The 43,737-nt window shown below is 70.6% G+C and carries 46 protein-coding genes, 1 tRNA gene and 3 pseudogenes; 16 read left to right on the top strand and 34 right to left on the bottom strand.

Translation table 11 applies throughout. The annotated features are described in order from the left end of the window. The 4 genes from NHL53_RS12845 to NHL53_RS12860 all read right to left on the bottom strand — a co-directional run. Positions 1-124, bottom strand: a 124-nt coding sequence (locus NHL53_RS12845; RefSeq protein ID WP_433777313.1) for a transposase, incomplete at its 3' end; no start/stop codon positions are given. A gap of 815 nt (positions 125-939) precedes the next feature. Beyond that, positions 940-2,427: a carboxylesterase/lipase family protein gene (locus NHL53_RS12850; RefSeq protein ID WP_433777268.1), complete on the bottom strand. Its 1,488-nt coding sequence runs from the start codon at positions 2,425-2,427 to the stop codon at positions 940-942. Beyond that, positions 2,424-3,449: an NADP-dependent oxidoreductase gene (locus NHL53_RS12855; RefSeq protein WP_433777269.1), complete on the bottom strand. Its 1,026-nt coding sequence runs from the start codon at positions 3,447-3,449 to the stop codon at positions 2,424-2,426. Before NHL53_RS12855 ends, NHL53_RS12850 begins: the two co-directional genes overlap by 4 nt. A gap of 60 nt (positions 3,450-3,509) precedes the next feature. Beyond that, positions 3,510-3,896, bottom strand: coding sequence for a DUF1304 domain-containing protein (locus tag NHL53_RS12860; protein WP_433777270.1), 387 nt, complete (start codon positions 3,894-3,896; stop codon positions 3,510-3,512). Between the two features lie 85 nt (positions 3,897-3,981). Between NHL53_RS12860 and NHL53_RS12865 the strand changes: the two genes are divergently transcribed. The 3 genes and pseudogenes from NHL53_RS12865 (at position 3,982) to NHL53_RS12875 (ending at position 6,214) form a co-directional block, all read left to right on the top strand. Then, a complete protein-coding gene (locus NHL53_RS12865; protein WP_433777271.1) occupies positions 3,982-4,557 on the top strand; it encodes a TetR/AcrR family transcriptional regulator in 576 nt (191 codons plus the stop codon). Between the two features lie 144 nt (positions 4,558-4,701). Further along, a pseudogene (locus tag NHL53_RS12870) lies at positions 4,702-4,947 on the top strand (integrase core domain-containing protein); the annotation flags it as partial. Beyond that, positions 4,919-6,214, top strand: a complete 1,296-nt coding sequence (locus NHL53_RS12875; protein ID WP_433777272.1) for a recombinase family protein — start codon at positions 4,919-4,921, stop codon at positions 6,212-6,214. The pseudogene NHL53_RS12870 and the gene NHL53_RS12875, both read left to right, overlap by 29 nt. A 138-nt stretch (positions 6,215-6,352) precedes the next feature. On the opposite strand, the gene NHL53_RS12880 is transcribed toward NHL53_RS12875, so the two are convergent. Then, positions 6,353-7,591 carry a tyrosine-type recombinase/integrase gene (locus tag NHL53_RS12880; protein WP_433777273.1) on the bottom strand — a complete coding sequence of 413 codons (1,239 nt, stop codon included), beginning with the start codon at positions 7,589-7,591 and terminating at the stop codon, positions 6,353-6,355. 368 nt (positions 7,592-7,959) lie between these two features. Between NHL53_RS12880 and NHL53_RS12885 the strand changes: the two genes are divergently transcribed. The 5 genes and pseudogenes from NHL53_RS12885 (at position 7,960) to NHL53_RS12905 (ending at position 12,272) form a co-directional block, all read left to right on the top strand. Continuing rightward, positions 7,960-8,199 carry a helix-turn-helix transcriptional regulator gene (locus NHL53_RS12885; RefSeq protein ID WP_433777274.1) on the top strand — a complete coding sequence of 80 codons (240 nt, stop codon included), beginning with the start codon at positions 7,960-7,962 and terminating at the stop codon, positions 8,197-8,199. A gap of 303 nt (positions 8,200-8,502) precedes the next feature. Continuing rightward, the gene (locus NHL53_RS12890; RefSeq protein ID WP_433777275.1) at positions 8,503-9,924 is read left to right on the top strand and encodes a Rep family protein; all 1,422 of its coding nucleotides are present in this window, start codon (positions 8,503-8,505) and stop codon (positions 9,922-9,924) included. Further along, positions 9,921-10,511: a hypothetical protein gene (locus tag NHL53_RS12895; RefSeq protein ID WP_433777276.1), complete on the top strand. Its 591-nt coding sequence runs from the start codon at positions 9,921-9,923 to the stop codon at positions 10,509-10,511. The genes NHL53_RS12890 and NHL53_RS12895 overlap by 4 nt, the downstream gene beginning before the upstream one ends. After that, positions 10,508-10,969 (top strand): annotated as a pseudogene (locus tag NHL53_RS12900) (relaxase/mobilization nuclease domain-containing protein); the annotation flags it as partial. The gene NHL53_RS12895 and the pseudogene NHL53_RS12900, both read left to right, overlap by 4 nt. Positions 10,970-11,378: 409 nt before the next feature. Then, positions 11,379-12,272 (top strand): hypothetical protein, encoded by an 894-nt coding sequence (locus tag NHL53_RS12905; RefSeq protein ID WP_433777277.1) that lies wholly within the window; start codon positions 11,379-11,381, stop codon positions 12,270-12,272. 79 nt (positions 12,273-12,351) lie between these two features. On the opposite strand, the gene NHL53_RS12910 is transcribed toward NHL53_RS12905, so the two are convergent. The 7 genes from NHL53_RS12910 to NHL53_RS12940 all read right to left on the bottom strand — a co-directional run bounded on the left by NHL53_RS12910 (position 12,352) and on the right by NHL53_RS12940 (position 15,364). Continuing rightward, a complete protein-coding gene (locus NHL53_RS12910; protein ID WP_433777278.1) occupies positions 12,352-13,020 on the bottom strand; it encodes a DUF2461 domain-containing protein in 669 nt (222 codons plus the stop codon). Beyond that, positions 13,017-13,364, bottom strand: coding sequence for a TfoX/Sxy family protein (locus NHL53_RS12915; protein ID WP_433777279.1), 348 nt, complete (start codon positions 13,362-13,364; stop codon positions 13,017-13,019). Before NHL53_RS12915 ends, NHL53_RS12910 begins: the two co-directional genes overlap by 4 nt. A gap of 14 nt (positions 13,365-13,378) precedes the next feature. Continuing rightward, a complete protein-coding gene (locus NHL53_RS12920; RefSeq protein ID WP_433777280.1) occupies positions 13,379-13,738 on the bottom strand; it encodes a nuclear transport factor 2 family protein in 360 nt (119 codons plus the stop codon). Positions 13,739-13,779: 41 nt separating this feature from the next. Beyond that, the gene (locus tag NHL53_RS12925; protein ID WP_433777281.1) at positions 13,780-14,220 is read right to left on the bottom strand and encodes an SRPBCC family protein; all 441 of its coding nucleotides are present in this window, start codon (positions 14,218-14,220) and stop codon (positions 13,780-13,782) included. Then, entirely contained in the window at positions 14,207-14,542 is a 336-nt protein-coding gene (locus NHL53_RS12930) for an ArsR/SmtB family transcription factor (RefSeq protein WP_433777282.1), read from the bottom strand. The genes NHL53_RS12925 and NHL53_RS12930 overlap by 14 nt, the downstream gene beginning before the upstream one ends. Positions 14,543-14,790: 248 nt before the next feature. Further along, positions 14,791-14,864 (bottom strand) — tRNA-Pro (locus NHL53_RS12935). Between the two features lie 86 nt (positions 14,865-14,950). Next, positions 14,951-15,364 carry a nitroreductase/quinone reductase family protein gene (locus NHL53_RS12940; RefSeq protein WP_433777283.1) on the bottom strand — a complete coding sequence of 138 codons (414 nt, stop codon included), beginning with the start codon at positions 15,362-15,364 and terminating at the stop codon, positions 14,951-14,953. A gap of 75 nt (positions 15,365-15,439) precedes the next feature. Between NHL53_RS12940 and NHL53_RS12945 the strand changes: the two genes are divergently transcribed. Both NHL53_RS12945 and NHL53_RS12950 read left to right on the top strand, forming a co-directional pair. Beyond that, positions 15,440-16,018 carry a GNAT family N-acetyltransferase gene (locus NHL53_RS12945; protein WP_433777284.1) on the top strand — a complete coding sequence of 193 codons (579 nt, stop codon included), beginning with the start codon at positions 15,440-15,442 and terminating at the stop codon, positions 16,016-16,018. Positions 16,019-16,032: 14 nt separating this feature from the next. Then, positions 16,033-16,413, top strand: a complete 381-nt coding sequence (locus tag NHL53_RS12950) for an RNA-binding S4 domain-containing protein (protein ID WP_433777285.1) — start codon at positions 16,033-16,035, stop codon at positions 16,411-16,413. Here NHL53_RS12950 and NHL53_RS12955 read toward each other — a convergent pair. The 6 genes from NHL53_RS12955 to NHL53_RS12980 all read right to left on the bottom strand — a co-directional run bounded on the left by NHL53_RS12955 (position 16,410) and on the right by NHL53_RS12980 (position 22,857). After that, on the bottom strand, positions 16,410-17,372 hold the full coding sequence (locus tag NHL53_RS12955) for an NUDIX domain-containing protein (protein WP_433777286.1): 963 nt from the start codon (positions 17,370-17,372) through the stop codon (positions 16,410-16,412). The genes NHL53_RS12950 and NHL53_RS12955 overlap by 4 nt on opposite strands. A 309-nt stretch (positions 17,373-17,681) precedes the next feature. Then, positions 17,682-19,208 (bottom strand): ribosome biogenesis GTPase Der, encoded by a 1,527-nt coding sequence (der, locus tag NHL53_RS12960; protein WP_433777287.1) that lies wholly within the window; start codon positions 19,206-19,208, stop codon positions 17,682-17,684. Next, complete coding sequence (gene cmk / locus NHL53_RS12965) at positions 19,198-19,884, bottom strand: (d)CMP kinase (RefSeq protein WP_433777288.1); 687 nt, start codon at positions 19,882-19,884, stop codon at positions 19,198-19,200. Before cmk ends, der begins: the two co-directional genes overlap by 11 nt. Beyond that, positions 19,877-20,953, bottom strand: a complete 1,077-nt coding sequence (locus NHL53_RS12970; protein ID WP_433777314.1) for a prephenate dehydrogenase — start codon at positions 20,951-20,953, stop codon at positions 19,877-19,879. Before NHL53_RS12970 ends, cmk begins: the two co-directional genes overlap by 8 nt. 47 nt (positions 20,954-21,000) lie before the next feature. Beyond that, positions 21,001-21,804: a pseudouridine synthase gene (locus tag NHL53_RS12975; RefSeq protein ID WP_433777289.1), complete on the bottom strand. Its 804-nt coding sequence runs from the start codon at positions 21,802-21,804 to the stop codon at positions 21,001-21,003. A gap of 57 nt (positions 21,805-21,861) precedes the next feature. After that, on the bottom strand, positions 21,862-22,857 hold the full coding sequence (locus NHL53_RS12980; RefSeq protein ID WP_433777291.1) for an LppP/LprE family lipoprotein: 996 nt from the start codon (positions 22,855-22,857) through the stop codon (positions 21,862-21,864). A gap of 152 nt (positions 22,858-23,009) precedes the next feature. Here NHL53_RS12980 and NHL53_RS12985 point away from each other — a divergent pair, with 152 nt between their 5' ends. The 4 genes and pseudogenes from NHL53_RS12985 to NHL53_RS13000 all read left to right on the top strand — a co-directional run bounded on the left by NHL53_RS12985 (position 23,010) and on the right by NHL53_RS13000 (position 25,234). Further along, on the top strand, positions 23,010-23,603 hold the full coding sequence (locus tag NHL53_RS12985; protein WP_433777292.1) for a TetR/AcrR family transcriptional regulator: 594 nt from the start codon (positions 23,010-23,012) through the stop codon (positions 23,601-23,603). Further along, positions 23,600-24,286: a type 1 glutamine amidotransferase domain-containing protein gene (locus NHL53_RS12990; protein ID WP_433777293.1), complete on the top strand. Its 687-nt coding sequence runs from the start codon at positions 23,600-23,602 to the stop codon at positions 24,284-24,286. Before NHL53_RS12985 ends, NHL53_RS12990 begins: the two co-directional genes overlap by 4 nt. Positions 24,287-24,323: 37 nt before the next feature. Beyond that, positions 24,324-24,623: pseudogene (locus tag NHL53_RS12995) on the top strand (NAD(P)H-binding protein); the annotation flags it as partial. Between the two features lie 74 nt (positions 24,624-24,697). Then, positions 24,698-25,234 carry a hypothetical protein gene (locus tag NHL53_RS13000; RefSeq protein ID WP_433777316.1) on the top strand — a complete coding sequence of 179 codons (537 nt, stop codon included), beginning with the start codon at positions 24,698-24,700 and terminating at the stop codon, positions 25,232-25,234. Between the two features lie 27 nt (positions 25,235-25,261). Here NHL53_RS13000 and scpB read toward each other — a convergent pair whose 3' ends face one another. From scpB to NHL53_RS13060, 12 genes are all read right to left on the bottom strand, one after another. Next, on the bottom strand, positions 25,262-25,831 hold the full coding sequence (gene scpB, locus NHL53_RS13005; RefSeq protein ID WP_433777294.1) for an SMC-Scp complex subunit ScpB: 570 nt from the start codon (positions 25,829-25,831) through the stop codon (positions 25,262-25,264). Further along, the gene (locus tag NHL53_RS13010) at positions 25,821-26,657 is read right to left on the bottom strand and encodes a segregation and condensation protein A (protein ID WP_433777295.1); all 837 of its coding nucleotides are present in this window, start codon (positions 26,655-26,657) and stop codon (positions 25,821-25,823) included. Before NHL53_RS13010 ends, scpB begins: the two co-directional genes overlap by 11 nt. 11 nt (positions 26,658-26,668) lie before the next feature. Further along, positions 26,669-27,547, bottom strand: a complete 879-nt coding sequence (locus NHL53_RS13015) for a ParA family protein (RefSeq protein WP_433777297.1) — start codon at positions 27,545-27,547, stop codon at positions 26,669-26,671. An 83-nt stretch (positions 27,548-27,630) separates the two neighbouring features. Then, positions 27,631-28,974, bottom strand: a complete 1,344-nt coding sequence (locus NHL53_RS13020; RefSeq protein ID WP_433777298.1) for an ABC transporter permease — start codon at positions 28,972-28,974, stop codon at positions 27,631-27,633. Next, a complete protein-coding gene (locus NHL53_RS13025; protein ID WP_433777299.1) occupies positions 28,971-29,648 on the bottom strand; it encodes an ABC transporter ATP-binding protein in 678 nt (225 codons plus the stop codon). Before NHL53_RS13025 ends, NHL53_RS13020 begins: the two co-directional genes overlap by 4 nt. After that, positions 29,645-31,270 (bottom strand): hypothetical protein, encoded by a 1,626-nt coding sequence (locus tag NHL53_RS13030; protein ID WP_433777300.1) that lies wholly within the window; start codon positions 31,268-31,270, stop codon positions 29,645-29,647. Before NHL53_RS13030 ends, NHL53_RS13025 begins: the two co-directional genes overlap by 4 nt. Positions 31,271-31,276: 6 nt before the next feature. Then, complete coding sequence (locus tag NHL53_RS13035; protein WP_433777301.1) at positions 31,277-32,335, bottom strand: hypothetical protein; 1,059 nt, start codon at positions 32,333-32,335, stop codon at positions 31,277-31,279. Between the two features lie 121 nt (positions 32,336-32,456). Next, complete coding sequence (gene xerD / locus NHL53_RS13040; protein ID WP_433777302.1) at positions 32,457-33,359, bottom strand: site-specific tyrosine recombinase XerD; 903 nt, start codon at positions 33,357-33,359, stop codon at positions 32,457-32,459. A 1-nt stretch (position 33,360) separates the two neighbouring features. Then, on the bottom strand, positions 33,361-33,933 hold the full coding sequence (locus tag NHL53_RS13045; protein WP_433777304.1) for an NUDIX domain-containing protein: 573 nt from the start codon (positions 33,931-33,933) through the stop codon (positions 33,361-33,363). Next, on the bottom strand, positions 33,930-35,615 hold the full coding sequence (locus NHL53_RS13050; RefSeq protein ID WP_433777305.1) for a CTP synthase: 1,686 nt from the start codon (positions 35,613-35,615) through the stop codon (positions 33,930-33,932). The genes NHL53_RS13045 and NHL53_RS13050 overlap by 4 nt, the downstream gene beginning before the upstream one ends. 115 nt (positions 35,616-35,730) lie before the next feature. Next, on the bottom strand, positions 35,731-37,419 hold the full coding sequence (recN, locus tag NHL53_RS13055) for a DNA repair protein RecN (RefSeq protein ID WP_433777306.1): 1,689 nt from the start codon (positions 37,417-37,419) through the stop codon (positions 35,731-35,733). Continuing rightward, positions 37,416-38,408 carry an NAD kinase gene (locus tag NHL53_RS13060; RefSeq protein WP_433777307.1) on the bottom strand — a complete coding sequence of 331 codons (993 nt, stop codon included), beginning with the start codon at positions 38,406-38,408 and terminating at the stop codon, positions 37,416-37,418. Before NHL53_RS13060 ends, recN begins: the two co-directional genes overlap by 4 nt. Positions 38,409-38,525: 117 nt before the next feature. Between NHL53_RS13060 and NHL53_RS13065 the strand changes: the two genes are divergently transcribed. After that, on the top strand, positions 38,526-39,341 hold the full coding sequence (locus NHL53_RS13065) for an ion transporter (RefSeq protein ID WP_433777308.1): 816 nt from the start codon (positions 38,526-38,528) through the stop codon (positions 39,339-39,341). A 6-nt stretch (positions 39,342-39,347) separates the two neighbouring features. Here NHL53_RS13065 and NHL53_RS13070 read toward each other — a convergent pair whose 3' ends face one another. The 4 genes from NHL53_RS13070 to NHL53_RS13085 are packed head-to-tail and all read right to left on the bottom strand — an operon-like array spanning position 39,348 to position 42,394. Continuing rightward, positions 39,348-40,142: a TlyA family RNA methyltransferase gene (locus NHL53_RS13070; protein WP_433777309.1), complete on the bottom strand. Its 795-nt coding sequence runs from the start codon at positions 40,140-40,142 to the stop codon at positions 39,348-39,350. Then, positions 40,139-40,291, bottom strand: a complete 153-nt coding sequence (locus NHL53_RS13075) for a hypothetical protein (protein ID WP_433777310.1) — start codon at positions 40,289-40,291, stop codon at positions 40,139-40,141. Before NHL53_RS13075 ends, NHL53_RS13070 begins: the two co-directional genes overlap by 4 nt. A 16-nt stretch (positions 40,292-40,307) precedes the next feature. Continuing rightward, a complete protein-coding gene (locus NHL53_RS13080) occupies positions 40,308-41,351 on the bottom strand; it encodes an HAD-IIA family hydrolase (protein ID WP_433777315.1) in 1,044 nt (347 codons plus the stop codon). 8 nt (positions 41,352-41,359) lie between these two features. Next, a complete protein-coding gene (locus tag NHL53_RS13085) occupies positions 41,360-42,394 on the bottom strand; it encodes a hypothetical protein (RefSeq protein ID WP_433777311.1) in 1,035 nt (344 codons plus the stop codon). Here NHL53_RS13085 and NHL53_RS13090 point away from each other — a divergent pair. Next, positions 42,353-43,495 (top strand): hypothetical protein, encoded by a 1,143-nt coding sequence (locus NHL53_RS13090; RefSeq protein WP_433777312.1) that lies wholly within the window; start codon positions 42,353-42,355, stop codon positions 43,493-43,495. The genes NHL53_RS13085 and NHL53_RS13090 overlap by 42 nt on opposite strands. Positions 43,496-43,737: the final 242 nt, after the last annotated feature.

Consider the following 43,737-nt stretch of genomic DNA (forward strand, 5'->3'; position numbering starts at 1 on the left):
TCCAGTTCGTCAGCGAGCCTTCGGAGATGCCGAAGTCCTTCGCGATCTGCGCCAACGGCGCCTGACCCTGGCGGGCCACGGCCACGACGTCGTCGCGGAACTCCTGCGGGTACGGCTTGGTCACTGGGACATCCTTCCAGAGAGGACGAATCCTCAAAGTTCAGACGTCAACCAAACCCGGGGCAGTCCCCTTCTCGGCAGCTGCGTGGGCCGTGGTGTTTCGTGAGCGATGGGCTGAAGCGGTCGACGTGAAAGTGGTGTCCTCCGTGGAGCTTCCCCGGCGGATGCAGATCCTCATGGACGCGTTGCCTCCTGTGGAGTGACCGGCGCGCTACCCGCGTACCCGTGGCGACATCCGACCGAGCTTGAGAGCTACGCGCTCTCGCTCGGGAGGATGCCGTTCTTTTCATACCTGCAGACTTCGCAGCTATCCGCGCAGTTGCTCGGAGAGCTTCGTATGGTGGGCCGTTCGGCACCCAGTTTCGTGAGTCGTCGCCGCAGAGCTTCCGACTCACGAAGCCTGCTCGCCCACAGACTCAAGCTGATGGAGACCTACCGCGGCGTGCGGCTCGTACCTTCCCTGCTCGAAGAACGTTTGGCGGGAGTGTGTGTCGACCCGTAGCTGCGCCTCGACACACCCTCTCATCTGGTCGGGGCAGCCGTCACGCTGACGAAGCGCTAGCAGAACATTATCGGCGTCACGGCGCTTCTGGGGTACAGGCACCCCCGGCTGAGTGGAACTTCCTGGGTGCGCCACTTCCGCACCTGGCTGCTGCACGCCCTTCGGTAGGTCGCCCTACCGCTCAGCATTGCCCTCTTCGGCCACTCAGCCACCCTCCCGGCACCGGGAGAGCATCACGCTCTCCCGGTGCCGGGAGCACATATCTCGATCCACCGACAGCGGACGCTTTGGGCGGACGCAAGCCTGCTTTGCGGGGCTCACTTGTAGAACGGGAATGTCTGCCATGCGCGGCGGCGTTCGCCGCGCGGATCGTCTTCTGTGTGGGGGTCGGCGTTGATGAGCAGCGTCGACCAGGTGGTGCCGTTATAGGGTGACCAGGATTGGCTCTGGGCGAGGATCATGTCGAGCCAGATCCGTTGCGTGCGTGCGCTGACGGATCGCAGGGTACGTTTGCCGCCGAGGAGGTGGGCTTTGCGCCCGAGTTCGCTGTTCTCGGGGCCGAAGACGGCCATGAGGTCCATGCCGTGGGTGGCGCCGAGTCCCATGAGCCGCAGCAGCGGTGTGGCGTAGTCGTAGCGGTACATCCACACTGGTGCAACCCGGGCGTGGCCCTCGGCGGCGGCGATGCTGGGCGCCCAGAAGAGGAAGTCGCCGCTGAGGGCGGTCGCGGCCTTCGGCTTCGGGTATTCCGGGTACGCCGCGCGGAGCCTTTCGGCGCCGGGGGCGGCTGTGGCCCGGAGCATTCCCTCGACCTGTTCATGTGGTGGGGTCTTCGTGAGCCGGGCGAACAGGGTGCCCTCGTTGTCTGTCGTACCGATCAGCAGCGGCACCGGGTGTCCTCGGCCGGTTGAGAGCACGTCCAGCGGGTGTTCCGGAAGGAGGTCCCCGTCGATGGTCGAGGCGTAGCTGAGGATGCCTGGCCGCTCGATCTGTTCGGCGGCGAGTGCCTGGTCGGCGGCGTCGAGCAGGCGGAACGGGTCGACGTCGCGCAGTGCCTGGGCGGGGGAGTTCTCGTCCGCGCCGAGAGCTTCGACCACCGCTTGGGCGCGGGCGTCCGCTCGTTCGCGTCCGGTGACAGATGCGACGGGGGAGGACTGGGCGATCGCCGCGTGGAAGAGGCCCGCCGCAGCCGGTGTCGCCATGAGAGTGGTTACGCCGAGCGCGCCGGCGGATTGGCCGGCGAGGGTGACGTTGTCCGGGTCTCCGCCGAATGCGGCGATGTTGCGCTTGACCCACTGGAGGACCGCGAGCTGGTCGCGCAGCCCGAGGTTTCCGTCGATGGGGTGGGTCGGGGTGGAGTAGCGGCTGAAGTCGATGAAGCCGAACGGTCCGACTCGGTAGTTGCCGGTGACGTAGACGATGTCTTCCGTGGCGAGGAGGGGCAGCCCGCCGAAGAGGGGGTATGAGCTGGTGCCGCCGATGTTCGATCCGCCGTACAGAAACACCAGTACCGGTTTGAGGCCGGGAGCGGTCTGAGCTCGCCGGGTGACGTTGACGGTCAGCGCATCCTCGCTGGTCTGCCCTTCGACCGCACCGAGACCAACCCGCTGGATCGGCGCGGGGCCGAACACGGTCGCGTCTCGCACCCCGGCCCACGTGGCGGCCGGTTGTGGGGCCCGGAACCGCAGCGGTCCCGTGGGTGGAGCCGCGAATGGGATGCCACGCCAGGTGTCGACCGCGCCCAGGCGGGCGCCGCGCAGGCGCCCGCTCGGGGCGGAGACGATCAGGTCGGTCTCGCCACTCATGCCTGGTCGGCCGCGATGCGGACGAGCATCTTGCCGGTGTTGGCGCCGCGCATCATGTCGAGGAAGGCATCTACGGTGTGCTCGATGCCATCGACGATGGTCTCGTCGTAGGCGATCTTCCCGGCCCCGAACCAGGCGGTCATCTTCTCCTGGAACTCGGGGGCCAGGTGCAGCCAGGCCGCGAGAGTGAAGCCGCGGAGGGTGAGGGCCCGGGTGATGATGTTGGCCAGGTTGTCGGGGCCTGGGGTGCGCTCGGTGGTGTTGTAGCCGGCGATCGCCCCGCAGAGGGCGGCGCGTCCGCCGTCGTTGAAAGCGTCGAGGGCGGCTTCGAGGTGGTCGCCGCCGACGTTGTCGAAGAACACGTCGATGCCCTCCGGGGCAATGGTGGCGAGCTGCTCGCGCATGGGGCCGTCCTTGTAGTTGATGGCGGCGTCGTAACCGTACTTCTCGGTCAGTAGCGCGACCTTCTCGGCCGATCCCGCAGAGCCGATGACGCGACCCGCGCCGAGCAGCTTCGCGATCTGCCCGACAGCGGTGCCGACGGCTCCGGCCGCGCCGGAGACGAACACGGTGTCGCCCTCCTTCATCCCCGCGATCGCGGTGAGGCCCACGTAGGCGGTCAGCCCGGTCATGCCGAGGATGTGAAGGCGCAGCGACAGGGGCAGGCCCGGCACGTCGGGCACGACGCGGAAGGTGGCGGCGTCGGCCTGCACGGTGTCGGTCCACCCGTGCTGGTGCAGCACCACCGCGCCGACAGGAACTTCGTCGGCGGCCGAGGCGATGACGCGGCCGATCGCACCGCCGGTGATCGTCTCGCCGAGGGCGTAGGGGGAGACGTAGCTGCGGACGTCGTTCATGCGCCCGCGCATGTAGGGGTCGACGGAGACGAACTCGTTGCGCACCCGCACCTGCCCCGGGTCGAGGTCGCCGTACTCGACGGTGACGGTGCGGAAATCGTCGTGGGTCGGCCAGCCCTCGGGGCGACGAGTGAGCTGGATCTGAGTGCTGGTGAAGGCGGTCATGGGAGGAGCATGCTTTCTGAGTAGTCGGGATCTGTGTGGGTGGAGCAGAGGGTCATGGGGTTAGACCGCGAGACCAATACTGAGAGCGATGACGGCCAGTGCGGGGATCACGCCCTGCTTGAGCGCCGCGCCCCGCTTGTCGGGGCTGGACAGCAGCAACACCAGCGCTGCGGCGGCCATCGAGCCCGCGCCGGTGAACACGAGTGTCGCGCCGATGACGGTCTGCCCCGTGGTGACGAAGACGATCCCGGCGAAGACGGCGACGGCGAGGAAGAGGTTGTAGAAGCCCTGGTTGAATGCCATCCCTAGGGTGGCGCGCGCCTCATCCTCCGACGTGCCGAAGGTCGCGCGTGCTCTTGGAGTCGTCCACGCGATGGACTCCATGTAGAAGATGTAGATGTGGATCAGTGCTGCGATGCCCGCGAGCACAAGGCCGGTGATGATCATGATGTTGGTTCCTCCCGTGCATTGCCCATTCTGAAATGACTATTTCAGTATATACTGGACCGGACGTTTCAGAAAGAAGGATTCGATGGCACGCACCCCGAGCTTCGATCGCGATACCGTCGTGCGTGCCGCACGGAGCCTGTTCTGGCAGACGGGCTACGAAGTTGCTTCCATCCCCGACATCGAGGCCGCCACAGGACTCAACCGCTCCAGCATTTACAACGCCTTCGGCTCGAAACGGGGTCTCTTCGACGCCGCCGTGCAGAGCTACCTGGACGAGGTCATCCGTCCTCGCCTGCGCCCCCTCCAGCATGAACAGGTCGAGGAGGATGCCCTATTGGGCTACCTTGACGGGCTCCGAGACGCGTTCTCGCGGGCCTCAGGCCTGCCCGGATGCCTCCTCGTCAACACCGCCAGTACCCCGCTCGCTGAGAACAGCGAAATCAGCCAGATCATCACTGACTACCGCGCCGAACTGCGCGTCGCGTTCGGCCGCGGCGTGAGTGCATACCTCCCCGACGCCACCGTCGCGGAGGTGGAGCGCCTCGCCGACACCGTGACCGACCTGGTCATCGCCGCCTTCGCTCTCGTCCGTGTCGCCCCGGACGCGGCAATCCACACCCTCGCGACCGCACGCGCCACCATTACGAGCGAGCAGTAGTGGTCGTGGCCGCCCGCAGCCGCCTTCTCGTTCGACGTCGATGATCTAGTCGGCGGTCTTGATGACGTCGCGGTCGAGTTCGATGAAGATCACGGTTTTGCCGAGGTCAACGAGAGCCTGGGGCATGGTGGGTAAGCGAGCGACATCGTCGGATCGATGGGCCGAGTCGGCGCGGCAGGAGACAACGCCGCGATGGAGAGCTTCTGGTCCCTCGTTCAAACGAATGTGCTGAACCAGCAGCGGTGGGCCACCCGGCAGGAGCTGCGACTCGCGATCGTGGTCTGGATCGAGCGGAAGTATCACCGGCAACGAGCACAGGACGCTCTCGGCGGGTTGACGCCCATCGAGTTCGAAGCGAAGCTTGCCGAGCCGCTCATACTCGCGGCCTAAACCGCACCTGTCACCGATCCGTTCCTCACGCCCGGTCGAGCGCGGCGGCACCGTCGGCCGCGCCAAACTCGGCTACCTCAACACGCGCAAAGACTTCGACGGACGCCTGGTCAACACCATCGACGTCGACCCCGTCCGCGCACCCCTGATCCGCTGGGCATTCGAACAGTACTCCACCGGGCAACACTCGATCATGCAGCTGCAGATGATGCTCGAAGATCAAGGACTGACCACGCGCCCCTCATCGAAGCGCTCGGCCAGGCCACTGTCCACGAGCCAGCTGGCGATGATCCTCCGCGACCCGTACTACACCGGCGTCATCCGCTACAAAGGCCGCCTCTACCCGGGACGTCACGAGCCGATCATCAGCAAGGAACTGTTCCTCGCCGTGCAGAAGATCCTCGACGGACGCAACCGAAAGGGCGATCGCGATCGCACACACTTCCACTTCCTCCGCGGGTTGCTCTATTGCGCCGAGTGTAAGGAAGCCGGACGCGACAGCCGCCTCGTCTATAGCCAGAACACCGGCCACGGCGGCACCTACGAGTACTACCTCTGCACAGCCAAACAGCGCGGCCTCTGCACGATGCCGAGCGTCCGCCTCGAAGATGTCGAGAATGCTGTCGCCCGAGCGGTCGCCGCCGAAGAGTTCCGCACTGAGGAACTCTTCGAGATCCGCGACCAGGTACGTCACGCGCTCGAAGAGATGCAATCCCACGAGCAAGAAGAAAAGGATGCACTCCGTAAGCAGCTCGTCAAGCTTGAGGCGCAGGAGGATCGGCTCATCGACCTCGCCGCCGACGGCAAGCTCCCCAGCAGCAAGCTCCGCGAACGCCTCGAAGCGGTCACCCTCCAGAAGGGTGCCGTCGCAGAGAAGCTCGCCCGCACCGGCGCGCGCATCCAGCGAGGCGTCGACCGCGTCTACGCCTCGGTCGATCTCCTGGAGAAGCCCCGGGAGCTGTACGAGAGCCTGCCCGACAGCGCCCGGCGTAACCTTCTCGGCGCGTTCTTCAAGAGGCTCAACGTCCTCGTTACCGAGGACGGCCTCCGTCTCACCAGCGAGCGCACCGAGATCAACGAAGCGTTCCATGACTGGCAGACGCACCACCGACTCACGTCGGCAGCACACACACCAACGAAAACGAAGAGGGCCTCCCGCAGTTCTGCGGAAGACCCTACTTCGGTTCCTTACCGGCCTACTCAGTCCAAAGGTTTGAATAAGCCTGTATTGGTCGGGCTGACAGGATTTGAACCTGCGACCCCTTGACTCGGTGGCATCAAGCGAGGGAACCCAAGGTCAGGTGTGGGTTACCCCAGGCCACACGGGCCATCCCGGGTCACCATCACTACCCGCGAGAACCCGCATGTGACCGCAAGATCCAACTTCTTGCGGTCACATTTGCGGTCACTTCTTGAGCAGGACCGCCGCCGCCGAGACGACGGCCTCGGTGCTCGTGACGGCCGTGTATCGCTGCCGGTTGACTGCTGCCGTGTGACCGAATAGGCGGGTGCGGGTCGCCTCCGGGAGCACGTCGTACAGCAGGGTGTTGTTGGTCGTGCGCCACGAGTGCCCGCGCTCGTGCTCAAACATCTCGATGTCGAGCTTCTCCGCCAGCTCCGTGTACAGCGCAGCCAGCTTCCGATCCCTGTTCCGCGGGTCCCAGACCTTCGCGGGGTCGGTCGGCGACGGGAAGAGCCACGGGCTGCCCGCGTCCAGCCGCTTGGCCAGCCGCTTACTCACCTCCGGCGCGAGGACGGGGACAGGACGGCCCGTGCGGGTCTTGGTGGCCTCCGGGGACAGCTCGACGATGAACGTCCCACTGGCGTCCACGTGGCAGTCCCCGATGGGCCGCATGCACAGCTCGCTGGTCCGGAGCCCGGTCGTCGCTTGGGCCAGCACGATGTCGATGCAGGCGGCACGCTCGACCACGCGCTGCGCCCGCGTCCAGCGCCCACGCTTCGGGTTCTCCACGTCCTCAGGGTCGGCGGCGAGGAGGTACTCGATGGCCGCGCGGTACTGCTCTCCACTCAGCGCCCTGCCTCCACGGGAGTAGGCAGGCTTCTTGGCCCCGGACAGGTCGAGGTCCAGCTCGATGAGCGGGTTGTACTCGATCACCTCGTCCACACGCAGCGGCGCAGCCAGGTACTTCTTCGCCACGGTCTTCGCGTGCTTTGCGTTGACCGCCCCGTGCAGCTTGGCGATCTCCTCCAGGCAGGAGGTCAGGGCTCGGGGTCGCATGGCATCGCGCAGGGACAGGCCCTTGAGCGAGTGTGAGTGCTTGCACTTCTCGGTGCCACACGACCCTCGCAGCAGCTCGTAGGCGAGCTTGTAGCGCCGCGTCGTGGAGTCTGCCAGCCGCACCCCCTCGATCATCGGCAGGGTGACGGCCTCCATATAGGCCAGCGTGTCGCTGGTGCCCTTCCAGGTGCCGTCGCCGGGGCCGGCCAGCAGCTCGGCGGCCTTCGCCTTCGCTCGGGCACGCACCTTGCCCTTCGTCGGCCCCTGCGTGAGCGGGCGCACGAGGCGTCCACTCGGGAGCCGGATCGACCAGCGCATGGCGAGGCCGTCGCGATACGGGAAGATCTCCGCCCTGTCGATGCTGTGTTCTCCGGGCTCCAGCCTGGTGGTCGCCGCTCGCGCCATGCGGTCACTTCCTCTCGTTGTGCAACTTCTACTAAGGTCACATAATCTCACGTTCAAGTCAAACGAGAGCGCGCCCGGGCTTGCGCAGGTTGACACGGGTATATAGGATCGAGGCCAATAAGTCGATCCCGAAAGGATTGGCGGATAGGTGGCACGTCGGCGTCAGACCTTGGGGGTCGCGCCGGTAAGGGCCACGAGGCGGTGCGCAGGGCCGGGTCAGCTCCCGGTATCAACATGGGCCGCTGGACGAGAAGCCGGGCTCTCACGAATGAGAGTCACTTGCTGCGAGATCGCAGTAGCGCATCGATGCGCCGCCGGTAGTCGGTACCCCGGAATCCCCCGATCAGAACTGATCGAGGAGTCTCCTCATGAGCACGACCGTCGCCCGGGATGCCGCGCTGTCCGCCGCCCCGAGTTCCGCCCTCCCGCCCGCCGACGCCGCTACCTTCCTCGGCGTCTCCGCCAAGACCTTGGCGAACTGGCGTTCGCTCGGCCAGGGGCCGGCCTACGTCCAGTTTCACGGCCGCCGCGTCGCCTATCTCGTGGAGGATCTCGACGCCTTCCGCAGGGCCAACCGCGTCGTCACCGCTGGTGGTGATCGCCGATGAGCACCCGCATGCCCCGCTCCACCTCCCTGACCCCCAACCGAGCGAGCGCAGCGAGTGAGGGCGGGATCCCGCAGACTGCCGTTCCCGTGTGGGTTTCGCACTCCAAGAGTTTCGGGAGCCCCATTCGTCCCTACGGGCGCGGCAAGGGCTTGTCGATTGCCGCGTCTTGCAACAACATGCCTGGTCAGATGCCGGTTCCGCCCTCGTTCCGCCGCGTGATCCCGCAGAATCATTTGGGGCCTCACTTGGGGGTCAATAGGGGGTCATTTAAGGCGCCGCCGGCTCCTTCCGACGGCGTGGGCGGTGGTCGCCGTGGCTAAGAAGGAGAACAACCCTACGAGCATCGGCCTGACGCAGTACCTCGATCCGTCGTACTGGGCGTGGGCTGCCGACGACCCGAGCGGAGCCGCGCTGCTCCAGCGGGGAGCCGGGGCGATCCTCTCCTACGTGGCGCAGCGTCTCGAGGCCATCGGCTGCGAGGTCACCGAGGCCTACGGCATCGTGCATGACAAGGACGAGCGCGAGGTCTGGAGCGACACGGAGAAGGCTCTGGCTGTCGAGCCGAAGCCTGATCACCTGCATGCGGTCATCAAGTTCGCCAGCCGCGCGAAGAGCGCACCGCTGGATCGGCTCGCGTTCGGCATCGGCGTCGAGCCCCAGTACGTCGAGAAGCCGGGCCGCGGCCGGTACGCCTTCGACAACATGCTGTCCTATCTGACGCACGTGAAGTACGCCGACAAGCACCAGTACGCGCCTTCTGAGGTCGCCACGGTGCGCGGACCGGACTACCTCGGCATCGACGCCCAGCGCCGGGAGTCGTGGCTCAAGGGCCGCGCCCACGTGAAGAAGAAGGTCGTCGCGGAGAACTTCGAGGACATGCGCGAGCGGGTGCTCCAGGGCGAGATCACTCGCGATCAGATCATGCTGACCGATGATCTGTTCGACATTTACTCGCGGCATCAGAGAGAGATCGACGACGCTCTCTCTGCCTACGGGCAGCGCCGCGCGTACCGGGCGGCGGCGAAGCTGCGCGCCGGAGCTTTCTCGACGCACGTGGTGTTCGTGCACGGGGATGCCGGGATCGGCAAGACCCGGTTCGCCACGGACTTCATCACCGAGGCCATCAATGCGGCGAACGCGCACGGCGAGCGGTGGCAGGTCTACCGGGCCGCTACGGGGAACCCGCTCGATGACTGGCGGGGCGAGGAGGTGCTGCTGCTGGACGATCTGCGGGCTTCGGCTATGGACGCGAACGACTGGCTGCTGCTCCTAGATCCGTACAACGCCTCGCCTGCGAAGGCCCGTTACAAGAACAAGGGCGAAGTAGCCCCGCGTCTCATCGTCATCACGGCGACGATCGAGCCCGTCGAGTTCTTCTACTACGCCCGCCAGAAGGGCAACGTGGACGAGGCGCTGGACCAGTTCATCCGCCGCCTGGCTTCGGTCGTCAAGGTCTTCCGCGCCGATGACATCAATCGCTACCTCGTGCAGCACATCGGGAAGATCGAGCCCTATGAGTGGCACCAGTGCAGCGTTCCGATCGCCGCGCACACGCCCGGCATGTACGGCAACTCGTACCACCAGAACGTCGGGTCGCGGGAACTGACCTACGGTCCGGAGACCTCGTCGGAGCACGACGCGGACGGCGCGGTCGCTGAGCTGCTGGGCGGGCTCGCTGTGCGGAGCCCGGACGTGCCTCTGGCACTGATCGGAGGTGCCGCATGAGCACCGATCTGCACGCGCTCTACCAGGGGGTCGAGGGGGCCGGAGGCCCCTCGCAAGCAGCACCGGAGGACACGAGCGTCAGCGATGTGTCCGACGGGGCTACTGCTTGCCACTCTGGCGTACAGGTGGAGCAGCAGTCCGACTCCCAGGTGAACACCGGTCGGGCTGATGCGGAGGCTGTGCGGCAGAGTCACGGCGGCGCGAAGCGTCGTCGTGACAGCGGCGGGCGGCTCGATACCCGCTTCGATGACGCCACGCTCGGGGCGCTTCGCACTCGTGCGGAGCGCCTCGGGCTGGCTCCGAGCACGTGGGTGCGGGCCGTCGTGCGCGATGCCCTGCACGCCTCCCGGAGCGACGAGCTGGATGCCGCCGTGGCCGCGCACCTGCTCGGCGTCGAGGCGCGCGTGCAGGCCTCGGCGGACGCCCGCGAGCTGGCCGCGCAGGTGCGCCCTCTGGCGATCAACGTCAACGACCTGGACCGCCGCGCGCGGGCCGGTGAGGCCGTGGCGCTGTCGGCGGAGGTGCCCGAGCTGATCGAGCTGCTGCGCGAGGCCCGGGCACTGCTCGGTGATCGGGCGGCGTCATGAGCACCACGCACTACAGCCCGAGCACGAGCGCCGCAGACACGGAGCGCTACATCCGGGGCAAGGAGGACGAGCGCGGGGTCGCGGTCACGTGCGACGTGCCGGGAGGCCCCGGCGCGTTCTCGGCACGTGCCCGGTCTCTCACGCAGAACACGAAGCGCGACGTCGAGGCCCTGCACTACCGCCAGTCCTTCAGCGATGAGGAGTTCGACCCGAAGAACCCGGAAGACGTGCAGCGGGTCAATGACCTGGGCTACATGCTTGCAAAGAAGATGCACCCTCGTTCCGACTGCCTCGTTGTCACTCACACCGATGGGCGGGGCGGCAAGGCACACAATCATGTCTTGGTCATCAACCACGACAACGAGACAGAGAAATCACTCAGCGACTACCGCACGTTCCACGACCGCAAGTCCGGGAATCAACGCGGCGTGCAGTCGGCGAACGACGAGCTGATGCGCGAGCACGGGCTCTCGGTCGTGAAGCAGCTGGAGCGCGCGCCGCAGGACTGGGAGCTGCGCCGCGAGGACTTCGCCGAAGGGTCGCTGGACCGCGAGATGGGCGACCGGATGAGCGCCGCACTGGCCGATCCCCGATCGGTGGACAAGGCCGGTCTGGAATCGGTGATCGCAGAGCAGAACCAGCAGCACGACGACGGGGAGCGGGGGCCGCGAATGCGGCTGCACACCACCGTCAGCAAGAAGGGAAAGAACGCGGGCAGGGAGACCTGGACGCTCTACATCGAGGACGACCGCGACGAGACGAAGCGGGCCGAGCGCCGCAAGCGCACGAGCGCCCTCTCGGCGGACTTCACACCGGAGGGCGCGCAGGCGTTCTTCGACTACCACCAGCAGCAGAAGGAGCAGGATCATGAGCGCAGCGCTCGACAGGCTGAAGCAGCAGAACGCGCAGGACGAGCAGCGGCAGCAGCTAGGCAGTCCCGAGACGACGGAGACCCTGAACTCGATCCTCGCCGCCGTCGAGGCTCAGAACGCGAGGCTCGACCGGCTCGCCGAGCAGCAGAAGAAGCTCGCGGAGTTCGTGAAGGTCATGGACGAGGAGATGAGCAAGCGCATCGACCGGGCGTCGACCTCGCAGCGGTCCGCCAGCACGTCACCGCAGTTCGAGAGCGTCGAGAGCAGGCTGACCGAGATCGAGAAGACGCTCAGCGAGTTCGTGCAGAGTCTCGACGGGAAGCGGCTGCAGAGCGCCTCGCAGAGTTTGATCGCCGAAGCGCAGAAGAATCACGCGGCTACGGCCTCGGCGATTGACGGGCTCAAAGCGCAGGCCGCAGCGAACCAGAAGCTCGTGAGCCATGTCGGCGGCGCGGTGCAGCGGATCGAGAAGCGCACCGAAGAGCGGGTCGAGAAGGCCGTCGAGCAGGTCGCCGGAGAAGCCTCGGCCAAGATGACCGCGAACCTCGACGCGTCGAACGAACGGGCTGAATGGATCATCGCCGCCACGGCGAAGCTGGAGGCCCGACAGCTCTGGTCGGCTGCCGCCGCGATGTGCCTCGCTCTCCTGCCGGTGGTCGTGGTCGTCGCCGGGCTCTGGATGGGCATCGCTGGGCTCATCACGGGCGCTCAGTGGGCCCTCAACGTGGATGGGAGCGTGTGGCTCGGAATCGGGCGGTGGCTCGTGGTCGCCGTCGGCCTCGCGGCCGCCGGCTACGGGCTCTTCGCCTCTGTCCGCTGGGTCGCCAGGTTAGTTGAGACCTGGAAGGGTCAGGGGATGCCGAAGTGGCCCCGGTTGCGTGGCAAATGACCTGCCTGCGCGGGGCCGGGCCGATGGGCACCCCTGCGTGCTCTGACAGTCAGGATGGCGCAACTGGGTTGCCCAATGTTCAGTGCTGCTCTTGTGGCAACTCACCGAGGTGGGTCTCGAGCCAAGACTTGAGTGGGTCAGCGCCGTGCCAGACGCGGCGGATCGCATCAAGCGTCCGTGAAGAGTGCATCCAGTCATCCTTCGGCCATTCCTGAACGACAGCAGCGCCTTTCCATCTCAGGTGCCGGATTCGCGGATGGTCGGCGGTGTATCCGCGCGGCGCGGTCTTGAGCGGTTCCTCCGCCCCGCGGGAAACAGGGAGGGATCGCTCGGCGAGGGTATCCACCAGTTCCTCGAACTGTGACCCGCTCTTCTCGTTGTCGATCGCGGCGCGGTACCGGCGCAATTGTTCGGGAGCCATGAGCATGGCTCCGTACCCAGTGACGATGCCCGTCGCGGACACTTCGAGGTAGTAGCCGACCCCGCCGACAGCCCGGGCTTCGCTGGTCGCCCCGGTCCAGAGCTTGTAGGGCGACTTGTCCGTCGAGAACCGCACGTCACGGTTTGGGCGGAACATGCGCAGTGGTCCGAACTCGTCGGTGAGCTCACTGAGTAGCGCGTGCATTGGTGTACGGACATCGTGTTCGTAGCGGTGCTTGTTCGTCTGCCAGAACACTTTCGAGTTGTCCGCCTGCAATTCGGTGAAGAACTCGAACAGACCTCGTGGAAAGCCCTGAAACGTGCTCATTGATGCCCGCCAGTCACGGCCCGGTTGTAGTCCATTGCGATCCCGATCCAGGACGCCAGATGTTCGTCGTCGCTGATCGCATCGGTTGCGACTTCGATCCAACCCGGCCCCATGTCTCGGCCCGGCCCCATCTCCGCCTGTACCGCACCCGGTCTGCTCAGGAGTTCGTCGTGCTGGTCGGCATCGACCCGGACGAGGAGCCCGCCGTCTTTCAGGGCGCTGACGATCATCTTCTCGTTCACCATCACGGATCTGCCGCCGAACATGGAGACCTCGCGCACCACTGGTTGGTCGGCGATCAGAGCACGGACGCGTTCGACGAGGACGGTCTGGTCGGGAGTCATGATCTGCCGTCGCTTCAGGCCTGCTCGGGCGGGCCGTAGGAGAGCCGGTCGAAGATCAGCACGCTCTCGGTGATCTTCGCGTCCTTGATGGTGAAGAACTCGGCCGCTGGAGTGGTGGAGGTCGTCGCGGTCTGCGGGTAGTAGAACAGTGCCACGCGGTCTCCGTATACGAACTCGGCGATGTCGCCGATGCCGGTGAGCATGGGGGCGAAGCCGCCGATGAACTCTCGGTATGCGTCTTTGCCGTCCAAGTCGACGCCGGGAGCTCGGCAGGAGATGTCGTCGGCGACGTAGCTCATCGCCGCGTTGATGTCGCCGCTCGTCCAAGCGCGGTGGTACTTCTGCACGGTGTCGTAAGCGGTGTCTTGGGCCATGGGATCCTCCTTGGTTCTTGCCGCGGTTGCGGCGGGGTTGGTCAGTCCGGGAGCGGCTGCCAGCCGTCGGGCCCGGCATCTCCGCCGGCTCCGACGACGGCGAGGCGGGGCAGGAAGTTCGCCCAACCGTCGGCGTGGCCGCGTACCTCGGTGTCGGGCAGATCGGAATGGCGTAGATCGACTCGAGTCCCGCCGCCGATCGGGGTGAGGCGGAACTCGACCTTCGATGCTCCCGCCGGAAGGTCCTCGCTTCCCGCGAAGCCCCAACTCATCACCACGCGGCTTGGAGGATCGACATGCAGGAACTCGCCCCGCACCGGGTGTCCAGCGATGTCGACGGCGAACTTGCCCCCTGGCGTTGGGTCGAGGTCGGCGTACTGCCCCATCCAAGCCGTCATGCCGTCGTTCGTGATCAGGTACTCGAACACCGTCTCCGGTGGAGCACCGATGTCGATGGAGTCTCGGAACTCAGCCACGGGCATCCTCCTGCCGCGACTCAATGACGGTCTTGAGGGCAGCCAGTTTCCCCGGCCAGAAGTCGTCCAGGTACGTGCGCACCGCCGCCAAGCCATCAGTGTCAACCGCGAACAGGTGGCGCGTGCCCTCGCGGGTGCCGACCGCGAGCCCTGCCTTGCGCAGCACACCGAGATGGTGTGAGGCGGTCTGCTGAGAGAGTCCGACCTCCTCGGCAATCACCCCGACCGACTGAGGGTCGGCGCGAATCACACGAAGGATCGCCCGCCGGTTCCCGTCTGCCAGCGCACGCAATGCTAGGTCAAGGTCGACCACTGCCTCGGCACTCATCACAGCCCTCCTCGATCGGACTGTCTCAGAGTAACACAAGTAGATACTTGTACTCACGTCCATGGGTGAAGAGGTTGGTTCGGTTAAAGTCCCTCGAACGCCATAACCGCGGCATGCACTAACGGAGGGCCTGCTGCACCAGGTGGTGCGGCAGGCCCTCCTCAGTTTCTAGCGGTCACTCTAGCGGTCACATCAGCCGTAGATACGACAGTGCCCAGGTGAGAAACCTTGTCTCACCTGGGCAAACGTCGGGCTGACAGGATTTGAACCTGCGACCCCTTGACCCCCAGTCAAGTGCGCTACCAAACTGCGCCACAGCCCGTGATGATGTTGTGCTGCCGCGTGGGCAACTCCAAGAGTCTATCCCACGTCGGGTCGGGCGGCGAATCCGCGCGGCTCCCGGGCGCGTCAGGGGCGCCTGCGCAGGATCAGCACCGGGATGACGCGGTCCGTCCTGCGCTGGTAGGCGGAGAATCCCGAGCTCGCCTCCTCGAACAGGCGCCACGCGCGGTCGCGCTGCTCGCCCTCCAGCGTCTCGGCGCGCACTTCGACGGCGCCCTGATCCGGATCCTCGATGCAGGTGTCCGGGTGCGCGGCGAGGTTGTGGAACCAGGCCGGGTTCTCGGGCGCTCCCGCCTTCGACGCCGTGATGAGCCAGGTGTCCGGCGAGGGGCGCAGCGCCATGACGGGCGTCACGCGCTCCTCCCCCGTGCGGGCGCCGACGTGGTGCAGCAACACGAGGCTGCGCCCGAACCCGCCCGTCGTCACCGTGCCGCCGTGGCGCCGGAACTCGTCGATGACCTTCTCGTCCCATCCGCTCATGCCGTCGATCCTGCCACCGCGCCCCGCGCGACGACAGGGGTGGCGGATGTCGGAGGCCGGCTCTACCGTGTGCGCATGACGCCCATCGCGACCGAGCCGCTCACCCCCGACCGCTGGAACGACGTGCAGCGAGTGTTCGCGGGCGGAGGCGACGGGACCAGCTGCCAGTGCGTGTGGCCCGTGCTGCGCAACGCCGACTTCTCGCGCACCTCGCGCGAGGAGAAGGAGCGCCTCTTCCGCGACGAGGTGGAGGGATCCGTCCCGCCCGGGCTGCTCGTCTACGTCGACGACGATCCCGCCGGCTGGGTGCGCGTCGGGCCGAGGGATCCGCAGCGGCGCCTCGCCCACACGCGCGGCCTCCCCGAGGCGTCCGCGCACCCGTTCGACGATCCCGCCATCTGGGCGATCACCTGCTTCTCCATCACCCGCGATCACCGTCGCGAGGGCCTCATGGCGGCCCTGCTCGATGCCGCGATCGACCACGCCCGCCGCCGCGGGGCGCGCGTCCTCGAGGCGTACCCGCGCGACCCGTCGGCGCGGAAGACCTCGTCGAACGCCCTGTTCGTCGGATCCCTCCCCACCTTCCTCGCCGCCGGGTTCGAGCAGGTCGCGCCCCTCGGATCCTCCCGCACGGTCGTTCAGCTCGCCCTCTGAGAGAGAATGGGGGAATGCCAGATCCCGCTTCCGTGCGCGTCGACGTGTGGCTCTGGGCCGTGCGCGTCTACAAGACCCGGTCCGCGGCGACCGCCGCGATCCGGGGAGGACACGTGCGCGTCAACGGGGATCCCGTGAAGGCCTCGTACAGCGTGAAGGTCGGCGACGAGGTGCGCTCCCGCATCCAGGGCTTCGACCGCGTCCTCGGCGTGAAGAAGCTGCTGCTCAAGCGGGTCGGCGCTCCGCTCGCCGCCGAGGCGTACGAAGACCGCACCCCTCCCCCGCCGCCGCGCGAGTTCGTCGCGCCCATCGTCACCCGCGACCGCGGATCCGGACGGCCCACCAAGCGCGAGCGGCGCGAGATCGACCGGCTGCGCGGGCGCGACGCCGACTAGCCGGCGATCGCCCGCAGCACGCCCTGGATCGCCGTGCCCACGAAGCCGGCGCCCTCGAAGAACCCGTCGAGCGCGCCCGCGTCGGCGCCGCCCCTCCCGATCCACTGCGCCCCGCGCACCTCCGCGCCCGCGGCGGAGACCCGCTCGCGCAGCTCGCGGTCGCTCGTCACGACCGTCACCGCGAGGCCCGCGTCGGCGAACGCCCGCGCCTGACGCACGATCTCGTCGTCTCCCGACCCCGCCGCGCGCACGACCCGCACCGATCCGTCGCCGTCCTCCATCCGCCTGGCCTCGCCCTCGACGACCATCGCGAAGGCCGGGAACCAGTGGTCGAGCGGCAGATCGAGGTCCGGCGCCTGCACGCCCGCCGCCTCGCGCTCCGCGAGCCGGTCGCGCAGGCGCGCCGCCGCGCCCGCGCGATCCTTCCACCACCCGTCCGGCACGGATCCGACGACGTTCGCGGCGTCCACGAGCACCACGGGACGCGTCTCGAGCTGTTCCCGCAGCGACGACCACGCCGCCCCGAACCCCGGGTGCAGCGGCCGATCCGCGACCTCGTCGACCGGAACCCACATCAGCTCGAGCGACTCCGGATCGCTGATCACCGGCGCGAACGGCCGGATCACGTCGGCGATCACCGTCGTGTACCGCCACACCTCAGCATCGAACACGTGCGAGGCGCGCGGCACGACGGATCCGTCCGGCACGCCGGCCTCCTCCTGCGCCTCCCGCAGGGCGCCGGCGAAGGGGCTCTCCCCCTCGTGCAGCGCGCCGCCCGGCAGACCCCACGTGCCGCCGAAGTGGCTCCACCCCACGCGGTGCTGCAGCAGCACGCCCCGCTCCGGATCGTAGGCCAGCAGGCCCGCGGCGCCGAAACGCCCCCAGAAGCGGGATCCGTCCGGCGCCTCCACCCACGCGTCGCCCGGGTTGCGCGGGGCGGAGGGGCGGGCGGAGGTCACGCCTCCCAGCCTACGAGAGCGCCTCCCACGCGGGAAGCGCCGATGTCACGCGGCGACGCGCGCCCGGCGCGCCGCACCCGCTCCCGCGGCCTCGCCAGGAAACGCGGCTCACATGCCCCGCACCCGGCAGACCCTGGCGACCCGTGACGGATCACCCCGGTCAGAACAGCGGACACCCCGCGAACAGCGGACCCGGCTCACGGGATCCCTCCGACATATCCGCGATCCCCGCCGGATCCGCGAGCGCCCCACGCCCCGCATACGCCGAGGGGCGGGACGCCCGCGCGTCCCGCCCCTCTTCTCGCTCCGTCAGCGCTTGCGCTTCTCGCGCACGCGCATGTTGACGACGATGGGCGTGCCCTCGAACGGGTAGAGCTCGCGCAGGCGCCGCTGGATGAACCGGCGGTAGCCCGGGTCGAGGAACCCGGTCGTGAACAGCACGAACGTCGGCGGGCGCGTCGACGCCTGCGTGCCGAACAGAATGCGCGGCTGCTTGCCGCCCCGCAGCGGGTGCGGGTGCTCGGCCACGAGCTCGGTGAGGAACGCGTTGAACTTGCCGGTGGGGATCCGCCGGTCCCAGTTCTCGAGAGCCGTCTCGAGGGCGGGGACGAGCTTGTCGAGGCGGCGCCCCGTCTTCGCGGAGATGTTCACGCGGGGCGCCCACGCGACGTGCGCGAGGTCCTGCTCGATCTCGCGCTCGAGGAAGCGACGGCGCTCCTTGTCCTCGAGCTCCGGGGTGTCGAGGAGATCCCACTTGTTGAACGCGAGGATGAGCGCGCGGCCCGACTCGAGCACGAGGTCGATGATGCGCACGTCCTGCTCGCTGATCGGCTCGGAGACGTCGAGCACGACGACCGCGACCTCCGCCTTCTCGAGCGCGGCCGACGTGCGCAGGCTCGCGTAGAAGTCGGCGCCCTGCTGCATGTGCACGCGGCGGCGGATGCCCGCCGTGTCGACGAGCGTCCACAGCTTGCCGCCCATCTCGACGATCTCGTCCACCGGGTCGCGCGTCGTGCCCGCGAGGTCGTTGACGACGACGCGCTCCTCGCCCGCGGCGCGGTTGAGCAGCGACGACTTGCCCACGTTCGGGCGGCCGAGGATCGCGACGCGGCGGGGGCCGCCGATCTCGTGCTTCGCCACGGCCGACACGGTCGGCGTCTTCGCCATGACGGCGTCGAGCAGGTCGGCGACGCCGCGGCCGTGGATCGCCGACACGGGGTGGGGCTCGCCGAGGCCGAGGTTCCACAGCGCCCACGCCTCGGGCTCGTGGATCGCGTCGTCGATCTTGTTCGCGACGAGGAACACGGGCTTGTCGGTGCCGCGCAGCAGCTTCACGACGTGTTCGTCGGTGGCCGTCGCGCCGACCTTCGCGTCGACGACGAAGAGGATCACGTCGGCCAGGTCGATGGCCACCTCGCTCTGCGCCGCGACCGCGCGGTCGATGCCCTTCGCGTCGGGCTCCCAGCCGCCGGTGTCGACGAGCGAGAAGCGGCGGTCGCCCCACTCGGCCTTGTACGTGACCCGGTCGCGCGTGACGCCGGGGGTGTCCTCGACGACCGCCTCGCGGCGGCCGAGGATCCGGTTCACGAGCGCCGACTTGCCGACGTTCGGGCGGCCGACGATCGCCACGACGGGCAGCGCGGGCAGGTACTCGATGCCGTCGTCGCCCGCCTGCAGGCCGGCGAGCAGCGCCGCGTCCTCGTCGTCGAGCTCGTAGTCTCCGAGGCTCTCGCGCAGCGTGCGCGCGCGGGCCTCGACGAGCTCGGGGTCGAGCTCGTCGATGCGCTCGGCGAGGTTGTCGTTCTCGTCGTAGTCGTATTCGCTGTCAGCGGCCATCGCGGCCTCCCTGTCGTGCCTCGTCGATGACGCTCAGGACGGCGTCGACGGACTGGTCGAAGTCGAGTTCGGTCGTGTCGACGACGCTCACGCCCTCCGCGGCGGTGAGGAAGTCGACGACCTGACTGTCGGATGCGTCGCGGCGGCGCATCGCCTCCGCGACCTCGCGCACGTCGGATCCGTGGATCTCGGCGGCGCGGCGGGCGGCGCGCACGTCGGGGTGCGCGGTGAGCAGGATCCGGCAGGGCGCGTCGGGCGCCACGACGGTCGTGATATCGCGGCCCTCGACCACGACGCCCGGGCGGTCGGACTGCGCCGCGATCTCGCGGAACAGCCGGTTGATCTTCTCGCGAACGGGCAGCGTGCGGGCCACGCCCGCCACCGCGGCGGTGGTCTCCGGCGTGCGGATCGCGGCGGTCACGTCGGCGTCGCCGACCCGCACGGAGCGCTCGTCGGGACCCAGCCCGACCTGCGGGCGGAACGTCTCGAAGCTCTCCTCGACCGCAGCGGGATCGTCGGTCGAGAACCCGCGGTCGAGCACGTGCCACGCGAGGGCGCGGTACACCGATCCCGTGTCGAGGTAGCCGAAGCCCAGCCGGCGGGCGGCCTCCTTCGACACGCTCGACTTGCCTGCCCCCGCGGGGCCGTCGATGCCGACGAAGAACGTCTCAGTCACTCGTGCTCGCAATCCGCCACCCGCGCGACGTGAGCCCGTCCACGGCGGCCTGAAGAATCGAGGGATCCACCGCGATCTCGGCGAGTCCCAGCGGCGCGCCCGGAGAGTGCTCCAGGCGGAAGTCCTCCACGTTGACGGCGATCTCCCCGAGATCGCCGAACAGCCGGCCCAGCTGGCCGGCGGAGTCGTCGATCATGACGACGAACGTCTCGAAGCGGCGGCGCTGGCCGTGCTTGCCCGGCAGGCGCTCGACGCCCACGTTGCCCGATCGGATCGCGTCGGCGGTCGTGCGCCGCGCCCCGGGGGCGTCGGGGGCGCGCAGCGCGTCGGCCACGCGCGTGAGGTCCGCGGCGAGCGCGTCGAGCTGCTCGACGATCGGCCCCGCGTTCGCGGCGAGGATCTGCACCCACAGCTCCGGCGCGGAGTGCGCGATGCGGGTCGTGTCGCGCACGCCCTGCCCGGCGAGGGTCAGCGACATCTCGGGGGCCTCGGCGAAGCGCGCCGCGAGCAGCGAGGCGACGACCTGCGGCACGTGCGAGACGAGCGCGACGGAGCGATCGTGCTCCTCGGGGGTCATCTCGATGAGCACGGCGCCGAGGTCGAGCGCGATGTCCTCGATGAGCGAGAGGTCGCGGGCGGAGGTCTCTCCGTCGCGGCACACCACCCAGGGGCGCCCCGCGAACAGGTCGGCGCGCGCGGAGATCGCGCCGCCGCGCTCGCGGCCGGCCATGGGGTGGGATCCGATGTAGTGCGCGAGGTCGGCGCCGCGGGCGCGCAGCTGGTCGAGCGGCCCGAGCTTCACCGAGGCGACGTCGGTGACGACCGCGTCGGGGAAGCGCGCCAGCTCGGCGGCGACGACGTCGGCGACGACGTCGGGCGGCACGCAGACGACGACCACCTGAGGGGCGTCGTCGTCCGCGGCGGCGCGGCCGGCGCCGTAGTCGATGGCGAGACGCAGCTGCGCGGGAGACGTGTCGGCGAGCGCCACGTCGACGCCATTCTGCGACAGCGCGAGGCCGATGCTGGATCCGAGCAGCCCGGCGCCGACGATGCGCACGGTGCCCGTCATGCGGGGCTGGCGTCCGGGGACGAGACGGGGAGCAGGGGTGCGCTCGGTCACGAGCCCTCCTTCTCCCCCGCGGGCGGGGCGCCGGTCTCGGACGGGTCCTGGGTGGCCTGGCGCGCGAGGGTGAGGAGCGCGCCGCGCTCCACCTTATCGAGTTCGCGGGCGCGCCCGATCGGGAGCGTTCCCAGGTGCAGCGGCCCGAACTGGCGGCGCACGAGCTCCGTGACGGGGTGCCCCACCTCCGCCATCATGCGGCGCACGATGCGGTTGCGCCCCGAGTGCAGGGTGAGCTCGACGAGGCTCGATCCGCGGGACGCGTCGAGCAGGCGCGCCTTGTCGGCGCGGATCGGCCCGTCCTCGAGCTCGACGCCGCGCGTGAGGCGGGCGATCGTCGCGGGGTTGACCGACCCCTTCACCTTCGCGATGTACACCTTCGTGACGCCGTAGCGGGGGTGGGCGAGCACGTTCGCGAGCTCGCCGTCGTTGGTCAGCACGAGGAGGCCCGAGGTGTCGGCGTCGAGGCGCCCGACGTTGTAGATGCGCTCGTCCCAGTCGCTCGCGAACTCGCGCAGGTCGCGGCGTCCCTGGTCGTCGCGCATGGAGCTGACGACGCCCGTGGGCTTGTTGAGCATGACGTAGCGCTTCGTCGTGTCGAGCTGCACGGCCTGCCCGTCGACGTCGACGAGGTCGGTCTCGGGATCGATGCGCGTGCCGAGCTCGGTCACCGTCGTGCCGTTGACCCGCACGCGCCCGTCGGCGATGAGGTTCTCCGACACGCGGCGCGATGCGACCCCGGCGTTCGCGAGCACCTTCTGCAGGCGCACGCCCTCGGGCGCGGTCTCGTTCTCAGGCATCCCCCCATCATGACGGATCCACCTGGTCGGACGCAGGAGACGCCGGGCTCGATGCGGTCAGCCGCCGAAGATCGCCGCGACGATGCTGTCGGTGTATCCCTCCGGAGCGAGGTTGGAGTACTTCGTGTCGATGAGCACGGAGCGCCCGAGGAACACGGTGCGACCGTCGACGACGGGATACATCTCGTTGTCCCACGTCTTCTCGCAGCGGGTGCCGGCCGCGCTCTCGGAGCAGTCGAAGCCCTCCTGGTCGCCCAGCTCGTCGATGGTGCCCTGCGCCTCGTCGTCGTTCACGCGCGTGATCACCGTGGAGAGGGAGGTCGTGTCCGCGCCCTCCGGAGCCCAGTGGCACTCCAGGTGCTCGGTCTCGACGGTCTCGGTCAGCGGGTACTCGGCGAGCTCGGCCCGCAGCTCGTCGGTCAGCACGGCGTCGCAGGAGCTCGGGATCGCGGCGGGCTCCGACGCGCCTGGCTGCTCGGGCGGCACCTCCCCCGACATGACGACGGATCCGCTCTCCTCGTCCCACGCGAACACCGCCGTCGACGATCCGCTCGGCTCGGCGTTCGGGTCGCCCTCGCGGAGCCACGGGTAGGTGACCGCGATCTCGGCGTCGTCGGCGCGCTCCACGGCGGGCTCGAACCCGTAGGCGTCCTCGGTCGTCGTGCCGAGGTACTCGCCGGAGTGGAAGAGCATGATCTGGAAGGGCGACGACGCCGTCGCGCCCTCGACGGGGAGCACGATCCACGACAGGGCGGCGCATTCGTCGTACCCGTCCGTCGCCGCGGCGCCGACGTCCCACGTCATCGCCGGATCGACCTGAGGGGGCGGCACGTCGCCCGCCCACCGCTCGGCGGCCTCCTCGCCGGTGAGCCCCGAGCACTCCTCGCCCTCGGGCGCCGTCTGCTCCTCCGACGGCGACGCCGTCGGATCCGGATCCGGCGCCGGATCGCCCTGGCAGCCGGCGAGGAGGATCACGGCGGCGAGCGCCGGGACGGCGAGTGCGCTTCGCGGGAAGCGGGATCGGGCGCTCTCGGCCCGGGGGAACGGTGACATGCGGATCGACCTCCCTGTCGCGCGGCTCCTTCACCCCTCCCCGTTCGGCACGCTACCCATCGGCGGAGGCGATCGCCAGGCCCCGTGCGGAACGACCCGCTCGCGCCCGACGGTGATAATGTAAGCATCGTTCACTTCGCGAGGAGGACGCGATGGACCCGGCCCCCGCCCGCTCCGGATACCACCACGGCGATCTCCGCGCCGCCCTGCTCCGCGCCGCCCTGGAGATGCTGGAGGCCGGAGAGCCGTTCTCCCTGCGCGCTCTCGCCCGCAGGGCCGGCGTCTCCGCGGGCGCGCCGTACCGGCACTTCTCCGACCGCGAGGAGCTGGAGTCGGCCCTCGCCGTCCACGGCCTGCGCGAGCTCATGGACGACCTCGCGGGTCTCCGGCAGGAGCCCGCCTCGCCCGCCGTGATCGCCGAGCTGGCCGTGAGGTACGTGAGGTTCGCGCTCAGCCGGCCCGCGCTGTTCCGGCTCATGTTCGGGCAGCCCTGCGACGACCAGGACGACGAGCGGGTGCGCGCGGCCTCCGCCCTGCACCAGCACCTCGCCGCGGTCGTCGGCACGGTGTTCCCCGCCTCCGACCCGGTCGCGCTCTCCACCGCCGGATGGTCGCTCGCCCACGGCCTCGCCTTCCTCCACCTCGACGGCAAGCTCCCGAGCGCCGACCGCGACGCCGTCGACGAGCGCGTGCGCGCGGCCGTCGCCGCCGTTCTCCCGCCCCTTCCCGAAACGCGGGCCCCATGACCCGCCGCATCCTGACGGTCGTCACCAACGTCGACCGATACGACGCCGACCCCGACCACCCCACGGGGCTCTGGCTCTCCGAGCTGACCCACGCCTGGGACGCCTTCGCGTCGCGCGGCTTCGAGCAGACCCTCGTGAGCCCCGCCGGCGGCCGATCGCCGCTCGAGCCGCGATCGCTGAGGTTCCCCAGCTACGACCGGTCCGCCCGCGCCTGGCGCGAGGATCCGGCCCGGATGGCGCTGCTCGAGAGCACCGCCGCGCCCGACCAGATCGACTCGACCGACTACGACGCGATCTACTTCACCGGCGGGCGCGCCGTGATGTTCGACTTCCCGGGCAGCACGGGCCTACAGCGCCTCACCCGCGAGATCTTCGAGAGCGGCGGCGTCGTCGGCGCGGTCTGCCACGGCTACTGCGGCCTCCTCGAGACCACCCTCTCGGACGGGACGCCGCTCGTCGCGGGGCGCAGGATCACCGGGTTCTCCTGGCGGGAGGAGGTGCTCGCCCGCGTCGACCGCCTCGTGCCCTACGACGTCGAGCAGCGGATGAAGGACCGGGGAGCGCTCTACTCGAAGGCGCTCCTCCCCTTCGCCTCCTACGCCCTCGTGGACGGCAGGCTCGTCACCGGCCAGAACCCCGGATCCGCGAAGGAGACGGCGGCGAGAGTCGCCGATCTGCTCTGACCCGCCCCCTCGACGAACGGAATCACCCACGCAGACAGTGCTCGGAGCCGGCGGCCAGATCGCCGAGGAGCTCACCCGCGAGCTGCGCCGGACCTTCACCTCGGACATCCGGCTCGTGAGCAGGCGCCCCCGCCGGCTCCACGAGGACGACCAGCTCATCGCCGCGGATCTCCTCGACGCCGACGCCACCGCCGACGCGGTCGCCGGGAGCGACGTCGCGTATCTGACGGCGGGACTCCCGATGGACGCGGACCTGTGGGAACGGCGCTTCCCCACCATGATGGAGAACACGATCGCGGCCTGCCGCGCGCACGGCAGCCGGCTCGTCTTCTTCGACGACACCTACATGTACCCGCGCACCGCGACGCCGCAGACCGAGCGCACGCCGTTCGAGCCGGCCGCAAGGCCGCGGTGCGCGCGACGACGGCGACGATGCTGCTCGACGAGATGGCCGCCGGCTCGATCGACGCGGTCATCTGCCGCGCGCCCGAGTTCTCCGGCCCCGGCCGCACGCAGAGCCTCACCCAGTCCGCCGTCTTCGACCGGATCCGACGAGGACGGCGGCCCATGGTGCCGCTGAGCGCGACGACCCGCCGCAGCCTCATCTGGACGCCAGACGCGAGCCGCGCCATGGCCCTCATCGGGAACACGCCGGACGCGTACGGACGCACCTGGCACCTCCCGATCGACCCGCACCGCCCCTCCTCCGCGGAGATGATCGCCACGGCGTCCGAGGTCGCCGGGCGGCGGATCCCGTACACGGTCGTGCCGCGGTGGACGTTCCGCGTCGCCGGGCTCGCGAGCCCCCGGATCCGGGAGGCGGAGGAGCTGCTGCCCCGCTACCGGCAGGACAACGTGTTCGACTCCTCGGCCTTCGCCGCGCGGTTCCCGGACTTCCCCGTCACGGGCTTCCGGGACGGGATCGCGCAGCTCCTCGGCGAGGAGTGACGAACGCCGGAGTCGCGAGGAGCGCGCTCAGATCCCCTCGAGGTCGTCGAAGCCGTCCGCGCCGTCGTCCAGCAGGGGCGAGATCGGCGGCAGCTCGTCGATGTGGTTGATGCCGAGCTTCTCGAGCAGCAGCGGGGTCGTCCCGTAGTGCATGGCGCCCGTCTCGGCGTCGGCGTGCGTCTCCGTGATGAGGCCGCGCCCCAGCAGCGTGCGCACGACGGAGTCGACGTTCACCGCGCGGATCTGCGCCACCTGCGAGCGCGTCACGGGCTGCTTGTAGGCGATGACCGCGAGCGTCTCGAGCGCCGCCTGCGACAGCCGCGTCGGCGCCTGGCTGCCCACGTACTCGGCGATGAGGGGATCCAGCTCCTCCCGCACGTACACGCGCCACCCGCCCGCGACCTCCCGCAGCTCGAAACCGCGCTCGGGGCCGGCCCCCTCGCCGTTCCAGTCGGCGGCGAGCGCGGCGAGCGCCTCGCGCACGCGGGCGACGGGCGCGCCGACCGCGGTCGCGAGGCTCACGACGCCCATGGGCTCGTCGGCGACGATGAGCACCGCCTCGAGCCGCTTCTCCAGCTGCCTCGGGTCATCGGTCATATTCGTCTCCCAGCGCGGCGAGGCTCTCGTCGGACCAGCTCTCGGCGACCCAGCGCACCGTCAGCTCGCCGAGCGGCTCGAGCTGCTCGAACGTCACGGCGGCGTGACGGTACAGCTCGAGGATGGACAGGAAGCGCGCCACGACGACGCCCGGGCCGTCGGCGCCCGCGACGAGCTCGCGGAACGTCGCGGTGCCCGAGCCGCGCAGCGAGGAGACCACGATCGCGGCCTGCTCGCGGATCGACACCAGAGGGGCGTGCAGGTGCTCGAGGCCGACCGTGGGGATCTCGCGCGGCGCGAACGCCAGCTCGGCGAGCGCCGCGAAGTCCTGCGGCGTGAGCGTCCAGCGCAGCTCGGGCGTGCGCGCCCGATGCCTCTCGTCGAGGGGGACGCTGCGGGTGTGCCTGGTCGCCTCGCGCGTGAGGCGCTCGGCGAACCAGCCCGACACCTCCTTGAAGGCGCGGTACTGCAGGAGGCGCGCGAACAGCAGATCCCTCGCCTCGAGCAGCGCGACGGCCTCCGCGTCGACGAGCTCTCCCTGCGGGAGGAGCCCGGCGACCTTCATGTCGAGCAGCGTGGCGGCCACGACGAGGAACTGACTCGCCTGATCGAGCTCCTCCGGCCCGTCCAGGTCGCGCAGATACGAGAGGAACTCGTCGGTGACGGCCGACAACGCGACCTCGGTGACGTCGAGCTCGCGCTTCGTGATGAGGCTCAGCAGCAGGTCGAAGGGGCCGTCGAAGCCCTCGAGCGAGACGCGGAACCCGCTCTCGTCGCCCCGAGGGCCCTCGGCGCCGGCCGGGTCGACCGCCTCCTGCGCGGCCACGGCGGGCTCGCTCAGGCGACCGCGCCGCGGTCGACGAGCTCGCGGGCGAACCGCAGGTACGCCTGGGCGGCAGGGTGATCCGGCGCGTACTCGATGATGGGCACCCCGGACACGGAGGCGTCGGGGAACTTCACGGTGCGGCCGATGACCGTCTCGAACACCCTGTCGCCGAAGGTCTCGACGATGCGCTCGAGCACCTCGCGCGAGTGCAGGGTGCGCGGGTCGTACATCGTCGCGAGCAGGCCGTCGAGCTCGAGCGACGGGTTCAGTCGGTCCTGCACCTTCTCGATCGTCTCGATCAGCAGGGCGACGCCGCGCAGGGCGAAGAACTCGCACTCGAGCGGGATGAGCACGCCGTGCGCGGCCGTGAGGGCGTTGACGGTGAGCAGACCGAGCGACGGCTGGCAGTCGATGAGGATGACGTCGTACTCGTCCTTGACGCCGCGCAGCACGCGGGCGAGTGTCATCTCGCGCGCGACCTCGTTCACGAGGTGCACCTCGGCGGCAGACAGGTCGATGTTGGCGGGCATCACGTCGAGCCCCGGCACGTCGCTCTCGACGATGACCTCGTGCGGATCGCGCTTCGGCTCGAGCATGAGGTCGTAGATCGTCGGCACGTCGTGCGTCTGGATGCCGAGACCGGCCGACAGAGCGCCCTGCGGGTCGAAGTCGACCGCGAGCACGCGACGGCCGTACTCCGCGAGCGACGCGGCGAGGTTGATGCTCGTCGTCGTCTTCCCGACGCCGCCCTTCTGGTTGCACAGCGCGATGATCCGCGCCGGCCCGTGACGGTCGAGCTTCGCGGGGGTCGGGAACCCCCGGTAGGGGCGACCTGTGGGGCCGAGGATGACGTCGTCGCTCTTCGTCGGCTTGTTCTGGGGCTTCGCCACCGATGATCCTCCTGACACGCTCGGTCGATTGTATCCGTCTCGTTATCCGCGAGGCGCGGAGGATCGCCGGAAGCCGCGGATCGTCATTCTCCGCGCAGCGCGCTGACGGGCTCGATGCGGGCGGCGCGCCGAGCCGGGTACCAGCCCGACACCCAGCCGATGAGGGCGCCGACCACGATCCCCGCGACCGCGACGAGGGGATCCACGACGGCCGTCCACTGCTGGACGGCGGAGATCCCCACCACCGCGAGCGTGCCCAGCGCCGCGCCGATGAGTCCGCCGAGCAGCCCGATGATGATCGACTCGACCGTGAACTGGGCGGAGATCTGGCGGCGCGTCGCGCCGAGGGCCCGGCGCAGCCCGATCTCCCCCGTGCGCTCCGACACCGACAGCAGGGTCACGTTCGCGATCCCCAGCCCGCCGGCGAGCAGCGACACCGCGCCCACGATGAGGAACAGCACGTTCACGTCGGACTGCACGGCCGACCCCAGCTCGGACCCCGCGGACGGCGCGCGCACCTCGAGCGTGTCGGGGTGCTCGGTGGCGAGGGCGAGCGGCGCCTGATCGGCGATCTGCGGCCCGGCTCCCACGCGGATGTGCGCGATCGCCTCCTGGGGCACCGCGAGGCCGAAGTCGCCGCGCGCGGCCCCGGAGGGGATGATGACGTGGTCGCGCAGCTCGCCGCGGGTCTGCGTGTCTCCCAGGATCCCGATCACCGCGTACGCGGTGCCGTCGATGAAGATCGACGGCTGGCTGTCCACCCGGGTGATGTTGAGGCGCGAGGCGGCGCGCTCCCCCAGGACCGCCACGCGGTCGCCGCGCTCGTCGTGCCCCTCGTCGAACATCCTCCCCGTGAGGAGCTCGCCGCGCACGACGTCGACGAGGCCCGCGGAGGCCGCGGTGATGGGCGGGGGCGCGGAGGCGGCCTCGGAGGGGTCGTTGAGCGGGACCGAGGCGACCTGCCCGTTCTCGCCGAGGGCGACCTCGGAGATGAGGGCAGCGTCGTCGACGCCCGCGAGCCGCTCGAGGCGCTCCGGGGCGTCCCACGGGATCCGACCGAGCGCCCCCGTTCCGCCGTCCTGCCCCGTCTTGGTCGTCTTCGGGGTGACCGACACCTGCGTGGAGGCGGCCGCGTTGAACTGGCTCGTGATCTGCGCCGAAGCCGTCTGCGCGAAGCCGATGGTCGCGACGAGCGAGCCGATGCCGAGCACCGTGCCGAGGATCGTCATGACGAGGCGCCCCGGACGCGAGCCGATGTCGGCCGTCGCCTCCGCGACGAGGTCGCTCGCCGAGAACCGGTCCGCGCGCGCGACGGGCCGCAGCATGTCGGCGGCCGACGACGGCGCCTCGTCCGGGGCGGCGCGCCGCCTCCGTCGCAGTCGGCGCCAGAGTCCCGGCCGCTTCTCGACCTCCTGAGCGCCGCTCACGCCGCCTCGCTCAGGCGGCCGTCGGTGATCCGCACCGTGCGGGCGGCGCGGTCGGCGACGCCGACGTCGTGCGTGATGACGACGAGGGTGAGGCCGCCCGCGTGCAGGCTCTCGAACAGCTCCATGATCTCGCCCGACGTGCGCTGGTCGAGGCTGCCGGTGGGCTCGTCGGCCAGCAGCAGACGCGGGCCGCTCACGACCGCGCGGGCGACCGCCACGCGCTGCCGCTCGCCGCCGGAGAGGGTGCCGGGGAAGAAGGAGGCGCGGTGCCCGAGGCCGACGGCGTCGAGCGCCCGCACGGCGCGGTCCTCGCGCTCATCGCGCGGGACGCCGCTGTAGGTCATGGGCATGAGCACGTTGTCGAGCACGGTCCGGCGCGGCATGAGGTGGAACGACTGGAAGACGAATCCGATGAACTGCGCGCGCACAGCGGCGCGCTCGTCGTCCGTGAGGTCGCCCGTGCGCGCGCCGGCGAGCCGGTACTCGCCCACCGTGGGGGTGTCGAGGAGCCCGAGGATGTTGAGCATCGTGGACTTCCCCGATCCGCTCGGCCCGACGATCGAGACGTACTCGCCGGCCGCGATCTCGAGCGACACCGCCTTGAGCGCCTGCACCTCGGGCGATCCGGGGAAGGATCGCGTGACGTCGCGCAGCTCGACGAGGGGCGCCGTCACGAGCCCACCACCACGAGGTCGCCCTCCGACAGCTCGCCGTCCGCGGGCGTCACCTCGACGTATCCGTCGGCGGCGAGCCCCGTCTCGACGACGACGAGACGCGTGTCGGCGTCCTCTCCGTCGCGCGGATCGCCGTCGACGACCTCAACGCGGGACTCCCCGCCGGGACCGGCGGTCAGCGCCGCGTAGGGCACGGAGAGCACCTCGCCGTCCGTCGCGCCGACGGGAATGCTGATGCGCACGTTGGTGCCCTGCAGCTCGCGCATCTGCTCCGGTTCGAGCGGGGCGGGCTCGAAGTGCACGGTCGTGCGGCCCTCGTCGTCGCTCTTCGAGATGTCGGCGATCGTCGCCGTGTGCGTGCCGCCGTCCGGCAGGTCGAACGTCGCCTCGGCGCCGACCTCGAGCAGCGCGACGTCGCTCTCGGACGCGGTGCCCGACAGCTGCACGGTCGCACCCGAGACGGTCATCGCCGCCGCTTCGAGGCTCGAGCCCCGCTTGACGCCGATCGAGTCGACGCGTCGGGGCAGCTCCTCCAGGAACAGCACCTCGCTCGCCGGGAGATACGGCAGGGCCGCCTCCCGAGCGGCGGCGAGATCCTCGTTCGCCGTCTCGACGCCGCGCACGGCGCTGTCGAGCGCGGACTGCTCCGCGCCGGCGTCGCGGGGCGCGTCGAGCTCCTGCCGCTGCAGCTGCGCGACCGCGAGCTGGTCCCGCAGGTCGGCGGAGCCCTCCCCCGCACGCTCCGCCTCCTTGATCTGGCGCCAGATGCTCGCGATCTGGTTGTCCGCCTCGCGGACCTCCACGGCGGAGGGGCCTCGCTGCGCCTGATCGAGCGCGGTGCGCGCGTCGGCGACCATCTGCTCAGCCGTGCGCACCTCCTCCTCCGCGGCGCGCACGGCGTCGTCCGCGCCCTCCTCGGGCTCCGGGGCCGGGTAGCCGACCTCCGTGTAGAGGGCGCCGACGCCGTTCGCCGTCGCCGCGTCGAACACGTCGGATTCCGGGTCGCCGGCGTCGATGCCGACCGCGGCGAGCGCCTTCTTCAGCTGCACGACGTCGGGGCCTGCGACGCCCACGCGCAGATTGCGGTAGGCGGGCAGGTCTCCGGGCAGCACGATGACGGGCCGTCCCGTCACCTCGAGAGCGACGGAGAGCGCATCGAGCTCCGCCCCCTCCTCGGGCACCTGACCCGTCACGATCGCCGCCCCCTCGAAGGAGCTCGTGTCGAGCTGCACCTCCACGGCGTCGTCGTAGCCGACGTCTCCGCGCAGCGTGACGTCGTTGCTCAGCTCGCCGTATTCGACGGGCACCGTCACGAGGCCGGGCTCCGGCGCCCCCTCGCCGGCGGCGCGGTCGAGCGGCGAGACGACGAAGTGCCCGAGGGCGACGCCTCCCGCGAGGGCCACGACCGCGACGATGGCGGTGATCCACAGCGGACGGTTCGCCCGCAGCACGCGCCCCCACCCGCTCGGCGCCTTCCCGGCAGCCCCCTCCGCCGGAGCGGCGTCGTCGCGCGCAGCGAGCTCGGCCGTCTCGGCCTCCTCGTACACCCCGTCAGCGGGGACCAGGTCGATGACGTCCTCGACGTCGGCGCTCTCCTCGCGCCTCTTCCTCCTGCCGAGCACCGCGCGTCAGCCTGCCTGCTCCATCGCGGCGCGGAACGCCTCGAGCTCGGCCTCGTTGTCGGCGATGAACTGCTCCTCGAGAGCGAACTGGGCCTTCAGGCTCTCGTCGTTGTAGTCGGTCTCCTCGCGGCAGTCGAGGTCGGCGAGCGCCGTCTTGATCTCCTCCTCGCCCGCGGCCTCCCACTCGGGCGTGCCGCTCGGGTCGGTCTCCTCCAGGAGCCGCTCGTACTCGGCGATCTCCTCCTCGGTCGCCGTCTCCCAGTCGAGGTCGGCGCCGATCTCCTCCTGCTCCTCCCAGAACGCGTTCTGCTTCTCGTAGAACGCGTCGCTCGCCTCGACCTGCGTCCGGTAGCCAGGGAACCCGGCGTCGGCCATGCACGAGGCCCACGCGGCGTCGAGCTCGACCATCTGGTCGCTCGACTGCACCTGCTCGTACAGCTCGTTCATCTTGTCCATCAGGGGCTCGAACTCGTCGTAGACGGCGCTCGATCCGTAGACCTCGTCGGAGGCCGTGCCGTAGCAGCCGCGGTCGACGCTGTTGTAGTCGAAGTCCGGATCGTCGTAGGCCTCTTCCGGGACCTCCTCGCCCCAGAGCGTGCGCTCGTACGCCTCGCGCTCGGAGTCCGACAGCGCTTCGACGTAGTCCTGGTTCGGGTCGACGTACTCCTCGTACTCGCCCTCGTCGACGGGCTCGTCTCCGTTCTGGTCCATCCACGGGTCGTTGAAGATGCCGTACCCGTACTGCTCGACCCAGTCGCGGGAGTCGGGCTCCCACACGACGTCGTCGGATCCGCCGACCGAGACCTGCGCGGGGTTGGGGATGTACTCGAAGCCCTCGTCCTGCATGCAGGCGGCGACGGCGTCCTCGACCTCGCGCTCCTGCGCCTCGGCCTCCGCCTGCATCTCCTCCTCCGACTGCTCCGCGAGGTCGGCGGCGCCGAAGTACTCGCTGAGCGGGGAGTCCTCGTAGGTCAGCTCATCTCCTCCGCCCTGGCTGCAGGAGGCGAGCGTCGATGCGGCGAGCGCCGCGGCGGCGATGACGATGAGCGGGCGCTGGAGACGCATGTTCTTCCTTACTCGGTAAACATTTTCGTTTCCGACTATAGCGGGTCGCGCACCGCGCCTGTCCACCCCGATCCTGGCAGATTCCGGACCCCATCCACATCCCCCGATCGGGAGAGCCCCATCAGACGGCCCGAGGGTGCGCCGACTGATACATGTCGCGCAGCACGTCGGCCGTGACGTGGGTGTAGATCTGCGTCGTCGCGACCGAGGCGTGGCCGAGCAGCTCCTGCACGACGCGCACGTCGGCGCCGCCCTGCAGCAGGTGCGTCGCGAACGAGTGCCGCAGCGTGTGCGGAGAGACGTGCGCCGTGAGCCCCGCCGTCTCCGCCGCCCGCTGCAGCACGAGCCACGCGCTCTGGCGAGACAGCGGCGCGCCGCGCGCCCCGAGGAACAGGCGGGGCGTCGACGTCCCTCGGGAGGCGAGACCCGGCCGCACGCGGGTCAGGTAGGCGTCGACCGCGCCCTGCGCATACGACCCGACCGGCACGATCCGCTCCTTGGATCCCTTGCCGCGCAGCCGCAGCACGTCGCCCGCGGCCATGTCGTCGACGTCGAGGGAGACGACCTCGCTCACGCGGGCGCCCGTCGCGTACAGCAGCTCGAGCAGCGCGCGATCGCGGATCCCGATCGGCTCGTCGGGAGACGGCGCCTGCAGCAGGCGCTCGACCTGATCGATCGTGAGGGCCTTCGGCAGCCGCTGCGCCTGACGGGGCGGCGCGAGACGCGCCGTGGGATCCTCCGCGACGACGCCCTCGCGCGCGAGGAACCGGTGCAGCCCCCGCACCGACGACTGCAGGCGGGCGAGCGACGACGCGGCGGGCGGCGGATCCTGACGCGCCTGCTCGGCCGCGAAGTCCTCGACGAGCCGCGGCGTCACGTCCGCGACCTCGGCGACGTCCCGCTCCGCGAGCCACGCCGCGTAGCGGGCGAGGTCGCGACGATAGGCGGCGACCGTGTGGTCGCTCAGACCGCGCTCGATCGCGATGTGCCGCAGGTAGGCGTCGACCGCGCGCTCGAGACGCACGTCACGCCCCGGCGCGTCGCCGTTCGGCCGCCAGCATGATGCCGAGCACCATGGCCGCGTTGTGCACGCGCCCCTCCGTCACCGCGTGCACCGCCTCGTCGAGGGGAACCCAGGCGAGGCGGATGTCGGCCTCCTCGCCCTCGCGGGCGAAGGCCTCCGGGGTCGCCGAGAGCCCTGTCGCGAGGAAGATCCGGATCGTCTCGGTGCTCCCGCCGGGAGTGAGCGCGAACGTGCCGAGGTCGGCCCAGTGCTCGGCCTCGAGATCGGCCTCCTCCGCGAGCTCGCGCCGCGCGGCGTCGCGGGGATCCTCGCCCTCGACGTCGAGCAGGCCGGCCGGGATCTCCCAGTCGCGAGAGCGGATCGGGTGCCGGTACTGCTGGATCAGCAGGATCCGCCCGTCGTCGTCCATCGCGACGATCGCGACGGCGCCCGTGTGGTCGACGTAGTGGCGCACGAGCTCCTCGTCGCCGTACGCGAAGCGGTCCTCGCGCACGTCCCACACGTACCCCCGGTAGACGAGCTCCGACGACGAGACCTCGACGTCGAACGGCTCGTCGCGCAGATCGTTCGTCACTCGGCGACCTCGAACAGCTCGCTCGACCGGCGGCGCTCGAGGGCGGCGCCGACGAGCCCGCGGAACAGGGGGTGCGCCTCGGTCGGGCGCGAACGCAGCTCGGGGTGCGCCTGCGTGGCGATGTAGTACGGGTGCTGCTCGCGCGGCAGCTCGACGAACTCGACGAGGTCGAGCTCGGGGTTGATCCCCGAGAACGTCAGGCCCGCCTCCGCGATGCGGTCGCGGTAGCGGTTGTTCACCTCGTATCGGTGACGGTGGCGCTCCTGCACGGCGGTCGATCCGTAGACCTCTGCGGCGAGCGACCCCTCGGCGAGCGCCGCCGGGTACAGGCCGAGGCGCATCGTGCCGCCCAGGTCGCCGCCGTCGAGGATGTCGACCTGCTCGGCCATCGTCGCGATGACCGGGGCCTCGGTGTCGGGGTCGAACTCGCTCGACGAGGCGCCCTCGATGCCGGCGACGCTGCGCGCGTATTCGATGACCATGCACTGCAGGCCGAGGCACAGCCCGAGCGTGGGGATGCCCTGCTCGCGCGCGAAGCGCAGCGCGCCGAGCTTGCCCTCGATGCCGCGGATGCCGAACCCGCCCGGCACGCAGATGCCGTCGAGTTCCGCGAGCTGCTCCTTCGCGCCCTCCGGCGTCTCGCACAGGTCGGAGGCGATCCAGCGGATCGTGACCTTCGCGTCGTGCGCGAAGCCGCCCGCTTTGATGGCCTCGGTGACCGACAGGTACGCGTCGGGGAGGTCGATGTACTTGCCGACGAGGCCGATCGTGACCTCGTGCTTGGGGTGGTGCACGGCGTCGAGCACCTTCTGCCAGCGGCTCCAGTCGACCTCGTCCGAGGCCTTGTCGAGGCCGAGCTTGCGCACGATGTAGCTGTCGAGGCCCTGCGTGTTGAGCGTGGACGGGATGTCGTAGATGCTCGGCAGGTCGACGGTGTTGACGACGCCCTCGGCGTCGACGTCGCACATGAGCGCGATCTTGTTGAGGTTGCCCTCGGTCACGGGGCGGTCGCTGCGCAGCACGAGCGCGTCGGGCTGGATGCCGACCTGGCGCAGCGCCGCGACGGAGTGCTGGGTCGGCTTCGTCTTCTGCTCGCCCGAGGCGCCCATGAACGGCACGAGCGAGACGTGCACGAAGAACACGTTGTCGCGGCCCAGCTCGTGGCGGATCTGCCTGGCGGACTCGAGGAACGGCTGCGACTCGATGTCGCCGACCGTGCCTCCCACCTCGGTGATGATCACGTCGGGCTTGGGGTCGTCCTCCGCCTGCAGGCGCATGCGGCGCTTGATCTCGTCCGAGATGTGCGGGATGACCTGCACCGTGTCGCCGAGGTACTCGCCGCGACGCTCGCGGGCGATGACCTGCGAGTAGACCTGACCGGTCGTGACGTTCGCGGCGGCCGACAGGCTGATGTCGAGGAAGCGCTCGTAGTGGCCGATGTCGAGGTCGGTCTCGGCGCCGTCGTCGGTGACGAAGACCTCGCCGTGCTGGAACGGGTTCATCGTTCCCGGGTCGACGTTGAGGTACGGGTCGAGCTTCTGCATGACCACGTGCAGACCGCGGGCCGTCAGGAGGTTTCCGAGGCTGGCGGCCGTCAGGCCCTTCCCGAGCGAGGAGACGACACCGCCCGTCACGAAGATGTGCTTGGTGGTCTCGAGGCCGTCCGCGTCAGAAGTCTGCATCACGGGCTTTAATCCTAACGCTCATCGTGCGGTTCCGCCTGGGCGCGCCGCATCGGCGCACTGGGAATGGACTGTGACGACGAGCATAGGGCACGCGTCCCGCCTCGCCGAGGGATCAGGCCGCTCCCCCGAGCGCGAGCAGCTCGCGCGCGTGGGTGAGCGCCGCGTCGCTGTCGGCGAGCCCCGACAGCAGGCGCGCCATCTCGGCCTCGCGGTCGGCTCCCTCGAGCCGCGTGACGCTCGACGCGGTGATGGATCCGTCACTCGACTTCACGACGCTCAGGTGGTTGTTCGCGAACGCCGCGACCTGCGCGAGGTGCGTCACCGCGATCACCTGCGCGCTCTCAGCGAGCGTCGCGAGGCGGCGCCCCACCTCGATCGCGGCGGCGCCGCCGATGCCCGCGTCGACCTCGTCGAAGATGAAGGTGGGCACGGGGTCGGTCGCGGCGACGACGACCTCGATCGCCAGCATGACGCGGCTGAGCTCTCCCCCCGACGCGCCCTTCGCGACCGGCCGCGGCTCGGCGCCCGGGTGCGGGGCGAGGAGGAACGACACCTCGTCGCGCCCGTGCGCGGTCTCGGCGCCGGGCGAGACCTCGACGACGAGCCTCGCATCGGGCATGGCGAGGGCGTGCAGCTCGTCGGTCGCGGCGTCGCCCAGCCGCGCGGCGGCCGCCGTGCGCGCCGCGGTGAGGCGGGCGGCCTCCCGGTCGAGGTCGGCGCGCGCCGCGTCGCGCTCGCCGGCGAGGCGCTCGGCGCGCTCCCCGTCGTCGTCGAGCTCGGCGAGCCGGGCGGATCCCGTCTCGAGCAGCTCGATCGCCCGGTCGAGCGATCCGTGCTGGCGCACGAGCTGTCCGAGCGCGGCGCGCCGCTCCTCGACGACGGCGAGCTCCTGCGGCCCCTGCTCGTCGAGGTCGGCGAGGAACCCCGACAGCTCGACGGCGAGGTCCCCGGCGCGGTAGGTGAGGTCGGCGAGCTGCGTCGCGATGGCCTCCAGCGATGGATCCGTCACCCGGTCGAGGGCGCGCTTCGCGTCGGCGAGGATCGTCGAGACGTCGGGCTGCTCCTCCTCGCTCGACAGCGCCTCGCGCGCCAGGAGGGCGTTCGCCCGCAGCTCCTCGGCGTTGGCGAGCCGCTCGGCGCGCGCCGTCAGCTGCTCGTCCTCGCCCGGTTCGGGCGCGACCGCCTCGATCTCGGCGATCTGCGCCCGGAGGACCTCGGCCTCGGCCCGCCGGATGTCGCGGTCGTTCACGAGCCGGGTGAGCTCGCGGTCGAGCGCACCCCAGCGGTCGAACGCGTCACGATAGGCGGCGAGCGCGCCGGACGTCTCGTCGCCGCCGAAGCGGTCGAGGGCGTCGCGCTGCGCGGCCTGCGAGCGCAGGCGCAGCTGGTCGGTCTGGCCGTGCACGGCGACGAGGTGCTCCGCGAGATCCGAGAGCACGGCGGCGGGCGCCGCGCGTCCGCCCGCGCTCGCGCGGCTGCGGCCTCCGGACGCGATCGTGCGCGAGAGGTACAGCTCGCTCGTCGTCTCGTCGATCGGCTCGAGGTCTCCCCCGGCCTCGCGCACGCGATCGGCGACGCGCCCCTCGCTCGGCACGACCCAGATCCCCTCAGCCACGGCCTGCCTGGCGCCCGAGCGCACGGCGCCGCTGTCGGCCCGCTGCCCGGTGAGCAGGCCCAGCCCGGTGACGACCATGGTCTTGCCGGCGCCGGTCTCTCCGGTGATGGCCGTGAAGCCGGGCCCCATCGGCAGGGTCGCCTCGGCGATGACGCCCAGGTCGTGCAGTCGCATCTCCTCGATCACGAGGAACGCTCCTCTCCGTCGGTGTCGGCGTCGGCCGCCCGCGACGCGGGCGGGATGATGCTCACGGCGTCGGTCATGACGGTGCCCGTCGGTCCGCGCCAGCCGTGCACGGGAAGCTGGAACTTGCGCACGAGGCGGTCGGTGAAGGCGGCAGGGTGCAGCCGCGCGAGCCGCACCGGGTCGTCCGAGCGCCTGACGGACACGCGCGCGCCGGCGGGCAGCGGGTGCGAGCGTCGCCCGTCGCACCACAGCACGCCCTCGGCGCCGATGCCGTGCTGCAGCTCGACCGCGACGGCGTGCTCGGGGCCGACGACGAGCGGGCGCGCGAACAGCGCGTGCGCCGAGATCGGCACCACCGCGATCGCCTCCACGGTCGGCCAGATGACCGGCCCGCCGGCCGAGAAGCTGTAGGCGGTGGATCCCGTGGGCGTCGCGATCACGCATCCGTCGGCTCCGAAGGTCGACAGCGGGCGGCGATCGACCTCGATCACGAGCTCGATCATGCGATCGCGAGCCGCCTTCTCGATGGAGGCCTCGTTGAGCGCCCACGTCTCGTACACGACCTCGCCCGTGCGGTCGCGCACGCGCACGGCGAGGGCGAGGCGCTCCTCGACCTCGTAATCGCCGGCGAGCACGCGGTGCACAGCGTCGTCCATGTCGTCGCGCTCGATCTCCGCGAGGAAGCCGACGTGGCCCATGTTGATGCCGAGGACCGGGGCCGTGCCGCCGCGCACCAGCTCCGCGGCGCGGAGGATGGTGCCGTCGCCGCCCAGGACGATCGCGGCGTCGATCTCCGCGAGGGGGACGTCGTCGTGCAGCAGCGGCACGTCCTGCAGGGCGGGGACGATCGCCTGGAGCTCCTCGCGGTCGTCGGCCGAGAAGACGGGCGTCGCGCCCTGCTCGCGCACGATCGCGACGATGCGGGCGGCCGCCTCGACCGTGTCGTCGCGATACGCATGAGCGACGATCAGGATGCTGCGCGCGTTCATCGGCCCCCTCTGACGTCGGGCGTCGCCGCTGACACGGCGCCGCGTCTCCCATTCTGTCGGATCCTTCCGACGCTCGGCGTGCGCCAGGGCGTTTCGCGGTCGCTACTGTGGGTTCCCGTGACGAACAGCGCCTCCGCGACGGCCCCGGTCTCCCGCCCGCGCGCCGCCGTGCGCGTCCTCGTGGAGCGGGCGTGGTTCCGGCACTCGATCATCGGCCTGATCGTGTTCAACGCCGTCATCCTGGGTCTCGAGACCTACCCGGCGATCACGCGCGAGCACGGCGATCTCCTCGCGGTCGTCAACGGAGTCGTGGTCGCGGTGTTCGCGGTCGAGCTCGCGCTGCGCCTGTACGCCTTCGGGTGGCGGTTCTTCGCCGACGGCTGGAACGTGTTCGACTTCGTCGTCGTGGTCGCGGCGCTCATCCCCTCGGGATCGGCGAGCGCCGCGCTCCGCCTGCTGCGGCTGCTGCGCGTGTTCCGGCTGCTGTCGGTCGTCCGCTCGATGCGCGTCGTCGTCCGCGCGCTCGGGGCCGCGATGCCGGGTGTCCTGTCGATGGGCGGCCTGCTGCTCATGATCCTCTACGTGTTCGCGATCGCCTCCACGACCCTGTTCGCCTCCCTCGACCCCGAGAACTACGGCGATCTCGGGCGCACCTTCGCGTCGCTGTACCGGATCGTCATGGGCGACGGCTGGGGCGATGTCGTCGTGCCCCTCGCGACCGGGCATCCGTGGGTGTGGGCGTACTTCATCGTGTTCTCGCTCATCGGCGCGGTGGTGCTCCTCAACCTCTTCGTCGCGGTGGTCGTCGAGGCGATGAACCGCATCCAGACCGCGGAGCTGCAGCAGGAGGAGCAGAGCGACGCGCAGAGGATCCTGGACGAGCTGCGGGAGCTGCGTGCGCAGGTGGCGCGCCTCGAGACGCGGGGCGGCTGACGTCCGTCAGCCGGCGTGCGCGACGATCTCGCGCTCCCAGTCGGCCGGGTCCGCGCCCCGTCCGGGGGCGAGGTGCACGACGAGCTCGATGTTGCCGTGCGCGCCCGCGATGGGGCTCCCCGCGACGCCCAGCGTCCCGAACCCGACCTCGCGGGCGGCGCGCAAGACGCCGCGCACGGCCTCCGCGCGGGCGGTCGGATCGGTCACGATGCCCCCGCGGACGAGCGTGCGCCCGACCTCGAACTGGGGCTTCACGAGCAGGATCGCATCGGCGTCCGGGGGCGCGATCTCGGCGACCGCGGGGAGCACGTGCCGCAGCGAGATGAACGACAGGTCGCCGGTGATGAGCGAGGGGCGCTCGGAGACGCCCGTCGCCTCGGCGAGGGACTCGGTCGTCATGGAGCGCACGTTGTATCCCTCCACGACGCGCACACCGGGGTCGGCGGCGACGGACGGCGCGATCTGGCCGTGTCCGACGTCCACCGCGAGCACGGGATCCGCCCCGCGCTCGCGCAGCACCTGGGTGAACCCGCCGGTCGACGCGCCCATGTCGAGCGCCACGCGTCCGGAGACGGACACGGGGAAGGCGTCGAGCGCGGCGATCAGCTTGCGAGCGGCGCGGCTGACGTAGGGGTCGTCGTCGTGCACGACGAGGTCGCTCGTCTCCCCCACCCGCAGGGACGCGCGACGCGCCGGGACGCCGTCGACGACGACCTTCCCGGCCGCGATGAGCCGCGCCGCATGGGTCCGCGAGCGCGCGAGGCCGCGCGCCGCGAGAGCGGCGTCGAGACGCTCGCTCACGACGCGTCGTCCCCGGGGACCTCGTCGAGGCGCGTCGTCAGGTCCTCGAGCAGCTCCTGGTAGGCGTCGGCGCGCTCGGCGAGCGGTCGCTCCTCGATCGCGCGCAGACGGGATCCGACGCCCGTCGTGGTCGCCTCGTCGTCGCTCATGGGCTCAGGATAGGCGTCAGGGGCGGTGGAACGGGTCGTGGTAGAGGCGCTCAGGAACGCGGAACCCGAAGATCTGCCGCCCGGTCGCCCAGATCGCGTGCGCTCCGGCACGGAGCAGGTCGAGGTCGTCGTCGCCCTCCGAGAGGATCTCGACGTCGATGCCGTTCTCGGCGATGCGCACGGAGGCGTCGCGCACGACCGTCGCGTCGCCCCGGCGGCGCACGGCGGGGTACGGCTCGAACAGATCGCGCAGGTCGCCGAGGATGTAGGTGGGGCGCGCGTGCTCCGGCGCGGCGAGCACGTGCTTGGGCCGGTCGATGCCGGTGAGCACGAGAGCCGAGTCGATGTCGGCCGCCTGTGCTCCCTGGATGTCGGTGTCGAGGCGGTCGCCGAGGAACAGCGGCTTCGTCGCCCCGAAGCGCTGCACGGCCGAGTGGAAGATCGGGGCCTGGGGCTTGCCGGCGACGGTCGCGAGGCGTCCGACGGCCGTGTGCACGGCGGACACGAGCGTGCCGTTGCCGGGCGCGACCCCGTGCTCGCGGGGGATCGTCCAGTCGGTGTTCGTCGCGATCCAGGGGATCCCGCCCTCGTCCTCCGGGGTCTGCAGCGCGAAGGCCGCCTCGGCGAGGTCGGTCCACGCGACGTCCGGGTTGAAGCCCTGCACGACGGCGGCGGGAGAGTCCTGCGAGCTGCGGGTGACGACGTACCCGGCCTTCTCGAGCTCGACCACGAGGCCCTCGCCGCCGACGACGAGGATCGTCGATCCGGGAGCGACCTTCTCCGCCAGCAGGCGCACGGCGGCCTGCGGGCTGGTCACCACGTCGTCGGGCGCCACGTCGAGGCCGAGATCCGAGAGGTGGCCGGCCACCGTCCGGTCGGTCCGCGACGCGTTGTTCGTGATGTACCCGAGTCGGCGGCCCTCCGCCTGCGCGCGGTTGAGGCTCTCGATGGCGTGAGGGATCGGGCCCGGCCCGGCGTACACGATGCCGTCGAGGTCGGCCAGCAGCACGTCGACGCCGTCGAGCGGCGCGGGTCCGGTCTTCTTCGCGAACAGCGGCATGTCGCGGCTCATCCCTCCTGGTCGGCGGCGGAGCCCGCCGCGTCGTCGTCCGCGATGCCCGCCTCGGCGAGGATCGCCGTGACCTCGTCCTCGATCGTCTGGTCGTCGACCGGCTCGAGCTCGTCGTCGGACGGGGCGTCCTCGCGCGCCGACGTGCTCGACTCATCCCGAGCGGCCTCCGCGTATGCGACGGGGCGGATCGGGGCGTGCTCGTCGTCCGCTCGCGCGGCGGCCGGCGTCTCCGCGCCAGCGTCCTCCGGCGTCTCCTCCGAGGGCGCCTCGACAGGAGCCGCGCCCGCGGGCTCGTCCCGCCGCGCGGCGGCCGGCACCGACGTGGCCGCGGACACGTCGACGCTCGCGTCCGGGTCTGCGGCGCTCTGCGCGGACGCGTCCTCCTCGGACGGGTCCCCCCGCCCGTCGACGACGTCGCCCTCCGTCTCGTGCGCGTCGCGCGAGACGGAGGCGTCCTCCGGCTCGTCGCTCGCGAACGCGATCTCCTCGACGAGGATCGTGTCGTCCTCCGCCAGCTTCTCGGCGATGACGGCGTCGGCGATCTCCGCGCGACGCGCCCACTCGGCCGCCTCGTCGCCGCGTCCGAGGTCCTCGAGCACCAGCGCGCGGGCGGCGAACAGCCCCGCGCTCCACTCGTAGGCGCGGTCGGGGTCGAGCTCGGGGATGTCGAGCTCGTGCAGGGCGAGCTCCGTCTGCCCGAGGTCGAGGCGCGCGCCCGACATCGCGATGGCGAGCTCGACGCGCTGGGCGACGGGGAGCGCGTCGCGATCCGCGCCGCGGCCCTCCTCGAGCGCCTTCTCGGGACGCCCGATGCCGCGCTCGCTGTCGACGATCATCGCCACGTGGTCGTTGCGTCCCGTGATCCTGCGGTAGGTGCGCAGCTCGCGCAGCGCGAGCGCGAAGTCGCCGATCGCGTACGCCGTGACGGCGAGCGTCTCCCGCGCCACCGCGACGCGCCCAGCGTGCCGCATCGCGGCGAGGGCGTGCTCGTGTGCGAGCTGCGGGTCGTCGTCGATGACCTGACCGGCCATCGCGAGATGCCGCGCGACGCGCTCGGCGTTCTCGGCGCTGAGCGTCTTCAGCTCGTTGCGCGCGGAGGGCGCGAGGTCCTTCGGCGTGATCTCGTCGGGCAGCAGCGGATCCGGCGTGCGCTGCTCCTGCGGCGGACGCGAGCCGCGGTCGTCCCGACGGGGTCCGTCGTCAAAGCGGCGGTCGTCGTACCGGCCTCCCTGTCGAGGGCGGTCCCGGTCGAACCGGCGGTCCCCACCGCGGTCGTCACGACGCGGACGGTCGTCATACCGACGCTCGCCGTCGCGCTGCGGGCGGTCGCCCGGGCGCTCGCGCTGCCGACGGTCGTCGGAGCGACGCTCTCCCCCGCGGTCGTCGCGGCGCGGGCGGTCGTCGTATCGCCGTCCGCCGTCGCGCTGCGAGCGGTCGCCCGAACGGTCGTTATACCGACGGTCGTCGGAGCGGCGGTCTCCGCCGCGGTCATCACGGCGCGGACGGTCGTCATACCGACGCTCGCCGTCGCGCTGCGGGCGGTCGCTCTGCCGACGATCGTCGTAGCGCCGCTCTCCTCCGCGGTTCTCCCCGCGGGAGCGATCTCCGAACCGGCGGTCCCCGCCTCGGTCGTCGCGGCGCGGGCGGTCGTCGTATCGCCGTCCACCGTCGCGCTGCGGGCGGTCACCCGGGCGGTCATTCTGCCAACGGTCGTCGTAGCGGCGGTCTCCCCCGCGGTCATCCCGACGCGGACGGTCCTCATACCGACGCCCGCCGTCGCGCTGCGGACGATCGCCGAAGCGCCGATCCCCGCCCCGATCGTCGCGCCGGCTGCCCCCGCGCGGAGCCGAGGAAGAGTATCGACGATCCCCGTCTCGGTCATCACGGCGGGGGCGGTCATCGTACCGGCGCCCGCCGTCGCGCTGCGGACGATCGCCATACCGCCGTTCTCCCCCGCGGTCATCACGGCGCGGACGGTCGCCGTACCGGCCTTCTCCGCCTCGATCGTCGCGACGGGGGCGATCGTCGTACCGACGTCCGCCATCGCGCTGCGGACGATCGCCGAAGCGCCGATGCCCGCCCCGGTCGTCGCGACGGGGGCGATCATCGTACCGACGCCCGCCCTCTCGTGAGGGGCGACCGGCGTCGGGGCGACGAGGGCCGTCCCGTCGATCGTCGCCGCGGAAGCCTCCGCGCGAACCATCACGACGCTCGTCGCGGGAGGAGGAAGAGGAGCGAGAGCCGCCGTCACCGTCTCGGCTCGGTCGGTTCTCGTTGCGGTCGCTGCGATCGTCGGCGGGCATATCCACTCCCCTATTGTGCCCGGCCGATCCTGAGACCGACCATGGCGATGTCTGTGCCCCGAGCATACGAA

It is taken from the genome of Microbacterium sp. gxy059, from assembly GCF_050958665.1.
Taxonomy (GTDB): domain Bacteria; phylum Actinomycetota; class Actinomycetes; order Actinomycetales; family Microbacteriaceae; genus Microbacterium.

Bases quoted from the DNA above. Each gene is read 5' to 3' on its own strand.
- der (WP_433777287.1), bottom strand. From the start codon at position 19,208: ATGGCCGCTGACAGCGAATACGACTACGACGAGAACGACAACCTCGCC.
- NHL53_RS13060 (WP_433777307.1), bottom strand. From the start codon at position 38,408: ATGAACGCGCGCAGCATCCTGATCGTCGCTCATGCGTATCGCGACGAC.
- NHL53_RS12980 (WP_433777291.1), bottom strand. From the start codon at position 22,857: ATGTCACCGTTCCCCCGGGCCGAGAGCGCCCGATCCCGCTTCCCGCGA.
- NHL53_RS13075 (WP_433777310.1), bottom strand. From the start codon at position 40,291: ATGAGCGACGACGAGGCGACCACGACGGGCGTCGGATCCCGTCTGCGC.
- NHL53_RS12975 (WP_433777289.1), bottom strand. From the start codon at position 21,804: ATGCCTGAGAACGAGACCGCGCCCGAGGGCGTGCGCCTGCAGAAGGTG.
- NHL53_RS12940 (WP_433777283.1), bottom strand. From the start codon at position 15,364: ATGAGCGGATGGGACGAGAAGGTCATCGACGAGTTCCGGCGCCACGGC.
- NHL53_RS12925 (WP_433777281.1), bottom strand. From the start codon at position 14,220: ATGCCCGTGGCTGAGTTCCGAGACTCCATCGACATCGGTGCTCCACCG.
- NHL53_RS12880 (WP_433777273.1), bottom strand. From the start codon at position 7,591: ATGGCGCGAGCGGCGACCACCAGGCTGGAGCCCGGAGAACACAGCATC.
- NHL53_RS13085 (WP_433777311.1), bottom strand. From the start codon at position 42,394: ATGGCCGGTCAGGTCATCGACGACGACCCGCAGCTCGCACACGAGCAC.
- NHL53_RS12930 (WP_433777282.1), bottom strand. From the start codon at position 14,542: ATGAGTGCCGAGGCAGTGGTCGACCTTGACCTAGCATTGCGTGCGCTG.
- NHL53_RS13050 (WP_433777305.1), bottom strand. From the start codon at position 35,615: ATGCAGACTTCTGACGCGGACGGCCTCGAGACCACCAAGCACATCTTC.
- NHL53_RS12990 (WP_433777293.1), top strand. From the start codon at position 23,600: ATGACCCGCCGCATCCTGACGGTCGTCACCAACGTCGACCGATACGAC.
- NHL53_RS12850 (WP_433777268.1), bottom strand. From the start codon at position 2,427: ATGAGTGGCGAGACCGACCTGATCGTCTCCGCCCCGAGCGGGCGCCTG.
- NHL53_RS12970 (WP_433777314.1), bottom strand. From the start codon at position 20,953: ATGACGGGCACCGTGCGCATCGTCGGCGCCGGGCTGCTCGGATCCAGC.
- NHL53_RS12860 (WP_433777270.1), bottom strand. From the start codon at position 3,896: ATGATCATCACCGGCCTTGTGCTCGCGGGCATCGCAGCACTGATCCAC.
- NHL53_RS12885 (WP_433777274.1), top strand. From the start codon at position 7,960: ATGAGCACGACCGTCGCCCGGGATGCCGCGCTGTCCGCCGCCCCGAGT.
- NHL53_RS12945 (WP_433777284.1), top strand. From the start codon at position 15,440: ATGACGCCCATCGCGACCGAGCCGCTCACCCCCGACCGCTGGAACGAC.
- NHL53_RS12895 (WP_433777276.1), top strand. From the start codon at position 9,921: ATGAGCACCGATCTGCACGCGCTCTACCAGGGGGTCGAGGGGGCCGGA.
- NHL53_RS12865 (WP_433777271.1), top strand. From the start codon at position 3,982: ATGGCACGCACCCCGAGCTTCGATCGCGATACCGTCGTGCGTGCCGCA.
- NHL53_RS12905 (WP_433777277.1), top strand. From the start codon at position 11,379: ATGAGCGCAGCGCTCGACAGGCTGAAGCAGCAGAACGCGCAGGACGAG.
- scpB (WP_433777294.1), bottom strand. From the start codon at position 25,831: ATGACCGATGACCCGAGGCAGCTGGAGAAGCGGCTCGAGGCGGTGCTC.
- NHL53_RS12920 (WP_433777280.1), bottom strand. From the start codon at position 13,738: ATGGCCCAAGACACCGCTTACGACACCGTGCAGAAGTACCACCGCGCT.
- NHL53_RS13080 (WP_433777315.1), bottom strand. From the start codon at position 41,351: ATGCCGCTGTTCGCGAAGAAGACCGGACCCGCGCCGCTCGACGGCGTC.
- NHL53_RS12985 (WP_433777292.1), top strand. From the start codon at position 23,010: ATGGACCCGGCCCCCGCCCGCTCCGGATACCACCACGGCGATCTCCGC.
- NHL53_RS13035 (WP_433777301.1), bottom strand. From the start codon at position 32,335: ATGCGTCTCCAGCGCCCGCTCATCGTCATCGCCGCCGCGGCGCTCGCC.
- NHL53_RS12910 (WP_433777278.1), bottom strand. From the start codon at position 13,020: ATGAGCACGTTTCAGGGCTTTCCACGAGGTCTGTTCGAGTTCTTCACC.
- NHL53_RS12915 (WP_433777279.1), bottom strand. From the start codon at position 13,364: ATGACTCCCGACCAGACCGTCCTCGTCGAACGCGTCCGTGCTCTGATC.
- NHL53_RS12855 (WP_433777269.1), bottom strand. From the start codon at position 3,449: ATGACCGCCTTCACCAGCACTCAGATCCAGCTCACTCGTCGCCCCGAG.
- NHL53_RS12950 (WP_433777285.1), top strand. From the start codon at position 16,033: ATGCCAGATCCCGCTTCCGTGCGCGTCGACGTGTGGCTCTGGGCCGTG.